This is a genomic window from Arsenophonus endosymbiont of Apis mellifera, from assembly GCF_903968575.1.
GTDB lineage: Bacteria > Pseudomonadota > Gammaproteobacteria > Enterobacterales > Enterobacteriaceae > Arsenophonus > Arsenophonus apicola.
Genome location: NZ_CAJCFU010000060.1, coordinates 230,686 through 288,356, shown reverse-complemented (window position 1 = coordinate 288,356; position 57,671 = coordinate 230,686). Strand labels below are relative to the sequence as shown.

Sequence of the window (57,671 nt, the reverse complement as noted above, 5' to 3'; positions counted from 1 at the left end):
TTATCAATTTCTTGAATTAATTGCAGTGCCAATTTGGTTTTTAGCGCACTATATTGATTATCGATACTATCAATAGCGGTTAGAACACTTTTTCCACTATTATTAAAATGATTAAGCTCAAGATCTAGTATATCCATATAATTCATATGAACTCTAGAATTGAAATAATTGTTAAATGGGAGATTAAGAGAGAAAGTATCAATTGTGTTGTCCAGATTGGCGCCAGTGAAATTAGCACCACGAATAGTTACTGCGCTTAAATTAGCATGATTTAAATTTGCTTCAATTAGATTAGCATTAGTTAAATTAGCTAATTCTAGGTTAGCTTCAGCCAGATTAGCCTGCTTCAGAACGCTATTTTTCAGGTTAGCCAAACTTAAATTAGTCTGAAATAAACAAGTATTCACTAAAGTAGCATTTATTATCTTTGCTTCATATAAATTAGCTTCAGTGAGATTAGCTTTATCTAGATTAGCTTCACTCAAGTTAGCCCTATTCAAGTTAAAATTACTTAAGTTTGATTCAGATAGGTTACTTTGTGTTAGCATAGCGTCAGAAAAAATGATTTTTCTCTTGTTAAGTTTAGTGAAATTTATCTTACTTAAGTTCTTCCTCATTAAATTAATATTTTGTCCTTGTTGTGTTAATAAATTTTTTAGCCTATAAAGGGAGATCCTCGTTAATGAATCTCCCATTTGGTCTTGCTCTCCCCAAACTCTCTCAGCCATTTTATATCCCAGTCCGCCCAACCCCTGAGTTCTGAGATGATAAAGACGCTCACCGATTGGAACTGGCGCTAACTCAAGATTACCGGCGGCATCCCGCAGATATTTTCGGCCAAATGGCTCGCCAGTTGCCGGATTTACCTGTACATAAATCGCATTGCCCCGTTCATGACCGATGTTAATAACCGAAACCTCTTTTGCCAGATCAGGTCGATAAGCGGTTTCTATATTAATTTTCTCAATTGGCGCAGCCGGAAAATCAGAGGCCTTTTTTTCGAGTGCTTTTATTAGTTTATTTAATCCACTGATTTCTATTTTTGACTGACTCGCAGCTTTTTTTAACGCATTAATCCCTTTTATTCCGCCGGATGTCAGCAATTCAAATCCCGGATCGACGCTGCGCAGAAAAGCGGTGCCTAATTTAGCTACCACATTGGGAGGCAGGATATTTGCTACATGAGGAATGCCAGATTTGACTAATTGTTTGCCTCCTTCGCTTAATGCCTGGCGGAATGTAGCCTGCTTTAATGCGGTTTGCAGTCCGTTAAGGGCAGCTTCTCCCGTGGCTATACTAAATCGTCCGCCAATATATACCGTTAAGCCAATAAAAGACAAAAAACCGGCCATATCCCATAGCCCTGCTTGAACAGCTTTGTCAGTATTCCCTTGTTGAGCTTCAGTAATTACCGTGTAGAAAGGAATAAGACTCAAGAAAAAAGCATCGCCTCTTTGGCGGGCGGTTTCCTGATAACCTTCTTGTTGGAGTTTATTAACTAATTTGTCGCGATGTAATGTCGCTAGTTGGTCAATTAAAACTTGCGGTTTTTCAGCGGTTTTTTTTAGCAAAGATGCGGAATGAAACTTTAATTGATACTCATTGTCAGTGCGAATTTCCGGCTCATGAGGAAACAGGTCGAGGATGTCATTTTTATTATTATCGACCCGAGAGAGTTTATAGCGTCCTATTTTTGTATTCGGTTGTTTTTGTAATGCATAGATCCGTTCTTCGCCGTTAAAGGTACATTTAAGCATATCAATCGAATCGGGAACGGGTGTAATAAATACACCCGAAGCCATTATCCCATCCCTGGATGATGGCGACAATGAAACGCCTCGAATACTGCCGAGGGCATTAAATTCGGCTTTTACCAGTTCAATTTTTGCACTTTCAATAAATTGCTGTTCTGCTTCTGTAAGCGAGTTAAAAACCTGAGGTAATAATGCCAGTTCTGTTTGTTGTGCAAAATCGGCAATTTTTTGATTCTGTTGGTTAAAAATAGTGTCGATATTGGGTAATAATACCGTCTGACCTTGTCTGTTTTGATATTCCACCGCACTATTTTTATACAGATAGTTATTTAACCAACTTTCATCAATATCATTTTCTTTTAGTTGCTGGCGGGCCAGAGCTGGCCGGCTATGCCAATTTTGTGATAAATTACTGAGTTGGATAAATGGATTATTATTGTTATGGTGCTGGGTTAAATGGTCAAAATAAGCGTGATAAACTGAGGCCATCGCTTTTTTATCACTCTCAGCCACTCTCGCTTGATCAGCATTTGTTAATACATCATGGATCATGGCCGGTAATTTGAAATAGTGAACATAGGTAGCCGGTACGGTTTCCTTAGATATTGAGGTTTCAAGCCACATACCGATATCGATAATTTCATCCAGACTCATGTTATTTAAATCCGCACCACTTTCACTCAGTAATCCGGCACCTGCATGTAAGTAGCCCCATTCGGGTTCATTTAACACCATCTTTTGCAGCCGTTGCCTTTCATCTGGGGTTTTTGGTTGCAATGTCAGTGTTGGCAGAATGCGATTTAAAATCCGTTGTTGATAATAATCACGAATTTCTGCATAGGGCAAAGTTAATTCGATATGATTGTGGTGATCATTTTTCAGATCTTGATGGCGTAACAAAAAATTCTCGGATGATTTAATCTGTTCTGTCTGCATTAAACGCCAGCTATCTGATGGAATACCTCCCATTATCATTTGTTGCAATTTATCGGTGATGGTGGCCGCTTGAATAAAGGCATTCTGCTGTGGTTGATATTTTTTTATCTGTGCTAGCAGCCAGTTATCAATAGGCATACCAAAAATTGCGTATTGCAGCCAGTTGGTAATAGCTGCCTGCTGACGTGCATAAGGTGCAGTTTCACCTTTACTAGCGCCATATTCTCCTAAAGGCTTTAACAGTAACCTGGCGAGCTCCGCTATCTTATCTTTGCTATAATCATAACGGTTAAGATAATCAATAATGCCGTTAGCAAGCTCCCGGGTCGGTATCGCCTTATCCTCTTGATTAATTATCTTTTCTTTAATTAACAGCGAACGCAACAGTCGATTTTGTTCATCATGGGCAAGCTTATCAAATTCTTCAATAGCTATTGATAGTGGTGGGTTAATAAATTGGTTAATTAAATTGAGGGTGTCATTTTTGTGCTGAGCTTCATTTTTATTTGACAATATAGTTATTGGTTTTTCTTGTTGGTTATGTATTTGCTCTTGTGGATTTACGTTGTTATTCGCTGGAACTTTATTCAAGATATTTTCGAGATTTTTTTTTATCATTCTGGGAAAAATCTAATATTGATGTCATCCATGTCGTAGAGTAAGGAGAGTGAGTTATTGCTGGCATTAGGGATCCTATATTTACGTTTAAAAAATTAATTATATTGAAAACAAAATGTTAAAAAAATAAAAATTGTTTGTGTTTGTCAGTTAAAGTAATAATATTATTGATAAATTGTTTGGCGTGGCTGTTTAACTCCGTTAGAACAGCGTTGAAGACAATGACATTCTAGAAATTATACGTGAACGACTAAAGAACCCAGCTAAACGCGTCCGGCTAAACCTTGATGAAATTTAGTATAGAATTCAATCAACGCGCATTAAAAAAAAGGGTAAAAGCTGGATAAAAATATTCGTGAGCAGTTTAAAAGAAGTTAAAAATTTACAAGATAATCTCTATATCGAATCAGCAAGATTGCATGGTGAATTAGCAGGATGCTTTAAAATAAAACTACGTTTATCGGACTACATTATAGCCTACTAGGTGATAGAAGAAATTGTGATATGGGTAATAGCAAGTGCTAAAACGAAAAAATCAATAGCTCACAAGTCAGCTACGGGTCATATAACGCGATGAACTAAGATTTTGTTATTTAATTGTTTTATCTGTTTTTTTGTTGGTTTTCCTGGTTTAAAGAAATGTTTTGAGAAACTAGACTATTTTTCAGCCGCGCAGATAAAATAGGCATGGCTCGGGATAAAAATCACCGATAGAATGATAAAGATTCATTCAAAAAAATAAGCTGTTGTTTGAAATTAAATAATTTTGCTAAAACCCGCCTCGTGCGGGTTTTTCTTTTACAGGTACTGATATGGCGCGATTGAACAATTTAAATGGCAAACACAAATTCAACATCAACCGGCGGGAGAATTTTCACATCGGATCAAAAAGTCGAATTTGGCGATGGTTACAGTCAGGTTGCTGCTGGTGGCATTAATCCAGAAACACAAGCAGGGTCATTTTTATATTTAGGCAACAAAGCTCAAGTAACGCCTATATTTTAGCCGCCGCCATATATTAAAATCATTTATTTGCCCACTGCCATTTAGTTTTTTAATGGTCAACGATGATATCGCGTGCAGCCATTATTAAAAAATAGCATGTTAATTAATGACTACTTAATGCAATAGAAACAGATAGGTGGTTTAAAGTCTCACGGTTGGATAAGTGAGACATTTAGCTGATATTAATATTTTTATTCTGCATACTTTGGTATGCATGTCGTTATTTTATGAAGATTAGTAACGCAGATGTCTTTATTGTAAAGAGGTATTTATCATGATAACTAGCGTCCATCAATACTTAAATCTTGCTGGTTGGTTATCACCCATTTCTTTAAGTATGATATTTGTGTATTCAACAATAGGCCCTCTGTCATGTTCATTATCTTTATCAGGCAGCATTGTTAAAGCATGCACAATTTCATGCATAAATGAACGAAGCAAGCTAAAAGGCACGCGACTGCCATCTTCTATTTGGTATGTATCATAAGGATCTGGCTTTTCGAGAGGATCCATATTTAAGGAAATAATTTTTTTACCATCAGCAGCGGCTATCTGTTCGGCTGTGATAGTAGTACCAAACTCCTCATCTGCGGCTAATATCCATCCACCTTCATGGAGGATTTGGTCATAACCATAATTGAATAATCGTCTGAATGTTGAACTTTTGTCATAGGCAAACTCCATGATATTGGATAGAGCCTGTTCGCATTTTTTTGCTGCTTTTGATTTAGGGCTTTATCAGGGTCATATCTTCCGGCACCAGGAATAAATAGAGATTTTATTTCGGCAGCTGCATGTAATCGTTCGTTATTTGTTGCCAGTTTATCATGTTCAACTCTCATTAGTGATGGGTTGATAGATTGCATATTTAAGTCTGAATATTGTTTAGCTAACATCTCATCAATATTAGTTTTTATAGCTGCATTATCATTTAAGATAGTAGCAGGATAATGGCAGGCAGGATTAATTTTATGCATAATGAATATCCCCTTGGTTTGATAACTGAGAAGAATGAGTTTGTGATTTTAAATGTTAAATTTTATATGAAAAAAATAATTATTTGCATATTGGATTTTAACAATTATAAAACTAAATGAATGTTTTATATTATTTGAATGGGAAACATATTAAAGAATAAGAAAAGAGGGTTTGTGATCTGGTAAGACTGCGCATTGAGAAGGAATACTTGTGTGCTATGTTATTAAAAGCAATTATTCAAAATACTTTAACTTTACCCCGTGTAAGGAAACTATCCCGTTCGTTCTTTCACTCAATATATTAAGTAGGATAATTTACCATCTCGATAATTTTTTTATAGCAATTTTAGGTGCCTTATTAAGATGTCTAATCACTTTAAATGGCTGTATTTTTTGTGTTCCATCTAGGAATAACAAAAATGCTGAGAACAATATTTTCAAGTGCGGCAACTTTTACTTAAAAAAATATTTTTGCTATTATTTTTTTTGACATTAATCAGCTATTACTCCAATTAATTTATATTACGCTGAGTTGAAATCTTAACTTAAATATTAATCAGTAACTTTAACTTTTCACATTTAAACATGGACACACGCCTGAAGGGTTGAATATGCCCATGGCTGAAACACACTTCCGGGCGATAACTTATCTTTTCGCTTTCCTGATCATGATTTTATATAACCATTATGTCTAATTTAAGGATTAACTATAATAGATCAGGGATCAATTAATAAGCAGACAGAACTCAAAAACAGTTATTTAAAAGAAGTAAAATTACAGCTTCAACTTGATACGCAACGGAACTCGCAACTTAATTATATGAAAGCCAAGTTGATTGACGATTTGCAAAATGGCATAAAGCAGTTGCTCATCAAAGCGGTGTGTGCAAAGTCCGATAGTATTATTGGCATCACCCTTAGCACGGATAACGCAAGAACTGCTAAACAGGTGTCTGACGCTGAAGAAAATTATCGCTATATTAAGCTGTGAATTGAACCTCAGGACCTTTTTTGGCAGTTAGAAAAAAACAAAGAGGTTTATTGATAAAAACAAATACATTATCTAAAAATTATTTTTTGCTTATGAACAGCTATAGATAATTTTGTAACCAAAAATAAACCTACAATTAAGTAGGTTTATTGATATCTCATTTAACAATCTATTTAAAATATAAACTATTTCATTTGTGCTGGCATGCTTCTTTATTAGGTGCGGGTTCGCAATGGGTAGCGCCTGTTGCGAGATAATAACAGAGATCACCATTATTATTTATCCAGCAAAGCGGGGTTGTTGGGCTCCCGGTACTGACTGGATGTGCTCCTGTTGCTTCGGAATTTGTACCAGCTAGCGAATGATTATTAAATGTTAAAATTGCAATAACGATAAATAAATTAAATAATGCTTTCATAATTTTATCCTAAAAAATTTAAGAAAGGTTATTTTTTATCTAACACTATGATTTCTATGATAACATCATGTGTGCTCATGGCGCTATATTAATTTCATCTGCAGGCTGATATTGTGAATTAGATGCTTGCGTTTTGCTAGCTTCTTGATGAGTGTCTTTATCATTACTGGCTTCTTCTGTATTCGCTGTTTGATTATCAACATGCGCCGTAGCCGGTAGCGTGCTGAATGCAAAAACAGATAAAATAGTCATTAGTTTAAAAAAGGTTTTCATAAGTTGTCCTTGTTATTGATGAAAAAGCTATTAAACAATAGACGATATTAACAACTTTGCAACAAAAAGTGGTTAAGGTAATAAATATTCACTATATATTAATTACATCAAATGGTTAGCTTTAAATGGCGCAGCTACATTGGGTGACAATGGGATAAAATAAAGGACAAATATTATGTCACCGATCTGGGTGAGGCAAGATCCTCCCAATTGACGTTTGAAGTTGAGCAAAATTGTTTCCATTGCTATTAATTAAACAAAAACTCTTAATTTACATCAGATTAACAACATCACATATGAATGGTTTTTTTATAAGGAAATGAAAATGGCGCTCACAGAAGAACAAGAAGCATTTTGTCGTATATGGTTAATCAATTTTAATGGCATAAAAGCCGCTAGCAGACTTGGTTACAAAAAAATCAAAAAATAGCCTTTGAAACTTCATATTCAAAAAACGTATTCAAATTGTAATGGCAGGGTAAACTAACTGCTGAAGATTGATAAAGTGCCTGCTATTTTTTATCAGTAATATATCGATCTCTGGCTTGTTTTTTAAAATTGTCTAACTTCTTTATCAGGATTTCACTTTACTAATTCACGCTGTTTATCACAACCAAATATTCGGCAACATAATTTTTTTATCACTTAACCTAGGTTCTACTCTTTATACCTTTTTTATCCATATATTTTAAACCTGCTGGGGCTTAATATAAGTTGCCGTTAGGTAACAGTGACCAACTAATACAGTCAACGAGCTGGTTTTGTTATTAAAAAAGACAATTGTCTGTGTGATAAAGCTATCTATTGTTTTGTTGGATGAGTTAATATTCATCTAAAGATAAAATGGCTAATCCAAAGCTCCACTCTAAACACGTGGAGCTTTATTTTTTTACTCTTTAGGACTCCAAGTGCCAGTTACAGGATCACATACAACTCCGCTACTAGCATTGGTTGGGCAGCAATTACCATTAGGTTTATCTAATGGACATTCAATTTTTGTATTTATTGCAGAAACATTTGGTGGTTTTCTTTGTCCTTCAACTTTATCACTTGCGTAGGATAAACAATTGGCTGTCAGAATAAATAGAATAAAAAGTGTTTCGAAAAATTTGTTCATTATATTTCCTCATTATAATTTTTGATAAAGATAACTATAATCTTTTATAAAATTAGTATGATGTTTTAATTATGCAAAATTTTTTATTAGAGATATTTCATTAAGGTTGTCATAGAAAATAAAAATGAAATTATTTGGTAGCGAGCCAATAAAAAGCGAAAGTATGGCATCGACATGATACGTAAAGAATAAAATATAAAACAATATTAAGGTTTATCTATCGTTGTGAATAATTTTTCATCTCTTTTCTATATATTCTATTTGGTAACGTCATTATTTTATAATTAATTACTTTTATTATGTCATTTCTGGATTAATAAAATTCATCAAATTTAATAATCTTTCTCTCCGTTACTTGATTAAAACAGCGCTATTCTGGCAAAAATCGCAAAATACAAAGTAAAACGCGGATATTAGTTTACAAAGCAAAATAAATATTAGTTGCATCGCGAAATAACAGAATTTTATTTGAGCATCACATTAATCCTTTAACAAACTAAAGAGCAAAACATGAATAACCAATTTACCAGTCAGTCTGGCAATTTTGTCAGTGCCATGCAAACGGGTGTTGATCCGCGCACCGGACAGTTTCAAGTCAATTTCCCCCTCGCCCAGTTTACGGCCAATCGGTTACTGGGTCCTGAGTTATCTTTGTCATTAAGTTATTCGGCACTGGCGAGCGATAACTGGGGATTTGGTCAAGGGTTTTCCTTAGGCTTAACCCAATATGATAATCGCAGCCAGCTGTTGTCGCTAAGTAGTGGGGAAAAATATCGCATAGCGGCGGGCAGTGATGTTGTTCGTCATCAAAAACTAAAAAATGTTCGCTTTGTGTTTACCAATGGCCATGATGATAGTCAAGGTTATCAGGTGATTTGGAAGGAAGGCAAAATAGAGTACCTAACCTTAGTGGGACGTGGCTTCTTTGTTGTTAGCCAGATAGTTTCGCCCTTAGGTCATGCAGTAACGTTGAAGTGGGATTTTAATGGTCAGGTGCCTTTATTAAGGCGTATTCAGGATGCGTATGGTGAGTTATGCACGATAGATTATCGCGATAACGGTGCGAGTGTGACGGTTTGGCCACAGACGACGGCGCGTTATCAACTGGATTTTGTGCTCACCAATAGTCGCTGGTTAGATAATGTGATGCGCCGCAGTCAGAGCGGGCCGGCTTTAAGCTGGCAGATGTATTATAGTCAGGCGGGCCAGCGGCAAGAATATCGCCTATTGTCGGCGGTGGATTATCCGACTGGGATGCGCGATGAGGTAACTTACCATGGTACCGAAGGATTACGTTTTCCCACCGCATCGGGCAGGACGGACTACTTACCGGTAGTATTACGCCATCGTCACCTACCGGGCGGTGGTCAAGCGGTGAGTGAGACGGAATATCGTTACAGTACGCAAAACTTCCTGGGTTTTAATGGTAACTTTGGTGACTGGGCGGCAGACAGTGACTATTTATATAACACGTTAACCAATTATACCTATGATTCAATTGCCACGACTCGCCATGAAGAGCAAGTGGTGACGGTGAAGCGCACCTACAATAATTATCATTTACAAATTGAAGAAGAAGTGTGGCGTGATGGGCTCATCCAACGCAGTGAGAGTGAGTATTATGCGCAACCGGGGGTGTTTATTGAGGGTCAGCCGGCACAGTTTTTATTGCCGCGCAAAACGACGCAATATTATATTGATAACAGCGGTGCGACTCGTCAGGAAATCACCCTGACTGAATTTGATGAGTATGGTAACCCAACCCGACAGGAGGGGCCAGATGGTACGGTGACTGAGACGATTTATTATCCGGCTGAGGGAGAAGGCAGTGCGTGCCCGGCAGAGCCAAATGGTTTTGTGCGATTTATCAAACAAAAAGTGATCACGCCGCGGCCGAGTGATTATCCTGATACACCCGCGATGAAAACGCAGTATACCTATAAAGTATTGGGTAATAATCGTGGTGTTGTGCAGGCCAGTGAAGCGCAATATGGTGACCAGCAGTTGTTGGTGATGCGCGAAACGGACTACCAAACCAGTGGGAGTGAGCTGGGACGGATCACATTGATAACGGAAACGCGCTATCAGGACGGTACTCCTTATTGCAGTCAGCAGCGTTTTAGCAGCCAGGTCTCCGGTGAGCAGTTGGTGCAGACGGTATTTTCTACCGGTCATGATGGATTAACCAGTAACATGACCCGGGTACAGCAAGTGGATAATGGTCAACTATTGCAGGAAACGGATATCCAGGGAATTACCATCGCTTACCATTATGATGATTTGGGGCGCATTCTGCTGAAGACGCATGCCGCCGGCACCGGTTATGCAAGCCACACTCGTTGGAGCTATAGTCTGGAGGCCAGCGGGCCGGTGACTATCGAAACGGATGCTAAAGGTGTACAAGTAAAAAGCTGTTTTGATGGCCGGGCCCGCCAGATAGGCCAGTATCGTTATGAATCGGGCCAGTGGTATGAGATAACCCGCCAACGTTATAACGCGTTAGGCGAGCAACAACATGGTAGCGGCCAGGACTGGTTATTGAGTATGTCGGGTCAATTAACGCAGGGTTCGGGTTTAAAAATCGCCTGTGAGATGGAGTATGATGGCTGGGGTTTGCAACGGACATTGCGTTTTTCCGATGGTTATCAGCAGCATCAGGAGAATAATCCCGTACAACTAAGTCAAACGGTCTATGGTAGCGGCGGTGGGTTAAGCAGCGGTAAACACTGGTCACAGCAGGATAGGCGAAGCCAGTTACTGCAACAGGAGGTCTGGTATGATAGTCGTGGCAACGCGCAGGGCAGTAAACAGTATCGCTGGGATGGATTGGGGCGGTTACGCCATGAGACCGATGAACTGGGTCAGGTCACGCAGCGCAGTTATGATATTCATGGGCGGGTATTAACGCAAACCCTGGCCGATGGCACGATATTAAGCCGCACCTATGCGCCGCATTTAACTGGAGAGCAAATAACCAGTATTAGTGTGAGTGGGTTAGATGGCCAAGGCCAACAGCGCAGTTGGCAATTGGGGGAACAGCAGTTTGATAGCCTGGGTCGAATAATACGTCGGCAAAGCGGCGGGCGGGTAACCCAATATCAGTATGACGGGGTGTCGCCGTTACCCAGTCGGATTATCAGACCATCAGGTGAGGTGGTGAGTTTTGATTATCTGCCGGCTTTAGGTAATGTGGTCAGAAAACTCACCACGACCAATATCGAGCAAACCTTTCGTTATGACAACCAGACCGGCGAGATGCTGTCGGCCGAGGTGAACGGTCAAACAATTAGTTACCAGCGGCGGGCGGATGGAGAAGTGATAGCGGAGACATTCCAGCAAGCCGGTCAGGCGCGCACGGCCAACTATCAACGCAGCTTATTAAGTTTACTGACTGGGATGATGGATATTAGCGGGCAACAAACGCGCTATCAGTATGATGAACTTGGTCGTCTGATAAAGATAGCCGATAGCACGCTGGAAACGGAGTTAGCGTACGATGGATTAAAGCGGTTGGTACAACAAACCACCCGTAGTGCCGGTGGTGATAATCAGGTCACGACCCGGTTAAGTTATGATGATTTGGGGCGCGAGATAAGCCGGCAGATAGAGACGACCTCCGGTGACGTGCTGACGATAAGCCAAAGCTGGCTAGCCAACGGATTACTGGCCTCACGACAGGTGAGCCAAAACCAACAAGTATTACAGCAGGCGCAGTATCGTTATGATAACCGTAATCGACTGATTGATTATCAATTAAGTGGCAATGAATTACCGCAAGATGGCTATGGTCAAAGGATGAAGGGGCAAACTTACCAGTATGATGCACTAAATAACCTGCAAAAAGTCACCACCACCTTAGCGGATGGGAGTGGTAATGAGAGCCACTATTTTTATACTAACTCCCAGGACCCGACCCAGTTAACCGCTTTGACCCATAGCCACCCGGCTTATCCGCCGCAAATCACCCTTGAGTATGATAACGAAGGTCGATTGACAAAAGATGAGGCTGGCCGGCGGTTACGCTATAACGCTTTAGGGCAGTTGGTGCAAATCGGCGGTCAGCAAGGCAACAGTCACTATAATTATGATGCACTTAATCGGTTAATCAGCCAACAGCTCGATGATGAGCCGACGCGCGCTTTATATTATCAGGGGCAGGAGCTAGTGAATGAAGTGACGGGCGGGCAGGCGCGGCGCTTTATTAAGGCAGGTCATCAATGCTTAGGGGTGAGTGATGACAGCGGGGTAACACTAACGGCGACCGATAGTCACGCCAGTGTATTGTGGTCACAAGGGGGTCACCATCCGGCGGGTAAAAGGCACAACTGGTCAGCCTATGGTAGCGGTGAGTCAAGTGACGGGTTATTGGGCTTTAATGGTGAACGGCCAGACCCGTACAGTGGCGTTTATCATTTAGGTAATGGTTATCGCGCGTACAGTCCGGTGTTAATGCGCTTTACCTGCCCGGATGAGTTAAGTCCCTTTGGCGCCGGAGGCATCAATGCTTATGCTTATTGCGCGGGCGATCCGATCAATCACACCGACCCATCAGGACATCTTAGCTGGCAGAGTATTGTGGGGATCATCGGCGGGATTATTGGTTTTGGCTTGACGGTTATTACTGGCGGAATGGCGATAGCGGCAGCTGGCGGGGTGATGGCTGCGATAAGCGCCGCTTCGACGACCACACTACTGGTTGGTGCAGCTGGCGTGGTATCCGATATTACCGCGATTGCCAGTGGAGCAATGGAGGACAGTCACCCAGAAGCCTCCTCAACTTTGGGTTGGATCTCTTTTGCTGCGGGATTGATTGGTGCCGCTATTGGTATTGAGTTATTTGCCAGATCTTTGTGGCGCTCTATTGGTTAAATAAAGCTGCTACAGCAATGAAATCTGGTATGCAATATACCAAGATTAGAGAGATGAGAATTGACTCGCCCAGGGTTCTTGGATCTCACGCATTTAATGGTTTTAACCCAAATCCACATATTCCGTCTCAAGGCGTTCATCTTTCTTATGTGGCAATTGATACTGATAATTTTGTCCGTAGATTAAATATTGTATCCCATGGTACACCGGGACGTGTATTTCTAGATGGAGTCAATGGCTTAAATGCTGAGGGGCTCTATCATGCATTGTTTGAGCACGGTATTATGGATTATAACTTTACTGAAATTAGAATGCTGGTTTGTCATAGTGCTGATATGACGAATGAGGGTATCAGTGTGGCTGAGCGCCTTTCACAGCTAACACAGAGGCCGGTACAAGGATATTATGGTACGATGACAATGTATGAAACCATGAATATTGCCGGTGCTAGTATCCCAGCACACTACATGGTTAATGACGCTTTTATGCAAGGGGGGGCGTTTGGTGCGACAGCTTGGATGCATCATAATCGTTCTTTTATATCAATCGGGGAATATCCTTTTCCACGAATACCTAATCATTCTGAAACGTTTTATCCATTTTATTAGGGAGTAAGAGAGTTTTTGTACTACTGGTGGCTGAATGATTTTGTTCATTGCAACGCAGATACTGCAAAATAGTCTAGAAGAGAGTATGTCGAACCAGTGTCAAATATTAAGATTACTATTGATGAACTGGGTAGAGATATTGGAAATCAAATAGGGCGTTAATAAATAATAAGGAGCATTACATCTCTTTTTCAGTTAGCGGATTTTAATTTGAAAATATGGTTGAGCATTAACAGTTAAATTAATACCATAATCCAGTAGAGTTTTGATAAAGATTAGTATGGCATCATTTATTAAATTGATGCTATTTAATTTCATCCTTGTTATCATCTTATTAAGCTGCTTCATATCATTTTGATTTATTTAAACTAATATTTGGCTTAATTCTTTAAATCCTGGATATTCTTAAAAGCAATAATAAAAGAAACACCAATTTATAGGGTTCCTGGTATTCGAAGGAGATTTATATTAACAGATAAAAAAATGCTATTCAAAACACCTAATTTCCTGTATTGATCTTCATAACTTATTTAACTTACACCTCATTTTAATGATTATCCACTTGTTATTTCATGCTTTTGTATTTAAAAAAGGTCTTACAAGGTTACAAAGATTATTTTTGTCAATTATAAATGGAGATCTTAACATCTTGTTATTGCTTAGCTGTTACAATATTAATATAGAATATAGCTATTTAAATGAAATAACTGTCAGTTTTTCAATCAGTGGTAAATTTCGGATCAATTTCTGTGTTAATTTCTTTTATCATTCAGTTGTATTAATACCAAAATATTCAGTTTGCTAGAATAAATAATTTTTTAGTTAACTAAAAGGTAAAATTTCTCTAGAGGGTTGATAATTTAATTCTAAATAGCAATTTAATTATTTAAACAATATATGTAAAGGTTTAAGTTTTATTCTTGTTATCATAATAAAATTATTTTATTTTGGTATTTAAAGTAAATGTTTTATAAATTAAATAATTAATTATTATCATGATAATAATTAATTTTATCTTAGTAATCAATATAATTATTGACTTATTATAGTTGTTTTTTACGTTATTTTAAACTCTTTTACTTATTATAGTTAATTGATGTTTAATGGAGTTGTTTTTATTTATAAAAAAATAAAATAATTTTTTAATAATTACTTTTGTTTTGGAATTTTTTTTTAAACAAATTAACTATTAATAACAACATGATTTTAATTTTTTTTGATAATATTCCAACTGATATTTATCCAATATCAATTACGTTTAGATATTCTTTCAAATATATGAGGTAACAGATGAATAATATGAATATAGATGTAATATGGGGTAATTTCTATCGTTTGGATAGCCTTGATTTATCTTTTGTAGGGAATGCAACAGCTGAAAAAGCAATTATTTTTTGTAATGATACCAATCAAATTGCTATTTCAGTAAAAGTTAAAATTGTTGATAAAAATAATCAGCCATTAATTATTCCTTCTGATGAATTACTTAAACACTTACATTTAGTTTATTTTAGAAATGGGGAACCATTAAATAGGGAGAATAACAGTTCTAATTCTAGCGATCCGTGGGTGTATTCAGAAAAGAGCAAGGGTTATACTAATGTACCCTCCTTTGATATAGCTTTTAGCAACAGCAAAGTTGTAAATGATACAGCAAAACTGGAGGTTATCTTTTATCTCTCGTCTAAAAAAGAGAGTAGTATCGATATCGCAGCCGGAATCTATATTCCAGAAGTAGGTTATTTTAATACCAGTCAAAATGGTACAAATACAAAAAATGGACCAGGTGGAAGAGAAGGCTCACCGTATATCGTTCCGAAAAAAAGACATATTGAGGCGCTTGAAGAAATTGTTTATGACAAAAGTAACACTGAGCTAGTTGCCAGTCCTTTAGTCTTCAAAAATAATTTTAATTGGGCATCACGTTTTTGGGCACGAATTTTTAAATCGCATAATGATGGAAAAGTAGAATTTCGTAGTGTCCAGTTAAAACCAAAAGCAGCCAGCAAAATTACTGGGTTTGATAGCTGGCATTTTTCTAGTGGGGGGAAATTAACCAATAGTAGTGTAAACAGAGGTCCGATTGAATGGGATTATGATAATGAAGTGACGGAAGATGCCTTTTCTTGCATTAGAGATGGTTCTCAAAAGGCATGTGCTATTATTCATAAGAGCGCGGCAGGGGCGGGAAATAATGATAATCATGTCAATATGTGGTTTTTTTCCTCAGTTGACAGTGAAGCTTCTCGTAAACACACACCTATTTCAGTAAATGGCCAATATTTTGTAGTTGATAGCAATTATACCTATCGAGCAGCGGTTTACACCTCTGATAGCCAATATGGTGATGAAAAGATCCCTGAACTATATCTGTATAAATTTGTGCTGCCAACATGTGGTGGTAGTTGGCAAACACAGTGGGTAAATGCTGTTGATACACCAACAATTAGTGTTACTGATAAATATGGTAATACAGGAAAAATTAAGTTTGGCTTTAATGACGGTGAGCATTTTGATCTGCCTGGCATTATATAATGCTGAATTTGTATTAATTATAGAGGCTAATTAATTATTTAACTAGCATAAGCTTATCTGATAGTTATGAGTAATTTATTTTAATTTTATATTTTTAAAAGGGTTTATATCCCTATTTAACAAATTATTACTTTAGAATAACTAGATATTTTACCGTAATTATCAGGTTGTTTTTGTCACATTCAGTAATAGTAAGTGCTAGTTCTATTGCAAGAGTGATTTTCGGCTAGTGTTTAATATATAGCTAGTTAAATATACTTTTTGTCGCTAGGTTGATTTATAAATTATTAATATTGACACCACTAAACATACAAATTCGTTATTGTTATTATTTTTACTGCAAAAAATGTTATTAGTACATACTAGAATTTATATAAATAATTTATTTTATTTGTTTAACAAAAGTATAATTATCGACCATAAAGAAAAATTTTACCTGCGCTTAATTCGTTAAAAAATAAACAATTAATATTTATTGTTTAGCGAAAGCCATAATTTTTCCAATTAGTTAACACCTTATTTTTTATACTCTTTGGATATGAATGTTGGAAACAGGCGGTCGTGGCATGCATTTTGCCATCGTACTGTTCCGCTAGCAGGCAATTAATAATTGCTTTACCGCCACAGCCTAGTATTTTATCTCCATGATTAAGATAAGGTACCATAGGAAATTCTTTAATGGCAGGGAAAATAAAATGATCTCTGGCTGGATGTGAACGGGTCGCCAGCGCCCAGACAACCTGATTGATATCACTAAAATCAATATCATTGCTAACTAATATAAGCTTGGGAATTAAGTAGCCGGCATGAGAGTTGAAAACCACTTGCGCAATCTGTGCTGCAAAATCGCTAGCATGGGTTTTCAGTGCGGCAAGTTTTACTATATCAATAGCAATCACCGCCCAACATGTTGCTGCTTCATAAGAACACCAGACAAAATCAACGGGTAACTTTGCCTGCTGCATAATTTCCAGCAACTTAGCAGAGATCATTGTTCCCCAAATCGTATGATTTTCATCTTAACTCTATTGAAAGGAACGATTTTCTATTGATCTACGGGTTTTAAATAGTATGGTTATAAATTAACAATCTGTAGCAATTTAATTTTATATTATAAATAAAATTTATAAAGTCATTAAGAACGCAAGAAAAATATATATTGTTAGTAGATTTATTATATTGCTGTATTAAAGAAATAAGAATAATGGCGATGATAATTATTATCGCTAATATCAAGATATTGGCTTTTACTTTCTCTAGTCTATTCTTATTAATAATAAGCCATTATTTATAAACTATGTTAGGTATGCATAATAAATATTTCCATTAGCTAAATCTATTGAATTTTTTTTTTGCAGTGATTTTTTTATTGTCATTTCAATAGCCTGTTTAATTGTGGGATTAGCTTGTATTAGTATTGTACCATTCTTATATAAATAGATGCTTACTCCCTGCGGTAACTGATAACAAAAGCAATATCCTTTTGTTATTAGTTCTATTTTACCTAAACCACATTTAGCTAAAAAATTACTAAAAGTATCAAAACAATATGGATATTTTAACATTATTTTTACCTCCTTGTGATATTTCTAACGTTATTTAATTTATAAAATATAAAAATTGTGATCTTTAATCAACATAATGATAATGGAAATATTAATTTCATGGATTCAATAAATAATATTAATCACTCGCGACCTAGATCTAATAAATAAAGTGATAATTAGCAAGGAAGCTTGATCAGTTATTTATTGCAACACTCTACCATTATTGTTATTAATTTGCTCAGGAGCTACTATATTTGGCTTTTTGTAATATATCGACATTAACCAATGGTGAGAATTTCAATATACAGAGTAAATGATTTGCTATATTTATTGGATTTAATAAAAATAAAAAATTATAAACGGTGATACAAAATTAGCATTTATCACCGTCAACACATATATTATTAATAACACAATACTATTTAATTAAGTGGTAAATACTAAGCAATGGTTATTTTTTTATTTAAGTAAACATCTTGCACTGCATTTATAAGGGCAATACCTTCTTTCATCGATTTTTTAAACGCTTTTCTGCCAAGAATTAATCCCATACCACCGGCTCGTTTATTGATAACTGCGGTACGAACTGACTCTTTTAGGTCATTTGAACCAGCAGCCCCGCCGGAATTAATTAACCCAGCTCGACCCATATAGCAATTTGCTAATTGATATCTCACCAAATCGATCGGATGATCGGTTGTCAAATAGCTATATACCCGTTCATCGGTATAACCAAAGCCAATAGCCTTAAAGCCACCATTATTTTCTGCCATTTTTTGTTTAATAATGTCAGCACCAATTGTTGCTGCTAAATGGTTTGCTTGGCCAGTAAGATCGGCACTAGTATGATAATCATTTTTCCCTTTTTGAAAGGCTGAATTGCGTAAATATGCCCATAGCACCGTCACCATACCCAGTTCGTGGGCGCGTTCAAAGGCAGCGGAAATTTCTTCAATCTGGCGTCGAGACTCCAGTGACCCATAGTAAATGGTGGCGCCAACCGCAACTGCACCCATGGCAAAAGCTTGCTCAACACTGGCATAAAGCGTTTGATCATATTGAGTTGGATAACTGAGTGTTTCATTGTGATTCAGTTTTACTAAAAAAGAAATTTTGTGCGCATAACGACGTGAAACTGCCGCTAAAACACCATAGGTAGAGGCGACGCAATTACATCCAGCTTCTATAGCCAGTTCAACAATATTTTTAGGATCAAAATAGAGTGGATTAGCGGCGAAAGAGGCCGCCGCTGAATGTTCGACGCCTTGATCTACTGGTAGAATTGAAAGGTAGCCACTACCCGCCAGTCTGCCGTGATCAAACAGGGTTTGCATTGAGCGTAAGACTGAGTTTGGGCGGTTATTATCTATCATGACGCGATCAATAAAATCGTTGCCGGGGAGGTATAATTTTTCTTGGGCGATGGTTTGGCAGCGATGTTGTAATAGACTGTCAGCTTCAGAGCCTAGCAATGTCTCGATATCGGTCATGATTTACTCCCGTTTATTGACGATGTGATTGATTGTTATCCATTATAGTTTGAAAAACAAGCTATATTGCTTTAGTTAAGAGAGGTGGATCGCTTCAGTTTAATGTTAGTTTTCAAGTTGCTGGTTAATGTGGTGTGCACTATTTTATTAACGATTTACTGTTATTTTGCTTAACAATATTGGCTGGCAAAAGAGTAGAAATTTATCGGCTACAAAAAGAAAAAGCTAACTCAAGGGAGATTGAGTTAGCAAAGAAGGTGGTTCCTAGTCTTACTATTAATTTCTAGTTCTACATTTTTCGCTAACTATCTTATGATAATAAATATTATGTTGCTGTGATCTAATACATAAAAATGGCATTTTTTCCTTAAATTATGCATTAATATTATCGTTATTTAAGATCGCGTAAATTGATAACAAAGGGTTATAACTAAAGCAAACTTGTTACTGTTTACTTTAGTATTTGCAGTTATTTTACCGTTTGCAGTTGTTGCTTGCCGTGGGGGTCTCTGGTTGTTGTTCCAGCCAAATTGCGAATTAATAGCGCAAAATGCAGGTCAACGTCCGCAGGAATGGGGAGGTAAACTTTATAGCCATTGCCTGGTGCCACTTGAATAGGTAGATTTTTTTTATCAAATAAGTCAGTTAAGGTAAATTGGATATTACCTGCCGGTGTCATTAGCTCTAAATTATCACCCAGACTAAATTTATTTTTTACGTCCACTTCTGCCAGCCCATCTTTACGTTGGCCAGTGAATTCACCAACAAATTGTTGGCTATCAGAAACAGAATAACCATATTCATAGGTTTGGTATGCATCATGAGTATGTCGACGTAAAAAGCCCTCGGTATAACCTCGGTGAGCTAAGCCTTCTAATGTGGTTAATAATGTAGGATCAAAAGGGTTACCAGCAACGGCATCGTCAATAGCCCGACGATAAACTTGAGCAGTTCGAGCACAATAGTAGAAGGATTTGGTGCGTCCTTCAATTTTTAATGAGTGAACACCAATCTGAGTTAAACGTTCTACATGTTCAATTGCCCGTAGATCTTTTGAATTCATAATATAGGTGCCATGCTCATCTTCAAAAGCGGTCATATATTCACCGGGACGTTTCGTTTCTTCAATTAAAAAAACTTTGTCGGTGGGTTGCCCACTACCTAAAGTGGGCTGAATATTTTTTATCTTGATAGGTTCGTGATGATGAACAATATTACCGATTGCGTCTTCTTTTCCTTCCTGTACTTTATATTGCCAACGGCAAGCATTGGTACAGGTTCCTTGATTGGGATCGCGCTTATTGATATAACCCGATAGTAAACAACGACCCGAATAGGCCATACAAAGTGCGCCGTGAACAAAAATTTCTAATTCAATCTCAGGTACTTGTTGGCGAATCTCCGCAATTTCTTCAATAGAGAGTTCACGAGACAAAATAATGCGACTTAATCCCATTTGTTGCCAAAATTTTACTGTTGCCCAGTTAACGGCGTTTGCTTGGACAGAAAGATGGATTTCCATGGCTGGAAATGTTTCTCTCACTAGCATGATTAGACCAGGATCGGACATAATCAAAGCATCCGGTTGCATTTCAATAACCGGAGTAAGATCACGAATAAAGGTTTTTAATTTAGCATTATGCGGCGCAATATTAACCACCACATAAAAACGTTTTCCCATTTCATGGGCTTCTTTAATACCTTTAGCTAAATTCTCATGATTGAATTCGTTGTTACGAACACGGAGGCTATAGCGAGGCTGTCCAGCATAAACAGCGTCAGCGCCATAGGCAAAAGCATAACGCATGTTCTTTAGGGAACCTGCGGGAGAAAGTAATTCTGGCGTAAACATGATGAGTTCTCAATCTGATAACAAGTCAGTACTTATTCTTAAGCGGATAAGTTTTAAGTTGTTAATTCTAACGTCTTATGAGATGAAAGCCAAATTAACCGGCAGCTGGATTGGCAAAATTTAATTAAACTGGTTCCCAACGATAACCTAAACCGTATACTGAACGAATAAATTGCCGTTGTTTATCTAATAGTTGCAACTTGCGGCGCAAGTTTTTTATATGGCTATCAATGGTGCGATCAGTAACGATACGATAATCATCATAGAGGTTATTCAGCAGTTTATCACGGGAAAAAACTTTACCTGGATGCTGGGATAAAAATTTTAATAAGCGAAATTCAGCCGGAGTTAATTCAACGGTTTGATGTTGATAATGGATCTGATAAGCGCTGTCATCCATAATCAGCTTCAGATCGCTATTTTGGGCGTTAGTTTGTCGATAGCAACGACGTAAAATGGTTTTAATTCTAGCTATCACTTCACGGGGGCTAAAGGGTTTACAGATATAGTCATCAGCCCCAATCTCTAAGCTAACTAAGCGATCGTGCTCTTCTGTTTTGGCTGTCACTATAATAATAGGAATGTCTGAAAATTGACGTAATTGACGGCAAATTGATAGGCCATCCGTTCCTGGCAACATTAGATCAAGTAGAATTAGATCAGGTAAAAAATTTTTTACTTGCTTAATAACACTATTACCATCGAGTAGCCAATCACTCTGAAAACCTGCGGCTTGCAGATAATCAACTAACAGTTGGCCTAACTTTGGTTCATCTTCAACAACTAAAATACGGTAGCAGACATTTTCGCAACTCATACACTTTGGCTTTTATGGTTATCATCTAACGGTAATTCTAAGCTAATTTTTACCCCACCTAAAGAGGAGGCTGAAGCGATAATTTTGCCGCCATGGGCTTCGATAATATTGTAGCAAATTGCTAAGCCAAGCCCTGAACCGCCACTGGCGCGATTACGAGAGTTTTCAACCCGGTAAAAGCGTTCAAAGATATAGGGATATTGATCGTCTAATAAGCCGGGTGCACTATCTTGCCAAATGAGATAAAAGCTATGTTCAGCAACATAACCTTGAATAACCAGTGAGCCTGGTGAGTGAGTATAACGCAAGCTATTTTCCAGTAAATTATGCCATAGTTGAGCTAAACGATCAGGATCTGCATTTAACGTTATTTTACTAGGCAGTGTAATATTTAACGTTATTTGTTTATCAGCAAATCGGCTACGATAGCTACTGATAGCTAACTCAATTTGCTGGACTAAATTGATATTTTTTTTTCGATAAACCAGTGAACCGCGATCAGACAAGGATAACTGATGTAAGTCATTGACAAGTTTAATTAATGTATTTGTTTCAGCCAATAAAGAGTGTAATGTTGTAACGGAAAGCGGCCGCACACCATCCTGAATGGCTTCGAGCTCACCCCGTAATATAGCTAATGGGGTGCGTAATTCATGAGAGATATCTGCCATATAATCACGCCGCATATGTTCATTTTTTTCTAATGTTGAGGCTAACTGATTGAAATATTTAGCCAATTGGCCTAGTTCATCGCGGCTCGAGATCTGCACACGAACGGCAAAATTACCAGTAGTAAGTTGGTGAGTCCCCTCAAGAATATGTTTAATTGGTTTGAGAAAATTTCTGGCCAGTAAAAAAGTGGTGATCAGCGCCAGTAGCAATGAGAACATGGTGACCAGAGAACTGGTGATATGTTGTTGACGATCAAAATTAATATCCGCTTCACGACTGATTTTATCAGCTGCATTACTCATCACCCAACCCACGATCTGGTTATGATACTTGACTGGCTTTTGAATAATATCTTCACTAACAATCGGTAATTTTCCACGACCTGAAAGTCTGTCCATATTATGATCAACAATCCAAACTTGCGTACGCCAGCTTTTTGCTGAAGATTGCGTCGGCAGAAAGTTTTCTTGTTCCAGGGTATTAATGATCCTGGTTACTGCGCGGCCATTATGTTGCAAAAAAGACCAATTACCGGTTTGCTGATATTGTTCCGTCAGGGCTTGAGCAATTAGGCTGGTACGTAATTCATTGGTTTGTTTTATGTAGCCAATAAAACCTTGCTCAAAAGTTAATCTAATTCCCCAATGCATAGTAAAAACGATCAACAGACAGAGGGCGAAGATAGCAAAAAAAAGCTTACTGGTAACACCGCTAAAGTGTATTTTCATGCAAGCCTCGCCAACTGGCGTTTTTGTTGTAGATAGCCTTGAAGCTTATCGAAAGCGAGATAAACCACTGGAGTGGTATAGAGTGTTAATATTTGACTAACAATTAAGCCGCCAACAATGGTTATACCTAGTGGTTGGCGTAATTCTGCCCCATCACCATTACCTAGTGCTAGCGGTAGCATGCCAAAAATCGCCGCGATGGTTGTCATTAATATGGGTCGAAACCTTAATAAGCTGGCTTTAAATATGGCATCGTGTGCGCTTAGTTGACCCTGCCTTTGCGCCTGGATGGCAAAATCCACCATAATAATGGCATTTTTCTTAACAATACCAATTAATAACATAATACCAATCAGTGCAATTAAACTGAAAGGGGTATTAAACAGCTCTAATGCTAACAAAGCACCTAAACCAGCAGAAGGTAACGTGGAAATAATGGTTAATGGATGGATATAGCTTTCATAGAGAATACCAAGGACAAGATAGACTGCACCGATGGCGGCAATAATCAGAAATAATTGGGTTTTTAAGGTTTCTTGAAATATTTTTGCAGTACCCGAGAAGGTACTACGCACTGTTGATGGCACACTTAATTGGATCATGGTTAATTCAATGGCCTCAATGGCATCATCAAGAGTATAACCTTCACTAAGGTTAAAAGAAATCGTTGATGAGGCAGATAACCCTTGATGATTAACACTTAACGGGGCATTAGCGGGTTGCCATTTGGCAAAAAAGGAGAGCGGAATTGCTTTGCCATATTTATTAATTACAAACATTTTTGCTAATGAACTGGCATCTTGGGTATATTCAGGTGCCACTTCCATTACAACTTTATATTGATTCATAGGTTGATAAATCGTTGATATTTGTCGCTGGCCAAAGGCATCGTTAAGTAAATTATTCGCTTCTTTAACATTAATGCCTAATTGTGCCATTTTGTCACGATCATAAGTTATCGCCATTTCAGAGCCTTTGTCCTCTTTGTCAGAATTAACATCGGCCAGTTGTGGCAGCTCAGCCAGGGCTTTACGAACTTGTGGTTCCCACTGACGTAATTGATTAAGATCATCAGCAAGTAGGCTAAATTGATAACTGGCAGTAGCCTGACGCCCACCCGCGCGAATATCCTGCACTGGTATAAGAAATAAGTTAGCGCCTGGTTCATTTGCTAGTTGAGTTCTCAATCGCTGAATAACTTGGTTAGCGGTTTCTTTACGCAGGTTAAGGGGTTTTAAAGAGATAAACATAAAACCGCTATTAATTCGGCTGCCACCTGTAAAACCGGTTACATTGTCTATGCTTGGATCTCCTGCCAATTGGGTCATAAATTGTGTCATTTTGTTTTTCATGGCTTGAAAAGAGATACTCTGATCGGCCCGAACATAACCTAGCAATCGGCCGGTATCCTGTTCGGGGAAGAAGGTTTTTGGGATACTGATATAGAGATAAATGTTTAAAGCCATGGTCGCGAATAAAACTAATAACACATTACGTTGATGGGCTAAAACCCAATTTAATGTGACGCCGTAACTTTGTTGTATTTTTAATAATAGCCGACCTACGCCACTTATCTTATGGGTACTGTGTTTTTTGGTTTTTTTTAATAGATAAGCACACATCATGGGGGTAAGAGTAAGGGAAACAAATAATGAGATCAAAATGGCTGTGGCTAGGGTAATGGCAAATTCATGGAAAAATCGGCCAACTAATCCCCCCATAAAGAATAGTGGGATAAAAACGGCAATTAAGGAAATACTCATCGACAAGACGGTAAAACCAACCTCACTGACACCGATAATAGCCGCTTTATGTGGCGCTAAACCATTTTCTATGTGGCGCATAATATTCTCAATCACCACAATTGCATCGTCGACAACAAAACCGGTCGCGACGGTTAGTGCCATCAGCGATAAGTTATTCAGGCTAAAACCACATAAATACATAGCTGAAAAACTACCAATTAGCGAAACGGGTACCACAATAGCGGGAATAATAGTTGCTCGACCAGAGCGTAAGAATAAGAAAACCACTAAGATCACTAAACCAATTGCAATCGCTAATGCTCGCTCAACTTCCGTCAGCGAAGCTCGAATTGTCGGCGTTCTATCTTGGGCGATGGTTAAATTGATACTTGCAGGTAGCATTTTTCTAAGTTCAGGCAGCTCGGCACGAATACGATCGACGGTAGCAATGATATTGGCGCCCGCTTCTCGGCGAATGACTAAAATAATGGCTGGTTTGCCGGCAGCCATACCGGCGGTACGAATGTCTTGTACCGAGTCTTTGATATTAGCAACATCCTGTAGTCTAACTACAGAGTTATTATGGGAATGAATAATAATCGGTCGATAATCGGCAGCGGTTTTTAATTCATCATTGGTTTTTATTTGCCAGCGTGATTGTTCATCATGAAGGTAACCTTGTGGACGACGAACATTGGCATTATTAACCGCTTCTCTGACTGCATCAAGGGCGATCCCTTGATTAAATAGGGCCGAGGGATTGAGTTCAATACGTACTGCTGGTAACGAACCACCGCTAACAGAAACCTCACTGACACCGGCTATTTGGGCAAGACGTTGTGCCAGGCGCGTCGAAGCCATGTCATATATTTCACCGATGGGGTAGCTATTAGAGGTTAAGGTTAGGATCATAATCGGCGCATCGGCTGGATTAGTTTTGTAGTAACGTGGCCGTGATGGCATACCGCTAGGTAGCATACTTTGCGCCGCATTTAATGCCGCTTGTACTTCCCTGGCAGCACTATTGATGTCTTTATCAAGATCAAATTCCAGCGTAATGTTAGTACTACCGAGCGAACTGTTGGAAGTCATCTCGTTAATACCAGCAATTTGACCTAAAGCACGCTCTAAAGGGGTCGCGACCGAAGAAGCCATAGTTTCCGGTGATGCCCCTGGCAGTGAGGCGGTGACTTTAATAACGGGAAAATCCACTTGTGGTAATGGTGCGATCGGTAACAACATAAATGTTAAAACACCGCAAAGGGTAATTGCCACGCTCAGTAGGGTTGATGCTACCGGACGTTCGATAAATAATGCGAACAATTTCACAGCGATGGCTCCTCTCCTTTTGATACCTGTTGATGTTGACGGCCAGATTTCCAATAATTAGCTAGCCTGTCAAAAAGTAGATAGATCACGGGTGTGGTAAAAAGGGTTAAGATTTGACTCAAAATTAAGCCACCAACCATGCCGGTTCCTAGCGGCCGGCGTAACTCAGCGCCGACGCCGGTACTTAACATTAAAGGTAGCGCGCCTAGCAGAGCGGCCATAGTAGTCATCAAAATAGGTCTAAAGCGTAATAAACAAGCTTGATAGATGGCTTCCTGGGGCGATAAACCTTGTTCGCGCTCTGCAGCTAAGGCAAAGTCGATCATCATAATAGCGTTTTTCTTGACGATCCCAATCAGTAATATGATGCCGATCACGGCAATAATATCCAGTTCATAGCCTGCCATCATCAAGGCTAATAGCGCGCCCACCCCTGCGGTGGGCAAGGTAGAAAGAATGGTGATTGGGTGGATAAAACTTTCATATAAGATACCTAGCACAATATACATGGCAATAATAGCGGCTAATATTAACCATAAAGTGTTAGCTAGTGCTCTTTCAAATGCTAAGGTTGCTCCTTGGAACTGAGTAACAATCTCATGGGGTAATTTAATTTGATCTTCGATCTGTTTGATTGCCTTAACCGCCCCTTCCAACGAGCTACCTTTGGCAACATTGAAGGAAAAAGTGGCCGAGGGAAATTGGGCTAAGTGATTAATTGATAAAGGCCCATAATGTTGTGCAACTTTAGCTAAAGTATTAAGTGGCACCATGGTATTTTGGTTGCTTCGCAAACGAATATTATTCAATGCCGCCAGACCAACTCCTCCTTCAACGCCATGCTCAAGAATAACTCGGTACTGATTGGCTTGGGTATAAATGGTCGAGATCATTCGTTGGCCAAAAGCATTATATAATGCGTTATCAATGGCCGACATACTAATGCCTAAACGGCTGGCCGTATCGCGGTCAACCGTTACATTGGCAATTAACCCTCTATCTTGCCAATCGCTACTTACATCAGTAAGTTGCTGATCGGCATTTAATGCGTTGAGAAGCTTGGGTACCCATATTGACAGTTGTTCTAAAGATGTTGCTTGTAGAGTAAATTGATATTGGGTACGGGAAATTTGCGTATTAATGGTTAAATCTTGCATTGGCTGTAAAAATAACTTAAGACCGGGAATATTGTTAACCGCATGTTGTAGCCGAGGGATAATAACGTCAATTCGCTCATGACGTTGATTTAATGGCTTAAGGGTAATTTGCAATCGCGCATTATTGAGGGCCGAATTGCTACCATCGACACCGACAAAAGTAATGACATTTTCTACTGCTGGATCGGCTAATATTCGTTCAGCCACTTGTTGCTGCTTATCAGCCATGGCGGCATAGGAGCTTGATGGTGGTGCTTCTATTACACCTTGCAGTAATCCATTGTCTTGTAAGGGAAAAAAACCTTTTGAAATAATAAAATAGAGTAATGCGGTCAGTAATAATGTGCCGACCGCGATAGCTAATATTATCCATTCATGATTGAGAATGCGTTTAAGCCAGGCGCCATAAATCGCAATCATTTTATCAAACACTATCTCACAGCCTTGCTCGAAACGATTGTATTTGGTTTTTACCTCAGCTTTAAGTAAACGGGCACACATCATTGGTGTCAGAGTGAGGGAGACTACAGCTGAAATTAAAATTGCTACGGCCAGCGTAATGGCAAATTCACGAAATAAGCGACCGACAATATCACTCATAAAAAACAGTGGGATCAGCACAGCAATTAATGAAAATGTTAATGAAATAATGGTAAAACCAATCTCACCAGCGCCTTTCAGCGCTGCCGTTAACGGTTTATCCCCTTTTTCCAAGTAGCGGGAGATGTTTTCAATCACCACAATCGCATCATCTACCACAAATCCTGTTGCTACCGTTAAGGCCATCAGGGTGAGATTATTAATCGAAAAACCACAAAAATACATGACGGCAAAAGTACCCACCAGGGATAGAGGAACGGCGATGCTCGGAATTAAGGTTGCGACACCATTGCGTAAAAAGAGATAAATCACCATGACAACTAATGCGATCGCGAGTATTAATTCAAATTGCACATCTTTAACTGAAGCGCGAATAGTCGTTGTTCGATCGGTCAGGATATTAACTTTAACTGCTTTTGGTAAATTTTTAACTAACTCAGGTAGAATTTTTCGAATATTATCGGTGGTTTTAATGACATTCGCCCCAGGCTGGCGCTGTACATTAATCACAATAGCTGGTTTTTTATTTGCCCAAGCGCCTAATTGCGTATTTTCCGCTGCTTGTGAAATCGTAGCAATATCACCTAGCCGGATCGCGGCACCTTGCTTATAGGCAATAATGAGTGAGCGATAATCGGCTAATGATTTCATTTGATCATTAGCCGAAAGCGTAATTGATCGAGCGGGGCCATCAAGGCTGCCTTTGGCTGAATTAACATTGGCATTGTTAATAGCGAGCCGAATAGTTTCATTATCCAGTTGCTGAGAAGCAACGGCTTGGGGGTTTAGTTTAATACGGACTGCCGGACGTTGACCGCCCGCCAGGGTGACTAATCCAACCCCATCGACTTGAGAAATTTTTTGCGCTACCCGTGTTTCAACCATATCTTGCAGCTGGGTCATAGGCAGGGCATTGGTGGTCACGGCTAAGGTTAAAATGGGCGGATCGGCCGGGTTAACTTTGCTATAAACGGGAGGATAGGGCAGATCTTTCGGTAATAGATTACTGGCTGCATTAATAGCTGCTTGTACTTCTTGTTCAGCAATATCTAATGGCAGTGACAATTGAAAAGTTAACGTAATTACTGAAGAACCGCCAGCACTTTGGGAAAACATCTGCTTTAAACCAGCCATTTGTCCCAACTGACGTTCTAATGGTGCGGTGATAGCGGAAGTCATCACATCAGGGCTGGCACCCGGATAGAGGGTGACGACTTGAATAGTCGGATAATCAACTTGTGGCAAGGCTGAGACCGGTAAAAAACGGTAACCAATAATACCAGCCAATAAAATGGCAACCATAAATAACGTGGTTGCTACCGGGCGTAAAATAAATAACCGTGAGGGACCCCCACTTTTTTCCGGAGTCTCAAACTGCATTAAGATTTCTCCGTCGTATTAGCATAGGAAGTTAATTGATCGTTTGGGGTAACCACCTGAACTTTTACCCCATCAACCAGCCTATCGACACCATCGGTAACAACACCAACACCAGCGTCCAACCCTGTGCTAATAATAGTCTTTTGACCATCCTGTAAACCCACTGTTACTTTCTGTTTACTGACAACATTATTTTTATCTATTGTCCAGACAAAGTGACCAATACTGCCCATTTGTAAGGCGGCGGTTGGGATCACCACCACATTTTTTAGCGTATTAACTTGAATATGGATATTGATAAATTGGTTAGGAAAAAGCCTATTATCTTGGTTGGGGAAGCGCGCTTTCATTTTTAATGTGCCAGTGGTGCTATCAATCTGGTTATCGGTACTTAACAGATAACCGGCTGCAATTTGGGCGCTATTATTGCGATCCCAGGCGATCACTGGAATTTTAGTGTTTTGCTGTTGAGCGATTTTGATCAGCGAAATATCGGCTTCAGGTAGTGCAAAAAGAGCATCAATCGGGGTTGTTTGAGTGATGATAACGATAGGTGAAGTTGAACTGCCGGCGATGAAATTACCAATATCGACCTGTTTTAAACCTACACGACCGGCAATGGGTGCCGTAATTCGGCTATAGGTCAGTTGCAGTTTAGCATTACTGATTGCTGCTTGATCAATTTTAACACTGCCTTCTGCTTGTTGAACCAAGGTTTGCTGTTTATCTAACTCTTGTTGTGAAATAACCTTACTGGCGGCTAGTTTTTGATAACGCGCTAAATCTTGTCTGGCATTACGTAATTGTGCCTGATCTTTCGTTAATTGTCCCTCTGCTTGTGCCAGCGAGATTTGAAATGGCCGCGGATCGATTTCAGCTAATAGATCGCCGGCTTTAACCGTTTGTCCTTCGGTAAAATGGAGTGCCATTAATTGTCCCTGCACACGGCTGGTTACCGTTACGGTATTGGCAGCTTGTACGGTACCTAATGCAGTCAGAATGTGGGGAATACTTTGTCGCACTGATAATGCCGCTTGCACCGGCGGTAATGGTATTTTACGTGATTTAGTTGAGCTTTGGTTTGGTGCTTGCGTTGTTGATAAGGAACCTGACGTTGTGGTTTGTGGATAAAAATAATGCCAGGTAAACATCCCAATAAAGGATAAAAAAACAATGGCAATAGCAGATATGACAATTTTTCGGCGGCGATTATTTTTGTTCATCATGTCCTTAGCGTTCTTATTGTGCTGGCAATAGTAAATATTTTTTTAATTGCTTAAATAAATTATTTTCATTCTATAGTTTAGCGAGTATTTGCTATAAAAAAATGAAGGAAATATGGAAATTATATCAGTCAGTCAGTGATAAGCATAAATTAGCTAAAGGGTATAGGTTAAAGATAGTGATTAATAACAAATATGTTTATTACTGCCATTTAGATAAGTATGTAATAACAAAAAAGAATTGCTAGGGGTAATTAAATAGTGGTTTTTTATATCATATTATTTTATCAATAACTAACATACTATCTCGCTTTCATTATGAACTAATCAAGGAATGTGTATGCGTGTGACAACCACTAACCGTGCCGATGTTATCGTTAATTCAGCTCACAGTGCTTCAGATTCATCTTCCCGTTTCCAACGTTTAAGCCAGACAATCTTGACTATTTACAATAATCATAAAGAGGTGGTACATCGAAATAATTGTCAGCGCATAAAGAAATTAATTAACAAGGACTGCCATTTTGTTAGCCAATTTTTAATTAAGATCCGCCTCAGTGGCAATAATTTATCAGGTATTGATCTGCAAGATGCCAATTTGGCATCTTTACCCTTGAGCAGAGTCAATTTATCTCACGCTGAACTGCAACATGCTGATTTAAATCATAGTAAATTGAAAAATGCGTTATTGATAGCTGCTAATTTGACAAAAACTAATTTGTCTCAAGCAAATTTACGTGGTGCGGATTTACATGATGCCGATTTGAGTGATGCAGATTTAGGTGGTGCCAATTTACGTGGTGCAAATTTACATGGTGCTAATTTACGTGGCGTGAATTTAACTGATGTCGATTTATTTGGCGTAGATTTAAGGGCGGCAGATTTAGCTGGTGCGAATTTGACTAATGTAAAGTTAATTGGTGCGAAGTTAGCAGGTGCAAGTTTTCGTGGGGCTACTTTCGCTAAAGTGAATTTATTAGGCGTAGATTTACGGAAAGTGGATTTAAGAGAGGTGGATTTTAGAAAAACAAATATCTATATCACGACGTTACGTGGGATAAATTTAAGTGGAGCAAATTTAAGTGGCAAAAATTTAAGTGGGTTGGATTTACGTGGCGCTGATTTAAGTGGCGCGGATTTAAGTAGTGCAGATTTGTCTGGGGCTAATCTAAGTGAGGCTAAATTAGCGGGTGCAAACTTATGCGATATAAAACTACCTAGCTGGAACCAGGATAATCTGGATCGCTATCTTAATCACATAAACAATAGGACCAGTCTGCTTAAAACCATCGCCAGCATTGATCTTAAGTATCGTGACGAGAAAATAGCGCTGGTGCATCAGCTTATTAATTCATTAGACCAACGTTGCCCAGATATCTCACTGTCATCGGTGGTAGAGCCATTGTTAAATATTTTGGCTAATGCGCCTTATAATCAGGATCCGAAAATTATTAACTGGCTTAATGACAATATTTTGCCCCTTTATTTGGCCAAATATGATACCAGCATGATGCCGATACCGACTGATCCCCTGTTGCCAACCTTGTTGAGTTGTATTAGCAAGCAAAAGGAACTAATGTTTAGCCATAATGGGGCCTTTATTCAATTGATTTCACAAGCAATGGCGGGTAATAGTTGCTTCAGGCATCAGACTAAAACGCTGTACAATTATTATCTACAGGATAACCGTATTATCCCTTATACTGAAGGTAATTTTGGTGATTATGCTGGTCAGGCTGATTGGTCTACTAGAGATGCCGATAATCTTATCCTACTTTCTGTACAGTCAAATAGTGACTATGCCATGATAATGTCACAAAATCAGTTACAGCAAATGCTGGATATGCAAACGGAAAAAGCGGATATCAACTGGCATGGCTTTTATCTCTATCAGGGGCAGGAGAATATTGGCCCGGCGGATTATCAGTTAGATAATCTTTTTCAGTATCATTTTAAATTATTTATGCCAAACTATCGTTTTCATCAATCGCAAGCCAGCTTTAAAAAATTATTGGCTAGCTTGGCATTAGGTGATTTACAGTCGATCTTTCAAACAGCGATAACACAACCTTTTTGTCAAATAAAGTTAATCGATTTTGCTAGTCAGGCAAAATTGGCAGTAATATTTAACCATAAGTTTAAGCAATATACAGAAAATGGCGTGACAGGTTATCGTTTAACCGATAATTATAGGCAACAATTGCTGCAAGCTTATGATTTGTCTAACGCAGATAGATCAACGCAGGCGGAAACCTTATTAAGCCTGGCCGCCGTTTTTAGCAAATATTCTTCCAGCGCAATATTCAGTACTGAAACCGAGTCACCTAATGCATTAAGGTATTTTGCTTTTGCTCTAATGGAGCAGGCATATCAATTGGCACCTGAAATATTTTCATCTGAAGAACAGTATCAAGATTGGAGCAATAGATTGCTAGGCAACGATAATGCATTTAGTTGTACAGCAGTGTTATTCACTATTATGGTTAACCATATAAAACAACATTTTTCTACCACGCTGGCTAGTATTATGCCGCCGGCCTGGAGTTAGTTGCGCTGATTATATCACCTTAAATTTAATCGATGAGTCGTCTCTGATTATTTGTTATTAGAGACGTTAATTTTGTCAGCTTTCGTCACAAGCTTGCCTAATAGATATGCAACATAATTAGCCAAAAATATTTTTTAAAACAGATAAAAAAATAATAAAAGTCAAAAAATGATTAAATAATAATTAATAGCCATTAAATAGCGGTTTTTTGCAATCATACTCTATTTAATCACTCGTATATTACCCTTTCCACATTTATAAATTAATCAAGGAGTGATTATGCAAGTTTCCTCTTCTAATGGCGCTAATTCTATCTTTCGCTCAACTACTGATACACCCTCAGAGCCACATTCTGACTTAACAATTTTAAGGCAGGTCATTTCTGATGATTGTGGTATTGATGACAAAAGAGATTTACAACAACGCAAACGTGAGATTTTAGATAAATTAATTATGCAACGTCCGGTTGGTGCTGAGCTAGATTTGCGTAAAGCTCAACTAAACGAAGTTGATTTAGCAATGCTTGATTTCGAGCGGGCTAGATTGCAAGAAGCTAATTTAGATAAAGCCCGTTTAAATGGCGCCAATCTGCAAATAGCTAATTTGACAGATGCCACACTAAAATATGCCAGATTGGATAGTGTCAATCTTGATTATACCTGTCTTAATGGTGCTAAGCTGAATATGGCAACGTTATGCCATGCTAGGTTGTATAGAACTAAATTAATAAAGGCGGATCTGAGTGATGCCAATTTAAATGATGCTAAGCTGTTTGATGTTGAGCTAAATGGGGCTAATTTGCAAAATGCTAAGTTAGTGAAGGCTGATTTACAGCAAGTCAAATTGGTCGAAGCTAATATGCGCCAGGCTGACTTTAGTCACTCTAATTTACAATCCAGTGTTTTTATTGAGGCTGATCTGGCAGAAGCTAATTTAAGCCACACTAATCTAAGCTCCACTAATTTCACTAACGCTAAGTTGAATAGTGCCAATTTAAGTAACGCTAATTTTACTAAAGCTAAGTTGAATGGGGCTGACTTAAGTAAGGCTAATTTTAAGGGGGCCAATCTGAATGGTGCTATTTTAACTGGTGCTAATTTAGACAAGGCAAAGCTAAGTGATATCGCTTTACCGGTTTGGAATATTGATAATTTAGATCGTTATCTTAATTATATCAACAATGATTCTAGTTTGTTAACGACCATTGATAGTATCGATGAAAAATATAATAAAATAAAAATTACCTTGGTACATCAGCTAATGAATTCATTAGACAACAGCGCTGAAGAAGTTTCACTATTATCGGTGGTTGAGCCTTTGTTAAATACTTTGGCAAAAGCACCCTATAATCAGGATCCAGATATCATCAACTGGCTCAATAACAATATTTTGCCACTCTATTTGACACAATATAATATCAGCATGATGCCAATATTAGACGATCCTTTGGTAGCAACTTTACTGACTTGTATGTATACCAAGCCAGAGCTGATGTTTAGCCATAATGGCGCCTTTATTCAGTTAATTTCACAAATAATGGCGGGGGATAGCAGCCTTAAAGAGCAGACTAAAACGCTGTATGATTTTTATCTGCAAGATAGACGTATTGCACTTTATACGATGATGCCTGATTTTGGTAATTATGCCGGCAATTCTGATTGGTCTAATAAAGATGCTTATAATTTTATATTGCTCTCCCCACAGCAAAATAGTCACTATGCCATGATGATGTCACAAAATCAGCTACAGCAAATGGTCGGTATACAAGCGCAAAAAGTGGATATCAACTGGCATAACTTCTATTTGTATCAGGGGCAGGAGAATATCGGCCCGGCAGATTATCAGTTAGATAATCTTTTTCAGCATCATTTTAAATTATTTATGCCAAACTATCGTTTTCAACAACAACGAGCAAAATTTAGCAAATTATTAACTACCTTACAGCTAGGTGACTTACAGTCCACCTTTCAAACCGCGACAAAACAACGCACTTCTCAAATAAAATTAATTGATTTTTACAGTCAGAATAAACTGGCAGCCATATTTAATAATAAGTTTATGCCATATACGGAAAATGATGCGGCAGGTTATCGTTTAACTGATGGTTATAGGCAACAATTGCTGCAAGCTTATAATTTGTCTAACGCAGATAGATCAAAGCAGGCAGAAACCTTATTAACGCTGGCCGCTGTCTTTAGTAAATATTCTTCCAGTGCAATATTTGGCACTGGAACCGAGTCACCAAATGCATTAAGGTATTTTGCTTTTGCTTTAATGGAGCAGGCACATCAATTGGCACCGCAAACATTTGCTTGTGAAGAACAGTATCAAGATTGGAGCGATAGATTGCTGGGCTACAATAATGCCTTTAGCTGTACGGCTGTGCTGTCAACCATAATGGTTGAGCATATAAAAAATCATTTCCCTACCACGCTGGCTAGCATTATGCCACCGGCCTGGAGTTAATACTGGCATTTTTATCGTCAGTTAGCCCCGATTTTTCCGCTCAGGTATCAGTCTTATGACTGATACTCTTTATTAGGATTGGATTTATCTGGTTGAGGATTTTGCCATCCTTGATAAGCTAGGGGTAAAAAACCAACCAAAATAGCTAATACTGCCACGATACTGACATAGTAAATTGGCGCCAACTGAGACTGTTGTAACCAGAAGCCAGTGATAATTGGCGTTAGGCCACCGAAGATCGCATAAGCGATATTGTAGGCAAAGGACAGGCCGGAATAGCGGATAACCGGAGGGAACGCACGGGTAGCGATAATCGGTGTTAAAACAACCGCGCCAACGAATAGTCCCATAATGCCATAATAGCTACTTAACGCTAAAAAGGAGAGAGAGGGTGATAATATATAATAAAAATAGCTAGTTGAAATAATAAGTCCACTATAGGCAATTAGCATGGTGATACGAGAGCCAATTTTATCACTTAAGTAACCCCAAAAAATACAACCAATTGTCAACATCAGCACGGCAACGCAATTGGCTTGCAAGGCGCTATTGCGATCAATATGGTAGATCCCGCGTAAAATAACGTCAGGCGTCATTAAAATGATCACGATAATAGCGGTAGATAAGGACCAGGTTAACGCAGCGGTGATCAAACAAGCCTGTTTATGGGATGTTAACACCGTCTTGATCGGTAACTCATTACAAAGCGCTTTTTGCGCCGCTAATTCTTTAAATATTGGAGTTTCCTGTAAAAAGCGTCGCAGATAGACAGAAATAAAGCCAAATATACCACCGATAATAAATGGGATGCGCCAGGCAAAATCAACAATTTGTTGTTCGCTAAAATGATATTCAATGCTAATGGCAACTAAAGAGCCGAGTAAAATACCACCGGTAATGCCCGAAGTCAGTGTACCAATTCCTAAACCATAACGCTGTCTTGGCGTATGTTCAGCGATAAATACCCAGGCGCCGGGCATTTCTCCGCCAATTGCTGCTCCCTGCAGAATACGCATCAATAGTAATAACAGTGGAGCTACGATACCAATCGTTGCATAAGTGGGCAGTGATCCTATGACTAAAGTAGGCAGAGCCATCATAAATATACTTAGACTGAACATGCGTTTACGGCCGATTTTATCGCCATAATGCGCCATAATAATGCCACCTAATGGACGAGCCAAATAACCGGCAGCAAATAAGCCAAGCGTTGCCATCAGCGCGAGAAATTGATTGCCACTTGGGAAAAAAAGTTGCGAGATGATTTTGGCGTAAAAGACAAAAATAACAAAATCATAAAATTCAAGTGTGCCACCTAACGACGATAATGCTAGTGTTTTATAATCTTGCCGATTTAGTGGCCTGGCAACGGGCTGACTTTGCGTGTTGGTTAGCGATGGCATGTTTTTATCCTTTTTATTTTATTTACAGGCAAAATAGTGTATTCGAATGCTGGATAAATTATTCTAACAATAGGTAAAATTTGGTGATTGGTTTTATTTTTTAAATCAGCAAAGATTAATGCAATAATGGTATTTTATTAAGCAGAAATCATTATCTATTCATGATCTAGAAGTTATAACAAATATCTTCTATTTTTATCATCATTTTCTAAATAAACATTAATAGCAGATATTATAATATCTCACTTTGAATGAGCTTTAAATAGGATAAATATTGGGTTATTAGCTTTTAATTAAATCGATAACTCGCAAAACCAAGAATGGGATTTAACTAGTTATCTATATTTTTTTAGCAATATAAATAGATTAAATTGTGATATTAGCACTCATATATAGAGAAAAATTTGCTTATTAATTTAAATAGATTGAGATGGAAAAGCTATTTAATAAATTGGGGTTTATGGCGCTATTCTAATGTTGCAATAATAGATTAGCGCTAGCGATTTAAATGAGAAAAAGGGTTGCTAAGCCTAAGAAAATAAAGAAGCCGCCGGTATCAGTAATTGCGGTTATCATTACACTTGAGCCAATGGCCGGATCTCGACCTAGTTTGACCATAATTAATGGGATAATAACGCCCATTAACGCGGCCATCATTAAGTTCAGTATCATGGCTAATGTCATCACCGCGCCCATCTCTAGGTTACCATAAAGTAAATAGGTGATGATGCCCATAATGCCGCCCCAGACAATACCATTAATTAAGGCTACCCCTAACTCTCTCAGTAAGAGAAATGAGAAATTACCAGTCTGGATCTGATGCAAGGCAATTGCCCGCACAATCATAGTGATAGTCTGATTGCCTGTATTGCCACCAATGCCAGCTACAATAGGCATTAATGTTGCCAGCGCGACAAGTTGTGAAATGGTATTTTCAAAAACGCCAATCACCCGTGAAGCGATAAAAGCGGTACATAGGTTAACGGCAAGCCAAGTCCAGCGAGTTTTTACCGCTTGCCCGACCGGGGCAAAAACATCTTCTTCAGGACTTAATCCTCCCATGCGACGAATATTGCTATCACTCTCTTCATTAAGATTATCAACTATATCTTCAACTGTTAGGCGTCCCATTAATAAACCATTATTATCAACCACAGCAGCGGAGATCAAATCGTATCGTTCAAAAGCACTTGCGGCGTCTTCTGCTTTTTCCTCGGGCAAGAAGCTTACTGTAGCGGTTTTCATCACATCAGCCACAGTTTTTGTCGGTGGTGCGGTTAAAATCGTCGTTAATGGCAATTCCCCCTGTAAGCGATTTTGTATATCAACAATAAAAATTTTATCGGTTGCTTCAGGAATATTGCCACGTTGCCGTAGATAGCGTTGAACGGTTTTCAGGCTAACGTTAGGTCTAACGGTAATAAATTCAAAATCCATCATTTGGCCCACGCTATCTTTAGGATATTGCAGGACTTCACGGATCTGATTACGTAGACTGGGATCAAGATAAGTCAATAAGCGACGCATTGTATCGCGAGGTAAATGTTCGGCGATATAGGCTTGTTCGTCAACATGTAGATTAGCCACAGCACGTAGCAATTCTCTATCTGACATGTTTTTTAGTAAACTTTCCCAGACTGAGGTTGACGCCTCAACTAATACCTGACCGCGTATATTATTATCGATTAAATACCATAACGATGAGCGTTCATCATAAGGTAACATCTCTAATAGATCAGCAATATCTGCTGCATGTAAGGCATGCAATAGTGATTTAATTTGGGTGATTTTTTGATCTTGTTTTACGCTTGATGAGCTTTGTTGTTTGCCATGTTGGGTGGCTAATATTTTAATCGCCTCTTCATTTTCCATAAAAAGCGTTAAAATATCTTGCCTAATTTGAGCCAGCTTTTGGGAATGTGGATTAATAAGTGAGGTAATATTTGATGAAGAGGCTGGTTGAGACATGGTTATCCTTAAATACTAATAGTCGTAACCTATTATCAGGTATTATCATTTATAAAACTTTTGATTAAATGCACACATTGTTTTAACAACTACTATCAGCATTAGGATAGATAAGTTATCCGATAGAAATTAAGCAATTAAATTAGATTTATATTTGGTAAATTTTATTTTTTATAATACCAAAATATCAAGTAGATTCCTCTTTAATTTTTAATTTCCAACCAGGTACCTCTTGCCAGTATTTTTGTTCTTTTTCTAAATCTAGCAGCATTAACGCATTTTGCTGTAAATAGTGAGAAGGGAAGTAGAGCGTCCAATGACTTTGATCGGTTTTTAAACGCAGTGAATTTGGCGTTGTTGTTGATTGACGTTGATTGTTAAGAAGAGTAGCCAACCGTAAAAGTTGGATCATCGGTAAAAATTGTTTTTTCTTAAACAGATTTAACTTAGGAATATCTTCCGATTTAATGCTTTTTTTATGATATCTCACCAATGTTGCCAGTAATAACTGTTGCTCTTGGTTAAATCCCGGCAGATTGGTATTGTGTAAAATATAGGCAGAATGACGGTGTAAGCCATTATGATTTATATTTAATCCTACCTCATGCAGCATAGCGGCCCAGATAAGTAACACTTTCAATTGTGGGTTAGCTAACTTGGGATTTTGTTTGGCCCATTGTTGATATAGAATTTCGATGGTTTTTGACACTCGCTGGGTTTGTTCATGATCAATATTATAGTGTTCAGCTAAACTTAATGCAGTACGCTGGCGAATGTCTTGATGACGAAAACGCCCTTCCATTTCATATAGAACTCCTTCACGCAAAGCGCCGTCAGACAGAGATAATTGTTTGATCTGTAGAGAATCAAATATACCACATAAAATGGCCAATCCCGGAACAAAAACATGAGCACGCTCTGCCGATAAGCCAGGTAGATCGAGGGATTTAAAATTTTTATACTTTAGTACTAATTTCTTTAATTTAGCTAAGCGTTCAGGGGTAATGATGCCATCTGAGTCACCCAACTGACAAAGTACCTCATGGATTGCTTTTATGGTTCCTGAAGCGCCAAAGGCACAGTCCCAACCTTTCATTTTATATTGGCAAGCAAGATTTTCCAGTTTTTGCTGGCTAGCAAAATAGGCACGCACAAAATTGGTTTCATTAATGATATTATTGGCAAAAAATTGACGGCCATAACTAATGCATCCCATTTTACGGCTTTCCATTAATACAGGCTTAAAATCTTCGCCAATAATGAGTTCCGTTGATCCACCACCAACATCAATCACCAACTTGCGGCCCTTTTCTGGCTGGGTATGTTCTACACCCATAAAAATAAGTCGCGCCTCTTCTTGGCCTGAAATAATTTCAATTGGATAGGGGATAATGGCTTTAGCGCGTTGCAAAAACGCTTTGACGTTAACCGCTTCTCGTAAGGCATGGGTGCCAACAATACAGACATTATCTGCGCTAAAGCCTTGTAAACGTTCAGCAAAAAGTGCTAAACATGTTAAGGCACGCTGAATTGACTCTTCGCTTAATTTGTTATGCTCATCTAAGCCGTCAGCCAGATGAACGCGTTTTTTAATACGGGTTAAAATCTGTAGAGCACCATTAACAATTCGTGCCACAATCATATGAAAGCTATTAGAGCCTAGATCAATGGCAGCAATTTCCATCGGCCTTGATGCTGAAGGTTTAGTTAATGGCATAGTATTAAGCTCTTGTCTCGGGATGTTCAAGTGATTTTAAATAATCGTAGACGGCAAGTTGGGCTTGGATTTTGCGTTTATTACCACGTGGTACGTAACGATTAGTTAACTCTTTATCGATATAACGAGCTTTAACTGTATCGTTAAATTGTAATTCAAGAATATCGAGCACGCGCTGTTTCAGTTGTTGATCAACCAATTTAACCGCGACTTCAATACGAAAATCGATATTGCGCGTCATCCAGTCAGCCGATGAGATAAAGACTTCTTCGTTACCATTGTTGCTAAATACATAAACTCTATCATGTTCGAGAAAGCGGTCAACAATGCTAGTAACTTGAATATTTTCACTAAAATTAGCTTGGCCAGGAACCAGTGAACACATGCCGCGGATCAGCAGGCGAATTTTTACGCCAGCATTGGAGGCATCATAAAGACGATTAATTAACTCTTTGTCGTCTAAATTATTAATTTTTAAAAATATAGCGGCCGCTTTTCCCACCTGAGCGTTGGTAATTTCCCGCTCGATCAGTTGCGTCAGCCGAGTGCGTGAATTTTGCGGTGAAACCATGAGATTTTCAAAACTGACGGGCCGGTAAGGATTTTCAATAAAGTTAAATACCCGCCTTACTTCATTGGTAATTTGTTGATTTGCCGTTAATAAGGAATAATCGGTATAAAGGCGAGCGGTTTTTTCGTTAAAATTGCCGGTGCCAATATGGGCATAGCGAATAATTTCACCTTGTTCGAGGCGGGAAATAATAAAAAGTTTAGCGTGGATTTTCAGGCCAGGTGCAGAGAAAATAACATGTACTCCGGCTTCAGTAAGATGCTTGGCCCAATGAATATTGGCCTCTTCATCAAATCTAGCTTGTAATTCAACCACCACGGTGACTTTTTTACCGTTGTGAGCAGCATTAATCATCGATTCAATGATGCGTGAATCCTTGGCTACACGATAAATATTGATTTTAATTGTCAACACGTTGGGATCAAAAGAGGCTTGCCGTAATAATTCTATCGTATGTTCAAAAGTGTAATAAGGATAGTAGAGGAGAACATCCTTTTCTCTGATGGCATCAAATCCATTACGGAAGTTATCAAAACGACGATGACGTAAGCGCGGCAATGGCTTATTAAGTAAATTTTTATTACCTTCATTCGGAAATTTAATGAAATCTTTAAAATTATGATAACGGCCACCCGCAATAACCGAATCATCATTAGATAGTCCGAGTTTTTTTCTCAGTAGTTCGACCATTTCATCAGGCATGTTGCGTTGATAAACAAAACGAACAGGTTCGGCATTAAGTCGCTGTTTTAAACTGGATGACATCAACTCTAGCATGCTGGATTCCATCTCAGTAGTTAAATCATATTCCGCATCGCGCGTCATTTTCATAGCGTAGGCGTTTAATTGGTCATAGTCAAAAAAGCCTTTAAATATTTCGTCTAGACAATAACGCAAAATATTATCTAGCAGGATCATTGACTTCCTGCGTTTTGGCATTTCAGGCGGTAAATGAATAAATCGAGGCTGTTTGCCCGCCGGAATTTCGAGTAAAGCATATTGAATATTTTGCCCTTGGATAATCTCAACGGCTAAATAGGTATAGTCATCTTTTAGAAATTCAACTAAATCTGTTTCTGGTGTGATCAAGATAGGCGTAATATGTTGACGAAGTTGTTGGCGAAAAAATTGACGTAACCAAATTTGTTGGTTCGGTGAAATTTGCCGCTCGTTAATGAGGAAAATTTGGTTATGCGCCATTTCCAGTAACAGCTCGTTATACAGTGAGTCAAATTCTTGATCGAGCTTAGCAACTTTGCTTTCTATTCTCTTTAGTAGCTGGCGTGAACTGGATGCGCTTCCTTGTTCTTCATTAATTAATATCCGTCGCTTAACATCGGCAAATCTAATTTTATAAAATTCCTCAAGGTTATTGGAATAAATGCCCAAAAATCGCATACGTTCAATCAGCGGATTACGTTTATCTGCTGCTTCTTGCAAAACTCGCTCATTGAATGATAGCCAACTGATCTCTTTTTCTATATAGAGTCGATCTTGAGACATCTTTACTCCATAACCAATATTGTTATTTAGTAATATAGGATATTGATACTTACCAGCTTATCTGATTACTAATGATTTTTCAGATATTTTATTGCTCTCTAGTAGGGATTTTTTTTTCATTTCACTGTATTGATGTTGAAAAATACTCATCCGTATGACAGTGCGATATTTGCCATTAATAAAAAAATTCATCCACCAGATCGCCTTCAATATGAAAACCTAATTTTTTATAAATATGCAGCGCTTTGGTATTTTCTTTATCCACAATTAAGTAGACTTTATAGAGGTTTAAGACTGAAAAGGCATAATCCATCGCTAAGTTAGTGGCTATAGCAGCGTATCCTTTACCTTGAAAGGCCGGATCAATAATAATACCAATTTCTGCTCGACGATGAATGTAATTTATTTCTACTAATTCGATTAATCCAATTTTAGTACCTTCATTTTCAATAATGAACCGACGTTCTAATTGATCATGAATGTGTTTATCATACAGGTCGCTTAATTCAACAAAGGCTTCATAAGGTTCTTCGAACCAATAACGCATGACACTGGCGTTATTATCTAATTGATGGACAAATGGGAGATCTTCACGTTCTAAGGGTCGTAGTGTAATCGACTCGTTTTTTTTGCCAGTAGGCATTGGATACCTCGATTGCGAGTAAAACTTAGCATATAAAAATAGTCACTATGGATGTTCTGTATTTTTAGTTACTCTGGTCAGTCAAAAATAGCAGAATCAAGCTAAGTGATAAATAAGAGCAACTATATTTTAGCAATAAACTCAGTTTTCGATAACTAATTCGTTAAGTATTGGTTGATTATTCTTATAAAATTAATCAATTAGAATTGGTATAAGTATGGGGCAATATTAGTATACAGAATTGTGATGCCTATGGCATCACAAAGTAAGCAATAATACTAATCTTCATCATTGGCATAACCGTGTTCAGGTAGTTTACAACCATCCAGGAAAGCTGAATTATTAACCATCGCTAATCGACCTTTAACAAACCAATTAATGACTAACGGATAAATACGATGCTCTTGTGTTTGAACACGCGCAATAATATCTTGTGGTTGATCTTCAGCAAAAATAGGCACTTTGGCTTGTAAAATAATCGGGCCTGCATCCAATTTCTCGGTGACAAAATGAATTGAAGTACCATGCTCTTTATCACCATTAGCCAGCGCTTTACGGTGGGTATCCAATCCTGGGTATTTAGGCAATAGAGAAGGATGAATATTAATTATTTTGCCTAAATAATGGCTGACAAAGCGTGGTGTGAGAATGCGCATATAACCAGCCAATACAATCAGATCTGGCTGATATTGTGCTATCTCGGCCATAAGTGATACATTATATGTATGGTTATCGGCGTAATCTGCTTTTGGCAGCACAACGGTTGGGATCGCGGCTTGCTTAGCCCGTTCTAAACCATAAGCAGTTCGATTATCACTGAAAACCGCACTAATTTGTGCGGCAATAGTTTGTTTTTTGCAAGCATCAATAATGGCTTGTAAATTACTGCCATTGCCAGAAATTAATACCACGAGATTTTTCATTTGCTAATTGTCACCTGCGGTTCATTCGCGTTAATCGCGACAATTTTACCTATTTGCCAAGCATTTTCACCTAGTTGATTAAGCAGTTGTAATGTGTCGGAGACTTCTTTTGCGGGTATTATAATTAACATGCCAACACCACAATTAAAGGTGCGGTACATTTCATGGGTAGTTACATTACCCGTTTGTTGTAACCAACTAAATATGGCTGGCCATTGCCAGCTAGCACCATCAATCTGTGCTTGGGTATTTGCTGGTAAAACACGTGGAATATTTTCCCAAAAACCGCCACCTGTTATATGAGCAATGGCATGTATATTCACTTTTTCAATTAATGCTAGAATATTTTTAACATAAATGCGTGTTGGGGCTAATAAATGATCCGCCAGTGACTTATTTTCTAATTGTATTGTGACTGGATCTATTTGGCTTAGTTGTAAAATTTTTCTAATTAATGAATAGCCATTGGAATGGGGGCCGCTAGAGCCTAAAGCAATAATGACATCGCCAGCTTTAACTTTGCTACCATCAATAATTTTTGTTTTTTCAACCACACCAACACAAAAACCGGCTATGTCATAATCTTCACCATGATACATACCCGGCATCTCTGCTGTTTCACCACCCACCAAGGCACAACCTGATTGTTTACAGCCTGCGGCAATGCTTTTGATCACACTGCTAGCTATGTCCACATCTAGTTTACCGGTTGCATAATAATCGAGAAAAAAGAGGGGTTCCGCACCTTGAACAATCAGATCATTAACGCACATGGCAACTAGATCAATGCCAATGGTATCATGGCGTTTTAAGTCCATTGCTAATCGCAGTTTGGTTCCGACACCATCTGTACCTGAAACTAATATTGGCTCACGATACTTTTGTGGTAAGGCACACAGTGCGCCAAATCCGCCTAATCCCCCCATTACTTCCGGGCGGCGGGTTTCTTTAACAGCCCCTTTAATACGTTCGACCAGTGTATTACCTGCATCGATATTGACACCAGCATCTTTATAGCTGAGAGAAATTTTATCTGTCACAGCAAGCTCCCAAGGCGATTGCATTTAGTAAAATAGATGGAAACAGCGATAATTCTACCAGCCTAAGCAAACGTTTGCGAGACCCTTTATGGGTTTTGATTATATAGTGCAAAAGTGTGTAAAAAGAACTTCAGGCATAGAAAACCATGATCTAGCAGTGGAAGAGGGCAGAAAAAGCGCTATAATCTGCTAATTTTTTATTTGTAGATAGTTTTTACTGAAGGAGAGTAGCGTGAAAATCGTTGAGGTGAAACACCCGTTAGTTAAACATAAATTGGGTTTATTGCGGGATAAAGATATTAGTACTAAACGTTTTCGTGAATTGGCCTCAGAAGTGGGCAGTCTTTTAACTTATGAAGCAACAGCTAACTTAGAAACCGAGACAATTGCAATAGAAGGTTGGTGTGGTCAGGTAAATATCGAGCAAATCAAAGGAAAAAAAATTACCGTTGTGCCAATCTTGCGTGCTGGATTGGGAATGATGGATGGGGTATTGGAAAATATTCCTAGCGCCCGGATAAGTGTTGTAGGTGTTTATCGTGATGAAAAGACGCTGGAGCCTATTTCATATTTTCAAAAGCTGGCTTCAAATATTAATGAACGCATGGCATTGGTTGTTGATCCGATGTTGGCCACCGGTGGTTCAATGATTGCCACGATTGATTTACTTAAACAAGCAGGCTGTCAGGTTATCAAAATATTGGTATTAGTTGCCGTTCCCGAAGGTATTAAAGCTCTAGAAGCTGCCCACCCGGATGTTGAACTTTATACGGCAGCGATTGATGACCATTTGGATGAACATGGTTATATTGTTCCTGGTTTAGGTGATGCGGGCGATAAGATATTTGGTACTAAATAACCTTTATTGTTCAAGTTATTTTTTATTAATGATAGTCATTGAAAAAAATAAGATTGGCTAGCGATACCAATCTTATTAAGCATCAAGATTATTATTTTAAATTTAATCAGTTAATTTTTTGGCGTTTTTTTCGCTCTATTTTTATCCAACCAACGTTTTAGTCCTTCATATTTTTTATTTAATTCAATTTTGGCATTTTCTACCGTCAGTTTATTGGGATCAAAAACAAATTCTTGGGCGACATAATTAAAATTATAGCCGGAAGCGAGATTAGAATACAGACTGTAATAAAATAGTTTAGCTTGATTGTCTGCTTTTATTACTGGTTCAATAAACTGAATAAAATTATGATCCTCTTCATTAAATTTTACAAAATTGGTTAGATTGGTTGCTAACTCTTTGGTTAAATTGGCACGTTCATTATTGTCAATAAATTTATGCGTGGCAATAATATGTTCGGCTAAGTGGTGAGGATTAGTCGTTTGGAAGCTGCCTGAACGGCTATTAAAATTTAAAATATAGTTAAAGGTTCTAATTTGATAGAGATAATCTAAGTAGTTTCTTAAATAAAGCGATGCATTATCTAATGAATTAGTCGGCGCCCATTTTGCTTGGTCACGGATATTGGTTATTATTGTGGTAACGAAATTTGTCGGTGAAGCGGCCAGTTTTTTGGCATTTGTTTCTCTATCACTATTTTCATTCCATAGATGATCATCTTGGATAGCTTTTTCCTTTCCTTGACCAAATATTTCAGCACAACCTAATAAATGACTAATATTTTCATCACTATATTTTGATGTATCAATAGAATTATCGATATTATTAAATTTATTTGTATTTATCATAAAGATTCCTTTAATTAAAATAATCCATTTTATAATTTATTGAGTCTAATTTTTTTAAAAATTTTTTATCCGCTAATTTAAAATATATTGTCATAATTTTATTAAATAAAACGGTAATGGTTATTCTCCTGAAACTAACTAGATAACCTATATTATTATTTAATTTTAATATACTATGTATAATTAATTATGATATAAGAAAATCATTGGCATTTTTTGATTTTGTAATCAAAGTAGTAAAGTATATTAATTAAAACACAGCGAATAGTTATTATTTTCTACTTTAGTATTGTTTTGTTTTAACCAATCAGAAAGTAGAGCAAATTTAACTTGAATAATACTTTTTATATCTTCAGATGATAAGTTAAAATTCAAAAAATTAAGGGTTAATCTTGCTATCTTTATTACAATAAATTTTGTTTTTTCTTGGTGATTAGTCCTAAGAAATGGTTTTTATCTTACCAGAGCTTACTTAATATTTGATACAATTTTCTGTTATGAAATTAAAATATTAAAAGGTGGGCTTTATTGATCAGTTTTGATGAGTAATAATATATCAATTATTAGTTATTGAGAGGATATTGTTAATGACCCGCCGCGTAATTGGCGTAGCAGAAAGGCCGCCGCTAAGAGAAACCATTCCATTAAGTTTTCAGCATCTGTTTGCTATGTTTGGTGCGACAGTATTAGTTCCCATTTTATTTAACATCAACCCTGCAACCGTTTTATTGTTTAATGGCATTGGTACATTGCTCTATTTGATTATTTGTCGGGGGCGTATTCCTGCTTATCTGGGCTCAAGCTTTGCTTTTATTTCGCCAGTTTTATTGTTATTACCCCTTGGTTATGAGTTAGCATTGGGCGGATTTATTGTTTGTGGACTACTTTTTTGCTTGGTATCACTGATTGTAAAAATAGCCGGTAGAAATTGGATCAATATAATCTTTCCTCCTGCAGCGATGGGCGCGATTGTGGCTGTTATTGGTCTGGAATTAGCGCAAACGGCGGCTGGCATGGCAGGACTTTTACCTAAAGCGGATATAGCGGTTGATTCAAGCAATCTGATTATTTCAGTGGTGACGTTGATCGTGACCATTTTATGTTCGGTAGTTTTTCGCGGCTTCTTAGCGATTATTCCTATTTTAATTGGTGTGATTGCCGGTTATCTACTCGCATTTTTAATGGGAAAAGTTGATTTAACTCCGGTTATTAGCGCGCCATGGTTTGCATTACCCACATTTTATTCTCCACGATTTGAGTGGTTTGCTATTTTGACTATTTTGCCTGCTGCGCTAGTTGTTATTGCGGAACATGTGGGTCATTTGGTGGTAACCGCGAATATTGTTGGGCGAGATTTATTAAAAGATCCCGGTTTACACCGTTCAATGTTTGCCAATGGTTTATCAACCACCATTTCAGGATTTTTTGGTTCAACACCGAATACCACCTATGGTGAAAATATTGGGGTGATGGCGATCACTAAAGTATATAGCACCTGGGTAATTGGTGGCGCGGCAATCTTAGCTATTATGCTTTCCTGTGTAGGTAAATTAGCCGCTACAATTCAGCTTATCCCAGTTCCAGTGATGGGGGGCGTTTCCTTATTACTTTATGGTGTTATCGCGGCATCAGGTATCCGAGTATTAATTGATTCTCGAGTAGACTATAATAAGCCACAAAACTTAATATTGACTTCAGTTATTCTTATTATTGGGGTAAGTGGTGCCACAATCCATATTGGTGCCGCTGAGTTGAAGGGGATGGCGCTTGCTACCATTATCGGTATTATTATGTCGTTAGTTTTTCGCCTGATTAATATTATTCGGCCAGAAAAAACTTATATAACCACTAAGCTTGAGTCGGTTGATCCGATTAAAAAATAGCTATTTTTATTGCAATAATAGCTAGATTGCTAGTTTCATTGGATGATATTGTTTAAGTTCATCTAATTACAACTTTTGTGTTAAGCTGTATGTGTTTTCTTATCTATACAGAAAGAGGTGCTTCTGAATACGCCGTCGCAGCTTTCATTACCTTTATCTACGCCTGATGATGAAACCTTTGCCAGTTTTATTACTGGCGAAAATAGTATTTTATTAGCGGCCATTAAATCTGCTATTAATCAATTCCATAGTAGCTATATTTATTTTTGGTCTCAGCAAGAAGGTAGTGGCAAAAGCCATTTATTACATGCTGCATGTACTGAATTGTCACAAAAGGGTGAGGCAGTTGGCTATGTTCCACTGGATAAACGTAGCTATTTTGTTCCTGATGTTTTAGATGGTATGGAGCATTTAGCGCTGGTTTGCATTGATAATGTTCATTGTATTGCCGATGATGAAGAGTGGGAAATAGCACTTTTTAATTTATATAATCGTATCTTGGAAAATGGTAAAAGCTGTTTATTGATCACCGGCGATAGGCCGCCAAGATTGATTGATTTAACTTTACCTGATTTAGCCTCCAGACTTGATTGGGGGCAGATCTATAAACTTCATCCACTTAGTGATGAAGATAAGATCCAGGCACTCCAATTACGCGCTAAATTACGTGGTTTTGACTTATCTGAAGAGGTTAGTCGTTTTGTATTAAAGCGTTTAGATAGAAAAACCCGCACATTATTTACTATGTTAAATGAGTTAGATCATGCTTCGATTGTTGCGCAGCGCAAACTGACCATTCCCTTTGTTAAGGATATTCTTAAGCTCTAATTTAAGAGGTAAACTTGTTTTACCTCTTCAAGATAGCAGGCTATTTAAATAGTTTTTTTACTAATTCTGGTGGTCGACCTAGTTGAGCATGCCCATTGACAACAACGATCGGTCTCTCTATCAATATCGGATTAGCATGCATTGCTTGGAGTAACATCTCGTCTGATAACGCGCGGTCAGATAAATTAAGCGTTTGATATACTGTTTCATTGCTCCTCATCAATTGACGCGGATCAGTGAAACCTAATTGTGAAAGTAAGGTTTTTAAGCTATCTATAGTTGGTGGTGTTTTAAGATATTCAATGATGCGTGGTTTAATCCCCATATCTTCTAATAGTTGTAGAGTTTGCCGGCTTTTTGAGCAACGAGGATTATGGTAAATTGTCACTTGTTGAGACATAGGATCAGTTCCTTAGCGTTTTTGTAATTGTTTATCACGGATTTGTAACTGGCGAAGTGCATCAATGCGTGCATCATATCTGGCTTGATCATAACTACCGGTTTTTGTTAGTCGGCTGGCATCTGTAAGATATTGAATGGCGGTATTATAATTACCTTGCAAAGCCATTCCTTCAGCATAAGCGGCTAACTCTTCACTTCGCTTAGCTTGTTTAGCTGAAACTCCTGCCAGTAAAGTCCAACCATTTAAGTCATTCGGGTTATCGAAGGTATATTTACGCAACAATTGACTGCCTTGTTCATACTGTTTATTGGCAATATAGGCATTAGCTAGATTTATTTGTAACACTGGGTCATTTGGGGTTTTGGTTAGTGCACTTTGTAAACGAGAAATCGCCTTTAGTGGTTGATTTAACCCTATATCAATATCAGTCATTAGATCAATAAACCAGGGATTAGCGGGTTGTTTAGCTAAAAGTAAGTTCACAATATTACCGGCGGCCTGATATTTTTTATCTTCATTAAGTCTTAGTGCATAACCATAATCAGCTGCCATTCTTTCTTTAGTACCACCCTGGCTATATTGTGATAAAATTTGTTCAAGGATAGGTTGTTGCCCATCAGTATACATGGCAAGAATGCGCACTCGAGCCAGCATAAAATCCAGTGACGGAGGGAGATTAACTTTCGGGTATTGATTTGAACGATTTAATGCATCAGCTAAACGACTATCTGGTAATGGATGGGTTAATAGCATCTCAGGTGGTTTTGACATATAACGGCTCTGATCGGCTAAAATTCGCATAAAGTCAGACATAGCGCGTGGATCGAAGCCGGCACGACGTAAAGTTTGTATACCAATTCGATCGGCTTCTTGCTCGTTAGATTGCGTAAAGCTTATTATACCTTGTTGCACTCCTGCTAAGGTTCCCGTCAAAGCCGCAATACCTGCTTGTGGATTAGCCATCACTAGCAGTGCTGAACCAATCGCGCCTATCCAGGCTAATGGTGCATTTCGTTCACGATCTTCTAGCATACGAGCAAGGTGTCTTTGTGTTACATGAGAAATTTCGTGGGCGATCACTGAGGCCAGTTGACTTTCATTTTGGCTATAGCGAAAAAGGGCCGAATGGAGGACGACATTGCCACCAAAATAAGCATAGGCATTAATATTAGGGTTATTTATCAGATAAAAATGGAACGGTGGTTTTACTGAGTGGGCATTTTTTACTAAACGCATGCCGAGGTGATTGATATATTGATTCAATAAGGGATCGTAAATAAGTGGTGAGCTAGCACTTAATTGGCGTGTTAGTGCGTCACCAATAATGATCTCTTGATCAATAGTTAATGTACCGCCTGCTGTGGTACCAATATCAGGCAGATTATCGTCAACAGCGGTATAAACAGGTTGCATTGGAACTGCTAACATTATTGTTATTACAAGAGTAATGAGTGGTTTAGTAAATTTTGTATTCATAAACCGGAAGTATCCCTTACGATTGATTATGTTATTAAATGATATTTTTTATGATAGCAAACCTTACTGGATAATCTGTCAATTGGTATAATTTCGTGGATTAAAAGGCTAATTTACCACATTCAGGAGTGAATATATGCTGGAGATGTTTTTGCAATGGTATCGTCGAAGATTTTCTGATCCTCAGGTCGTTGCATTGTTTATCAGCTTGATTATCGGTTTTTGTATCATATTCTTTTTTCATGATATTTTAGCTCCTTTATTAGTTGCTATTGTGTTGGCTTATTTACTTGAATGGCCAACGCAAAACTAGGTAGGTTAGGCTTATCAAGGCTGGCGGCGGCGTCCATTGTGCTGACAATATTTATGGGTATTAGTGCCATGGTTTTTTTAATTATTGTCCCCATTGTCTGGCAGCAAGGAATGAATTTATTATTTGATTTACCTTCAATGGTTAATAGCTTTAATGAATATGCTAAAGCATTACCTGAACGTTATCCCGCTTTGGTCGATGCGGGTATTATTGATATGATTGCGGATAATTTACGCGGTCGTTTATCGGATTTAGGTGAATCTGTCGTTAAGTACTCTGTTGCCTCACTTATTGGCATTATTACCATCGCAATATATCTGGTTTTAGTGCCGTTAATGGTATTTTTTCTGCTAAAAGACAAGACTAGAATGATACGTGGATTACAACGTATTTTACCTCGTGATCGGTTATTAGTCGGACAAGTTTGGCAGGAAATGAACCAACAGATCACTAACTATATCCGTGGTAAAGTTATTGAAATGGTTATTGTCGGTATCTGTACTTATATCGCCTTTGCTTTTTTGGGTTTGCGCTACTCGCTATTTCTGTCAGTACTTGTTGGTATTTCTGTCTTGATACCTTACATTGGTGCGGTGGTGGTTACTATTCCTGTCGTATTGGTTGCGCTTTTTCAATGGGTTATTGGACCCGATTTTTGGACTTTACTTATCGCGTATTTGATTGTTCAAGGGCTCGATGGCAACTTACTGGTGCCGATTCTATTTTCTGAAGCGGTTAATTTACATCCACTCGTTATTATTTTATCTGTCGTGGTCTTTGGTGGGCTTTGGGGCTTTTGGGGCGTATTTTTTGCCATTCCACTGGCAACGTTAATTAAAGCCGTAATGCATGTTTGGCCGGAAGATAATCTAGTAACTGAAAAATAGTGTTTAATTGTTAATTGCCAGCAAAACATGCAAGGGCAATTAACAATCGATTTTAATCACGGATGAGTATTAAGATAGTCCAGTACAATTTGATGGTGATCCGCGGTTTTGAATTTGTCAAACACATGCTCAATCTCACCTTTGCTATTAATCAAAAAACTAACACGATGAATACCATCAAACGTTTTTCCCATAAACTGCTTTGCTCCCCATACTCCGAATTTTTCCGCAACCTCGTGCTTGTGATCCGATAGTAATGTAAATTCTAGCATCTCTTTTTCAGCGAAACGTAATAACTTTTCTGGTTTATCAGTGCTGATGCCAAAGACTGCGACACCCATTTGTTTAAATTTATCCCATTCGTCACGTAATCCACAAGCTTGTATTGTACAACCGGGAGTCATTGCTTTGGGATAGAAATAAATCAAAACTCGTTGACCAAGATAATCAGATAAATTGATTATTTCGCCATCTTGGTCAGGAAGGCTAAATTGAGGGGCCTTATCACCGGCTTTCAATGGGCTCATTAGATTCTCTCCATTTAATTCTATGTGTTATTGCGATTTACTGATAATGCTAATTGTACCTTGGGTATTTAATTTTGTGCACAATTGTTTAAATCTATTTTTGCTAATTCATTCATTATCATCAATAAGGGGCATTTATATCAATTTCAAGTTATTCATCCTATTTGTTTGTGGCTTGATCTTATTTAATCCTAATTGGGCTAGCTCGAAGCTCTGTGTGATAAATAAGCAAGTAAATTGTTTAACTATCTCGGGAACAATATAAACAATAACCTTGAATATCGTATGGTAACCATAAAAAAAAGCTCCTGCCAAGATAAAAAACAAATATATCAATATAATACGCTGACAGAGTAATGAGTAATTAAATGATATTTAATGGAGTGAAATAGTGTCTTTTTAGCTAGTTTTTTAATTTTAAAAGATTCATTTGCTGATAAAATAATAAATTAGGCAAGAAAAATAAACAGGAAAGTAGGCTGATAATCATTATTTATTTTTCTTAATACAGCGTGGTTATTAATAAATTTCATTAAATTTTGTGTATGAGAAGGTTTTTTTCTTTAGACTGAAAAAGTACCATAATTTTAATGTCACATTTAGGAAAAAGGTTATGGTTAATAATTCTATTGAATATCGGAATTTTTTGCGTGGAAGTCTAGCTGCTATTGTTACCCCAATGGATATAAAAGGACGAATAGATAAGCCTAGTCTGAAAAAACTGGTTGATTATCATGTGAATAATGGCACAAGCGCGATTGTATCTGTTGGTACAACAGGAGAATCAGCAACCCTTGAGCATAGCGAGCACTTGGATGTGGTATTGACCACATTAGAGTATTCTGATGGCAGAATTCCAATTATTGCCGGCAGTGGCGCAAATGCCACCAAACAAGCAATTGCAGTAACTAAATCTTTGGAAAAAACCGGTGTAGTTGCTTGTTTGGCGGTAACTCCTTACTATAATAAACCTTCACAAGAAGGACTTTATCAGCATTTTAAAACCATAGCCGAACAGACAGATTTGCCGCAAATCTTATACAATGTTCCTGCGCGTACCGGATGTGATTTATTGCCTGAGACAGTTGCTAGATTAGCAAAGTTAGGTAATATTGTTGCTGTTAAAGAAGCCAGTGGTGATTTAAGTCGGGTAAATCGCATTCGCAGATTAACCAATGATGATAATTTTATTTTGCTTAGTGGTGATGATGCAACTGCGTTAGACTTTATACAATTAGGTGGGCAAGGGGTAATTTCTGTAACAGCTAATATTGCTGCCAAATTAATGGCTGAAATATGCAAGCTTGCATTAGCAGGAAAGTATGCCGAAGCGCATAAGTTAAATTATCGACTAAGTGACTTGCATCATCAATTATTTATCGAGCCTAATCCCATTCCCATTAAATGGGCTTGTTATCAGTTAGGACTTATTAATTCTGATACAATGCGCTTACCGATGACACCATTAACACTGACCGGTCAGATAGCGGTACAAAAGGCGCTAAAGATTTCTGATTTACAAAAAATTTAGGGAAATTTAATGGCAACATTATTACATGAATCAAAGGTTGTTAAGCTTGTAGCACTGTCACTTGCGGTATTTTTGGTCGCTTGCACGACTAATCAACGTTATAAGCGTCAAGTTAGTGGTGACGAGTCATATTTAAATACACCAGCCTTAAAAAATTTGACTATTCCGCAAGGTATGTCGTTACCATTACAAAACGGTGAATATGATATTCCGCCAGCTAATCAAAATGGTGCTGTAGGTAAAGCATTAGATATACGCCCTCCCATTCAAACCCTTTCGCTACTTAGCGACACTCATACCGAAAATAGTTTAACTGCGAGTCGCTTATTTTTAAGTAATACAGTTGAAAACAGCGCTCTTTGGTCGCAAATTAACGCTATTTTGCAACAAAAAACGATCAAAATTAGGCAAAAAAACGATTCTGACCATTTCTTGATTACCGATTGGATTACTTGGCCGCGAGGAGATGAAGATATTCCTTTACAAACTCGGCAGAAAATTCAATTGGATGCACAAAATACTCAAATAGTTGTTACTGTGACTAATGAAGGTATAAAGCAGGGTGAAGAGCTGATAACCGATGCGGCAGAAATACAACGCTATAATATTTTAATGTTAAATGAGCTGATTGATTCAATAAATAAATTGCGTAATACCGCAACCAGTTCTGATATCCAGGGGCGTTATGCCATTATTGATGTGCAAACGGGTAGTGATAGCAGTGGGTTGCCGCAAATCATTGTGCGTGCGCCGTATGATGTTGTTTGGGATAGATTACCCTCGGTGCTTGAAAGCATTGGCATGCAAGTTGGTGATCGTAGTCGTTCGACGGGAGCAATTAACCTCACTTATAATGGTATGAGTGATAGTGATTGGCAAGCGATTGGCGTCGATAATCCAACCATGGCAAAAGGTGATTATAAATTGCAAGTTGGCGATATGAATAATCGTAGTAGTTTGCAATTTATGGCGGTAAAAGGGACAACCTTAACACAAAAACAAAATGATGAAATGGTCTCTGCATTAAAAACGGCGTTTAGTAAAGTGAGCAGCAATTAGTTAATAAAACGGAGTTAATTTCCTGACCTAAAACATTGCCTAAATAAATGATGGATGATTTATAGTGATTTATTTACTATAGATCATCTGTTTTTTTTATTTTACTCGCTGAGTTTATGGGCTAACAAATGTTTCCTTTAAAGTTATTTAATTAACATAAATAACTGCTAATATGTTATTCTCATCTATCAAACAAAGTAAACGTTTGCGTCTTGCTTTAATGTCCTATTTAAGTGTTTTTTTATTAAAATGATCAAATTTCGGAGTCAATAAAATGCAGAAAAAAGCTGAGTTGTATCGCGGAAAAGCGAAAACCGTATATCTTACGGATGATCCTAATTTATTAGTATTAGAATTTCGCAATGATACATCGGCACTAGATGGTGAGCGTATAGAGCAGTTTGAACGTAAGGGAATGATAAATAATAGATTTAATTATTTCATTATGCAAAAACTGGCGCAAGCCGGCATTCCAACTCAAATGGAACGCATACTGTCAGATACTGAATCATTAGTAAAAAAATTGACTATGATCCCAGTTGAGTGCGTTATTCGTAATCGAGCAGCCGGTTCTCTCGTTAAACGGCTAGGTATCGAAGAGGGTAAATTGCTTGAACCACCTATTTTTGATCTTTTTTTGAAAAATGATGCTCAGCATGACCCAATGATTAATGAGTCTTATTGTGAAACTTTCGGTTGGGTTAGCGGGACACATCTTGGCGAGATGAAACGACTAAGTTATAAAGCGAATGAAGTATTAAATGCACTTTTTGATAAAGCAGACTTGATCCTCGTTGATTTTAAACTTGAATTTGGTCTGTTTAATGGTCAAGTTGTTTTAGGTGATGAATTTTCACCAGATGGTAGTCGTTTATGGGATAAAAAAACTAAGAATAAATTAGATAAAGATCGTTTTCGTCAGAGTCTAGGTGGATTAATTGAAGCTTATGAAGAGGTTGCTAAGCGCATAGGTGTTTGCTTAGATTGAAGAAGTTATTTACAAAAAAGTCTCAAATAAAGATTGTTTAATAACCAGCATTATTCATTGATTGTTCATATTAGCTACTACTTCTAATAATTGATTAGAACAGCTTAAGTATTTATTGGCTGCTCGCAGTGTTCTATAAAATAAACGAGATGGATAGACTATGAGGTAAATTGCTATCGTAAAATTTTAATCTTATTTTATAAATAGGTAATTTATTGTTTTTTTGTGGCTGCGTTTTAATCGAATTGGTGATTGTTTTTACTGGTCTTTTATCATGTTAAATTCATATTTTTATTATTTAATAAACAAAATAGTTAAATATAACTAAATAAAACGATTAAAAATAAAAAAAATTAAATTATATGAATAGCTTAAATTGGACAAAGTTGGGTATATAGTTATTTACCAATGATATGGATAAATTTCAATATTAATTTTTTAACTAAAATTATCACACTTAGATAAAGGTATAGTTAATAATGAATACAATCCTTATGAGAAAAAACAATTCAGCATATTTGCTTATGATAGCAATTAGTCACAATATGATGGCGGCTACAAGGTTGATTATGCAAATCCTCAATCCAGTTGTGCATCGATATTTTACCGCTTTGCACTGAGCTGGCATTATTTTTTTGCTTAATTT

38 protein-coding genes and 3 pseudogenes (1 of these 41 running past the window's edge) are annotated in these 57,671 nt (G+C 37.9%); 15 read left to right on the top strand and 26 right to left on the bottom strand.

Translation table 11 applies throughout. From position 1 onward, the window contains the following. Positions 1–3,308 carry the 5' portion of a pentapeptide repeat-containing protein gene (locus H1X92_RS10290; RefSeq protein WP_233458152.1) on the bottom strand. 1,180 nt of this gene lie to the left of the window's left edge, so only the first 3,308 of its 4,488 coding nucleotides appear in the window; it begins with the start codon at positions 3,306–3,308; its stop codon lies beyond the left edge, outside the window. An 834-nt stretch (positions 3,309–4,142) separates the two neighbouring features. On the opposite strand from H1X92_RS10290, the gene H1X92_RS10285 reads away from it, so the two are divergent. Further along, entirely contained in the window at positions 4,143–4,313 is a 171-nt protein-coding gene (locus H1X92_RS10285; protein ID WP_225507376.1) for a phage tail protein, read from the top strand. A gap of 291 nt (positions 4,314–4,604) precedes the next feature. Here the strand turns inward: H1X92_RS10285 and H1X92_RS10280 are convergent, their stop codons facing one another. Beyond that, the gene (locus H1X92_RS10280) at positions 4,605–4,997 is read right to left on the bottom strand and encodes a PipA/GogA/GtgA family type III secretion system effector (protein ID WP_180560047.1); all 393 of its coding nucleotides are present in this window, start codon (positions 4,995–4,997) and stop codon (positions 4,605–4,607) included. Further along, on the bottom strand, positions 4,907–5,290 hold the full coding sequence (locus H1X92_RS10275; RefSeq protein ID WP_180560046.1) for a hypothetical protein: 384 nt from the start codon (positions 5,288–5,290) through the stop codon (positions 4,907–4,909). Before H1X92_RS10275 ends, H1X92_RS10280 begins: the two co-directional genes overlap by 91 nt. A gap of 820 nt (positions 5,291–6,110) precedes the next feature. Between H1X92_RS10275 and H1X92_RS10270 the strand changes: the two genes are divergently transcribed. Beyond that, entirely contained in the window at positions 6,111–6,281 is a 171-nt protein-coding gene (locus tag H1X92_RS10270) for a hypothetical protein (protein ID WP_180560045.1), read from the top strand. A 190-nt stretch (positions 6,282–6,471) separates the two neighbouring features. Here the strand turns inward: H1X92_RS10270 and H1X92_RS10265 are convergent, their stop codons facing one another. Both H1X92_RS10265 and H1X92_RS10260 read right to left on the bottom strand, forming a co-directional pair. Next, on the bottom strand, positions 6,472–6,699 hold the full coding sequence (locus H1X92_RS10265; protein ID WP_180560044.1) for a hypothetical protein: 228 nt from the start codon (positions 6,697–6,699) through the stop codon (positions 6,472–6,474). Between the two features lie 75 nt (positions 6,700–6,774). After that, positions 6,775–6,972: a hypothetical protein gene (locus H1X92_RS10260; protein ID WP_180560043.1), complete on the bottom strand. Its 198-nt coding sequence runs from the start codon at positions 6,970–6,972 to the stop codon at positions 6,775–6,777. Between the two features lie 325 nt (positions 6,973–7,297). Here H1X92_RS10260 and H1X92_RS15900 point away from each other — a divergent pair, with 325 nt between their 5' ends. Continuing rightward, on the top strand, positions 7,298–7,402 hold the full coding sequence (locus tag H1X92_RS15900; RefSeq protein ID WP_225507378.1) for a terminase small subunit: 105 nt from the start codon (positions 7,298–7,300) through the stop codon (positions 7,400–7,402). Between the two features lie 459 nt (positions 7,403–7,861). Here the strand turns inward: H1X92_RS15900 and H1X92_RS10255 are convergent, their stop codons facing one another. Then, positions 7,862–8,089 (bottom strand): hypothetical protein, encoded by a 228-nt coding sequence (locus H1X92_RS10255; RefSeq protein WP_180560042.1) that lies wholly within the window; start codon positions 8,087–8,089, stop codon positions 7,862–7,864. Positions 8,090–8,599: 510 nt separating this feature from the next. Here H1X92_RS10255 and H1X92_RS10250 point away from each other — a divergent pair. The 3 genes from H1X92_RS10250 (at position 8,600) to H1X92_RS10240 (ending at position 16,101) form a co-directional block, all read left to right on the top strand. Further along, positions 8,600–12,958 (top strand): RHS repeat-associated core domain-containing protein, encoded by a 4,359-nt coding sequence (locus H1X92_RS10250; protein WP_180560041.1) that lies wholly within the window; start codon positions 8,600–8,602, stop codon positions 12,956–12,958. 29 nt (positions 12,959–12,987) lie between these two features. Further along, positions 12,988–13,566, top strand: coding sequence for a hypothetical protein (locus H1X92_RS10245; protein ID WP_180560040.1), 579 nt, complete (start codon positions 12,988–12,990; stop codon positions 13,564–13,566). Positions 13,567–14,856: 1,290 nt separating this feature from the next. Then, complete coding sequence (locus tag H1X92_RS10240) at positions 14,857–16,101, top strand: hypothetical protein (RefSeq protein ID WP_180560039.1); 1,245 nt, start codon at positions 14,857–14,859, stop codon at positions 16,099–16,101. A gap of 479 nt (positions 16,102–16,580) precedes the next feature. Here H1X92_RS10240 and H1X92_RS10235 read toward each other — a convergent pair whose 3' ends face one another. The 9 genes from H1X92_RS10235 to H1X92_RS10195 form a co-directional block, all read right to left on the bottom strand. After that, the gene (locus H1X92_RS10235) at positions 16,581–17,105 is read right to left on the bottom strand and encodes a UbiD family decarboxylase domain-containing protein (RefSeq protein ID WP_304488595.1); all 525 of its coding nucleotides are present in this window, start codon (positions 17,103–17,105) and stop codon (positions 16,581–16,583) included. Between the two features lie 291 nt (positions 17,106–17,396). Next, complete coding sequence (locus H1X92_RS10230) at positions 17,397–17,666, bottom strand: hypothetical protein (protein WP_180560037.1); 270 nt, start codon at positions 17,664–17,666, stop codon at positions 17,397–17,399. A 422-nt stretch (positions 17,667–18,088) separates the two neighbouring features. Further along, the gene (gene fbaB / locus H1X92_RS10225) at positions 18,089–19,138 is read right to left on the bottom strand and encodes a class I fructose-bisphosphate aldolase (protein WP_180560036.1); all 1,050 of its coding nucleotides are present in this window, start codon (positions 19,136–19,138) and stop codon (positions 18,089–18,091) included. A gap of 469 nt (positions 19,139–19,607) precedes the next feature. Continuing rightward, positions 19,608–20,990 (bottom strand): prephenate-dependent tRNA uridine(34) hydroxylase TrhP, encoded by a 1,383-nt coding sequence (trhP, locus tag H1X92_RS10220; RefSeq protein ID WP_180560035.1) that lies wholly within the window; start codon positions 20,988–20,990, stop codon positions 19,608–19,610. Between the two features lie 124 nt (positions 20,991–21,114). Then, the gene (gene baeR, locus H1X92_RS10215) at positions 21,115–21,807 is read right to left on the bottom strand and encodes a two-component system response regulator BaeR (protein WP_180560034.1); all 693 of its coding nucleotides are present in this window, start codon (positions 21,805–21,807) and stop codon (positions 21,115–21,117) included. Further along, the gene (baeS, locus tag H1X92_RS10210; protein WP_180560033.1) at positions 21,804–23,207 is read right to left on the bottom strand and encodes a two-component system sensor histidine kinase BaeS; all 1,404 of its coding nucleotides are present in this window, start codon (positions 23,205–23,207) and stop codon (positions 21,804–21,806) included. The genes baeR and baeS overlap by 4 nt, the downstream gene beginning before the upstream one ends. Further along, positions 23,204–26,281, bottom strand: coding sequence for a multidrug efflux RND transporter permease subunit MdtC (gene mdtC / locus H1X92_RS10205; RefSeq protein WP_180560032.1), 3,078 nt, complete (start codon positions 26,279–26,281; stop codon positions 23,204–23,206). Before mdtC ends, baeS begins: the two co-directional genes overlap by 4 nt. After that, positions 26,278–29,418, bottom strand: a complete 3,141-nt coding sequence (locus H1X92_RS10200; RefSeq protein WP_180560031.1) for an MdtB/MuxB family multidrug efflux RND transporter permease subunit — start codon at positions 29,416–29,418, stop codon at positions 26,278–26,280. The genes mdtC and H1X92_RS10200 overlap by 4 nt, the downstream gene beginning before the upstream one ends. Continuing rightward, entirely contained in the window at positions 29,418–30,641 is a 1,224-nt protein-coding gene (locus tag H1X92_RS10195) for an MdtA/MuxA family multidrug efflux RND transporter periplasmic adaptor subunit (RefSeq protein WP_180560087.1), read from the bottom strand. The genes H1X92_RS10200 and H1X92_RS10195 overlap by 1 nt, the downstream gene beginning before the upstream one ends. 340 nt (positions 30,642–30,981) lie before the next feature. Between H1X92_RS10195 and H1X92_RS10190 the strand changes: the two genes are divergently transcribed. Further along, a complete protein-coding gene (locus tag H1X92_RS10190; protein ID WP_180560030.1) occupies positions 30,982–33,189 on the top strand; it encodes a pentapeptide repeat-containing protein in 2,208 nt (735 codons plus the stop codon). 279 nt (positions 33,190–33,468) lie between these two features. Then, on the top strand, positions 33,469–35,655 hold the full coding sequence (locus tag H1X92_RS10185) for a pentapeptide repeat-containing protein (protein WP_180560029.1): 2,187 nt from the start codon (positions 33,469–33,471) through the stop codon (positions 35,653–35,655). A gap of 53 nt (positions 35,656–35,708) precedes the next feature. Here H1X92_RS10185 and H1X92_RS10180 read toward each other — a convergent pair whose 3' ends face one another. The 7 genes and pseudogenes from H1X92_RS10180 to purM all read right to left on the bottom strand — a co-directional run bounded on the left by H1X92_RS10180 (position 35,709) and on the right by purM (position 45,423). Continuing rightward, positions 35,709–37,058, bottom strand: a complete 1,350-nt coding sequence (locus H1X92_RS10180) for an MFS transporter (RefSeq protein ID WP_180560028.1) — start codon at positions 37,056–37,058, stop codon at positions 35,709–35,711. A 504-nt stretch (positions 37,059–37,562) separates the two neighbouring features. After that, positions 37,563–38,849, bottom strand: a pseudogene (gene mgtE / locus H1X92_RS10175) (magnesium transporter); the annotation flags it as partial. 364 nt (positions 38,850–39,213) lie between these two features. Further along, on the bottom strand, positions 39,214–40,743 hold the full coding sequence (gene ppx / locus H1X92_RS10170; RefSeq protein WP_180560026.1) for an exopolyphosphatase: 1,530 nt from the start codon (positions 40,741–40,743) through the stop codon (positions 39,214–39,216). A gap of 4 nt (positions 40,744–40,747) precedes the next feature. Then, positions 40,748–42,817 carry a polyphosphate kinase 1 gene (gene ppk1 / locus H1X92_RS10165; protein ID WP_180560025.1) on the bottom strand — a complete coding sequence of 690 codons (2,070 nt, stop codon included), beginning with the start codon at positions 42,815–42,817 and terminating at the stop codon, positions 40,748–40,750. A gap of 57 nt (positions 42,818–42,874) precedes the next feature. Beyond that, positions 42,875–43,460: pseudogene (speG, locus tag H1X92_RS10160) on the bottom strand (spermidine N1-acetyltransferase). A 278-nt stretch (positions 43,461–43,738) separates the two neighbouring features. Continuing rightward, positions 43,739–44,383 (bottom strand): phosphoribosylglycinamide formyltransferase, encoded by a 645-nt coding sequence (purN, locus tag H1X92_RS10155; protein WP_180560024.1) that lies wholly within the window; start codon positions 44,381–44,383, stop codon positions 43,739–43,741. Next, positions 44,380–45,423, bottom strand: coding sequence for a phosphoribosylformylglycinamidine cyclo-ligase (gene purM, locus H1X92_RS10150; protein WP_180560023.1), 1,044 nt, complete (start codon positions 45,421–45,423; stop codon positions 44,380–44,382). Before purM ends, purN begins: the two co-directional genes overlap by 4 nt. 232 nt (positions 45,424–45,655) lie before the next feature. Between purM and upp the strand changes: the two genes are divergently transcribed. Further along, a complete protein-coding gene (upp, locus tag H1X92_RS10145; RefSeq protein ID WP_180560022.1) occupies positions 45,656–46,282 on the top strand; it encodes a uracil phosphoribosyltransferase in 627 nt (208 codons plus the stop codon). Positions 46,283–46,392: 110 nt separating this feature from the next. Here upp and H1X92_RS10140 read toward each other — a convergent pair whose 3' ends face one another. Beyond that, positions 46,393–47,130: a hypothetical protein gene (locus H1X92_RS10140; protein ID WP_180560021.1), complete on the bottom strand. Its 738-nt coding sequence runs from the start codon at positions 47,128–47,130 to the stop codon at positions 46,393–46,395. 587 nt (positions 47,131–47,717) lie between these two features. Here H1X92_RS10140 and uraA point away from each other — a divergent pair. Both uraA and hda read left to right on the top strand, forming a co-directional pair. Then, positions 47,718–49,013 carry a uracil permease gene (gene uraA, locus H1X92_RS10135; protein ID WP_180560020.1) on the top strand — a complete coding sequence of 432 codons (1,296 nt, stop codon included), beginning with the start codon at positions 47,718–47,720 and terminating at the stop codon, positions 49,011–49,013. Between the two features lie 105 nt (positions 49,014–49,118). Continuing rightward, positions 49,119–49,841 (top strand): DnaA inactivator Hda, encoded by a 723-nt coding sequence (gene hda, locus H1X92_RS10130; protein WP_180560086.1) that lies wholly within the window; start codon positions 49,119–49,121, stop codon positions 49,839–49,841. A gap of 40 nt (positions 49,842–49,881) precedes the next feature. On the opposite strand, the gene arsC is transcribed toward hda, so the two are convergent. Both arsC and H1X92_RS10120 read right to left on the bottom strand, forming a co-directional pair. Beyond that, positions 49,882–50,241 carry an arsenate reductase (glutaredoxin) gene (gene arsC / locus H1X92_RS10125; RefSeq protein WP_180560019.1) on the bottom strand — a complete coding sequence of 120 codons (360 nt, stop codon included), beginning with the start codon at positions 50,239–50,241 and terminating at the stop codon, positions 49,882–49,884. 12 nt (positions 50,242–50,253) lie between these two features. Next, positions 50,254–51,720 (bottom strand): tetratricopeptide repeat protein, encoded by a 1,467-nt coding sequence (locus tag H1X92_RS10120; RefSeq protein WP_180560018.1) that lies wholly within the window; start codon positions 51,718–51,720, stop codon positions 50,254–50,256. A gap of 136 nt (positions 51,721–51,856) precedes the next feature. Here H1X92_RS10120 and H1X92_RS10115 point away from each other — a divergent pair. After that, a pseudogene (locus H1X92_RS10115) lies at positions 51,857–52,920 on the top strand (AI-2E family transporter). A gap of 56 nt (positions 52,921–52,976) precedes the next feature. Here H1X92_RS10115 and bcp read toward each other — a convergent pair. Beyond that, positions 52,977–53,447: a thioredoxin-dependent thiol peroxidase gene (gene bcp, locus H1X92_RS10110; protein WP_180560017.1), complete on the bottom strand. Its 471-nt coding sequence runs from the start codon at positions 53,445–53,447 to the stop codon at positions 52,977–52,979. A 613-nt stretch (positions 53,448–54,060) separates the two neighbouring features. Between bcp and dapA the strand changes: the two genes are divergently transcribed. The 3 genes from dapA (at position 54,061) to purC (ending at position 57,025) form a co-directional block, all read left to right on the top strand. Continuing rightward, complete coding sequence (dapA, locus tag H1X92_RS10105) at positions 54,061–54,978, top strand: 4-hydroxy-tetrahydrodipicolinate synthase (protein WP_180560016.1); 918 nt, start codon at positions 54,061–54,063, stop codon at positions 54,976–54,978. 9 nt (positions 54,979–54,987) lie between these two features. Next, positions 54,988–56,037, top strand: a complete 1,050-nt coding sequence (gene bamC, locus H1X92_RS10100) for an outer membrane protein assembly factor BamC (RefSeq protein ID WP_180560015.1) — start codon at positions 54,988–54,990, stop codon at positions 56,035–56,037. A 274-nt stretch (positions 56,038–56,311) separates the two neighbouring features. Further along, entirely contained in the window at positions 56,312–57,025 is a 714-nt protein-coding gene (gene purC, locus H1X92_RS10095) for a phosphoribosylaminoimidazolesuccinocarboxamide synthase (protein WP_180560014.1), read from the top strand. The last annotated feature ends 646 nt before the right edge of the window (positions 57,026–57,671 follow it).

What these genes read in the sequence shown, in the direction of transcription:
- H1X92_RS10285 (WP_225507376.1), top strand. Translation starts at nt 4,143, where the DNA reads ATGGCAAACACAAATTCAACATCAACCGGCGGGAGAATTTTCACATCG.
- H1X92_RS10280 (WP_180560047.1), bottom strand. Translation starts at nt 4,997, where the DNA reads ATGGAGTTTGCCTATGACAAAAGTTCAACATTCAGACGATTATTCAAT.
- H1X92_RS10275 (WP_180560046.1), bottom strand. Translation starts at nt 5,290, where the DNA reads ATGCATAAAATTAATCCTGCCTGCCATTATCCTGCTACTATCTTAAAT.
- H1X92_RS10270 (WP_180560045.1), top strand. Translation starts at nt 6,111, where the DNA reads ATGAAAGCCAAGTTGATTGACGATTTGCAAAATGGCATAAAGCAGTTG.
- H1X92_RS10265 (WP_180560044.1), bottom strand. Translation starts at nt 6,699, where the DNA reads ATGAAAGCATTATTTAATTTATTTATCGTTATTGCAATTTTAACATTT.
- H1X92_RS10260 (WP_180560043.1), bottom strand. Translation starts at nt 6,972, where the DNA reads ATGAAAACCTTTTTTAAACTAATGACTATTTTATCTGTTTTTGCATTC.
- H1X92_RS15900 (WP_225507378.1), top strand. Translation starts at nt 7,298, where the DNA reads ATGGCGCTCACAGAAGAACAAGAAGCATTTTGTCGTATATGGTTAATC.
- H1X92_RS10255 (WP_180560042.1), bottom strand. Translation starts at nt 8,089, where the DNA reads ATGAACAAATTTTTCGAAACACTTTTTATTCTATTTATTCTGACAGCC.
- H1X92_RS10250 (WP_180560041.1), top strand. Translation starts at nt 8,600, where the DNA reads ATGAATAACCAATTTACCAGTCAGTCTGGCAATTTTGTCAGTGCCATG.
- H1X92_RS10245 (WP_180560040.1), top strand. Translation starts at nt 12,988, where the DNA reads ATGCAATATACCAAGATTAGAGAGATGAGAATTGACTCGCCCAGGGTT.
- H1X92_RS10240 (WP_180560039.1), top strand. Translation starts at nt 14,857, where the DNA reads ATGAATAATATGAATATAGATGTAATATGGGGTAATTTCTATCGTTTG.
- H1X92_RS10230 (WP_180560037.1), bottom strand. Translation starts at nt 17,666, where the DNA reads ATGTTAAAATATCCATATTGTTTTGATACTTTTAGTAATTTTTTAGCT.
- fbaB (WP_180560036.1), bottom strand. Translation starts at nt 19,138, where the DNA reads ATGACCGATATCGAGACATTGCTAGGCTCTGAAGCTGACAGTCTATTA.
- trhP (WP_180560035.1), bottom strand. Translation starts at nt 20,990, where the DNA reads ATGTTTACGCCAGAATTACTTTCTCCCGCAGGTTCCCTAAAGAACATG.
- baeR (WP_180560034.1), bottom strand. Translation starts at nt 21,807, where the DNA reads ATGAGTTGCGAAAATGTCTGCTACCGTATTTTAGTTGTTGAAGATGAA.
- baeS (WP_180560033.1), bottom strand. Translation starts at nt 23,207, where the DNA reads ATGAAAATACACTTTAGCGGTGTTACCAGTAAGCTTTTTTTTGCTATC.
- H1X92_RS10200 (WP_180560031.1), bottom strand. Translation starts at nt 29,418, where the DNA reads ATGCAGTTTGAGACTCCGGAAAAAAGTGGGGGTCCCTCACGGTTATTT.
- H1X92_RS10195 (WP_180560087.1), bottom strand. Translation starts at nt 30,641, where the DNA reads ATGAACAAAAATAATCGCCGCCGAAAAATTGTCATATCTGCTATTGCC.
- H1X92_RS10190 (WP_180560030.1), top strand. Translation starts at nt 30,982, where the DNA reads ATGCGTGTGACAACCACTAACCGTGCCGATGTTATCGTTAATTCAGCT.
- H1X92_RS10185 (WP_180560029.1), top strand. Translation starts at nt 33,469, where the DNA reads ATGCAAGTTTCCTCTTCTAATGGCGCTAATTCTATCTTTCGCTCAACT.
- H1X92_RS10180 (WP_180560028.1), bottom strand. Translation starts at nt 37,058, where the DNA reads ATGCCATCGCTAACCAACACGCAAAGTCAGCCCGTTGCCAGGCCACTA.
- ppx (WP_180560026.1), bottom strand. Translation starts at nt 40,743, where the DNA reads ATGCCATTAACTAAACCTTCAGCATCAAGGCCGATGGAAATTGCTGCC.
- ppk1 (WP_180560025.1), bottom strand. Translation starts at nt 42,817, where the DNA reads ATGTCTCAAGATCGACTCTATATAGAAAAAGAGATCAGTTGGCTATCA.
- purN (WP_180560024.1), bottom strand. Translation starts at nt 44,383, where the DNA reads ATGAAAAATCTCGTGGTATTAATTTCTGGCAATGGCAGTAATTTACAA.
- H1X92_RS10140 (WP_180560021.1), bottom strand. Translation starts at nt 47,130, where the DNA reads ATGATAAATACAAATAAATTTAATAATATCGATAATTCTATTGATACA.
- uraA (WP_180560020.1), top strand. Translation starts at nt 47,718, where the DNA reads ATGACCCGCCGCGTAATTGGCGTAGCAGAAAGGCCGCCGCTAAGAGAA.
- arsC (WP_180560019.1), bottom strand. Translation starts at nt 50,241, where the DNA reads ATGTCTCAACAAGTGACAATTTACCATAATCCTCGTTGCTCAAAAAGC.
- H1X92_RS10120 (WP_180560018.1), bottom strand. Translation starts at nt 51,720, where the DNA reads ATGAATACAAAATTTACTAAACCACTCATTACTCTTGTAATAACAATA.
- bcp (WP_180560017.1), bottom strand. Translation starts at nt 53,447, where the DNA reads ATGAGCCCATTGAAAGCCGGTGATAAGGCCCCTCAATTTAGCCTTCCT.
- dapA (WP_180560016.1), top strand. Translation starts at nt 54,061, where the DNA reads ATGGTTAATAATTCTATTGAATATCGGAATTTTTTGCGTGGAAGTCTA.
- bamC (WP_180560015.1), top strand. Translation starts at nt 54,988, where the DNA reads ATGGCAACATTATTACATGAATCAAAGGTTGTTAAGCTTGTAGCACTG.
- purC (WP_180560014.1), top strand. Translation starts at nt 56,312, where the DNA reads ATGCAGAAAAAAGCTGAGTTGTATCGCGGAAAAGCGAAAACCGTATAT.